The sequence below is a fragment of the Archangium violaceum Cb vi76 genome (genome assembly GCF_000733295.1).
Lineage (GTDB): Bacteria > Myxococcota > Myxococcia > Myxococcales > Myxococcaceae > Archangium > Archangium violaceum.
This window is the reverse complement of record NZ_JPMI01000425.1, coordinates 1-44,062: the sequence shown is the minus strand read 5'-3', so window position 1 is coordinate 44,062 and position 44,062 is coordinate 1. Positions and strand designations below refer to the sequence as shown.

Genomic DNA, 44,062 nt, shown 5'->3' with positions numbered 1-44,062 from the left:
GTGCCACGCATCCCGGGTTGAACCCTCTGTCCACACTGGGGCCCACGGGTTGAAGAACGGGCCCGGATACCCTCCACCCCCACCCTCTCCCGGAGGGCGAGGGAGTGTGCGCTCACGGCGCCGCGGCTTCCTGACTCCGGGGCGTCTCGAGCACCGCCCGGGCCGCGTCGATGGCCTCGTGCGTACCCGCCAGCGCGAGCACATCCCCCTCCCGCAGCACCTCCTGCGCCGTGGGGACGACCGCTTCGCCGTCATCCCGCTGGATGGCCAGCACCGTGGCTCCCGTCATCCCGCGCAGGTTGAGCTGCGCCAGGCTCTGCCCCACCGCCGGACTGGACGCCTCGAGCCGCACCGGTGTCGGCTCGCCGAGCCCGGGAAGGATGGCATGGAGCGTCTTCAACCGCTCGCCGTGCTTCTCCTCGTTCCCGGGGACATGCGTCTGGGCCGCGAGCGCCGAGACGATGACCTGCGAGCCCGCGCGCACGTGCCCCTGCAGATTGGTGGCGCTGCGCCAGAAACCCACGGCGAGCACCGCGAGCTGGACCAGCAGCACGGCCGCGCCCTGGAAGCCGGGAATGAAGGGCTGGGTGAGGGCGACGAGCGGGATGCCCACGCTGAGCAGGCTCGCCAGCTGGAGCGTCACCACCAGCGCGCGCCGGGGCGCGGCGGCCCGGTCCAGCTTGCCCTCGCTCGGAGGCAGGGCCAGGTCCGCGAGCAGCACCCCCAGACTCCTCGCCATCCGGACGAGCCCCACGAGGAACGGCACCGCGAGCGCCGAGGCCAGGCCGATGACGAGCAGGCGCGCCACCGACGCCCCCAGTCCGCCCCGGTTCTCCACGGTCGTGGTGAGCCTCTCGATGAACACGGACGTCCCGATGACGAGCGCGGCGAGCATCGCCGCGTCGAGCACCATCAGGCGCACCAGCCGGCGGATACTCGCGCCGGTGGTCTTCTGCGTCGGCGCGGTGCGCAGGCCCTCCACCCAGCTCCCATAGAGCGCGGCGAACGTCTGCAGCGGCCGGGGCAGCTTGCGGTCCACGACGTTGGCCACCGGTCCCGATGCCCGGATGAGGAAGGGCGTGGTGAGGGTGGTGATCGCCGAGACGGCCACCGCCACCGGGTAGAGGAACTGCCCCGTGGCGTTCAGCGACAGGCCCAGGCCCGCGATGATGAAGGAGAACTCCCCAATCTGCGCCAGGCTCAGGCCCGACTGCACCGCCGTGCGCGTCCCGTTGCCCGTGAGGAACACGCCCAGGGCCACGCCCACCAGCTTGCCGAGGATGACCACCCCCGTCAGCACGGCCACGGCCACCCAGTGCTTCGCCACGAGCGCGGGGTCGATCAACATGCCCACCGACACGAAGAAGATGGCCGCGAAGACGTCGCGCACGGGCTGCACCAGGTGCTCGACGTCCTTCTCCTTGCCGGACTCCGCCACGAGCGAGCCCGCCAGGAACGCGCCGAGCGCCACCGAGTAGCCGAACTCCTGCGCCAGCAACGCCACCGCGAAGCAGATGCCCACGCTCGTCACCAGCAGCGTCTCCGGCCGGTTCAGCTTGTGGACGGCCCGCACCACCCGCGGGATGACCAACAGCCCCACCACCACCAGCCCCACCAGGAACAGCCCCAGCCGGCCGATCGTCAGCGCGAGCTGCCCCGCGGACAGGCCCGCGCCGGTGGACACCGCCGTGAGCGTCGCCATCAGGAGGATGGCGATGAGATCCTCGACGATGAGCACCCCGACGACGATCTCCCGCAGCTTGCCCTTGATGCCCTGCTCGTCGAATGCCTTGGCGATGATGGTCGTGCTGGAGATGGCGATGATGGCCCCCGTGAAGATGCTCTCGAGCGCCGTCCAGCCGAAGGCCCGGCCCACGACGAAGCCGAGCCAGATCATCAGGCTGCATTGGATGATGGCCGTGACGCCCGCCGTGGGGCCCACCTGGAACAGCTTGCGCAGGCTGAACTCCAGCCCGAGCGAGAACATGAGGAGGATGACGCCCAGCTCCGACAGCGTCTGGACGATGCCGGAGTCCGCGACGAGCGGGATGGGGACGTGGGGGCCGATGATGAGGCCCGCGATGATGTACCCGAGCACGACGGGTTGTCGCAGCCGCTGGAAGATGACGGATGTCACCGCCGCGACGCAGAGAACCATCGCCAGGGCCTTGAGGAAGTCGTGAGCTCCGTGCATCGCTGAATCACCTGCTGGGAATCTAGGGAGGGAAGGGAAGAAGAAGGCCTCGGAGGAGCGCACCGGCCCCGGAGCGGCCGAGGGGCCGGTGCGCCCGCCCCATCATCAGCCGAACCGCTCGAAGGCGATGGCGGCGCCGATGATGAGCAGGCTGACGACCGCGGCCAGGAGGAGCCGCCCCACCTGCCAGGGGGGGTGACCCGCGTTCGCGGGGACGGGAGACGTCGTCGTTTCGTTCTGTTCGTCGCGCAAGGAATGCCTCACGCGCACCAGGGTCGCTGGCGCGCGGGTGAAGGGTGGAACTCTGGGACCGAACGTCAGGCGGTCCGCGGAGGTCCTTGCGCGGGACAGTTGGCGACCACGGGGCGATCCGCGATCCGGCCGTGGCTCGTGGGCAATACGCACGACAACCGCCGTCTCGTGCGTTCCGCGAGCAGGGCTTCTGGCCGGATCGCGGGGCCGGGGCGTGTATCGGACCGTGGTTGGAACGGGAGCGGCTTGTTGGCGGGGCGCGGCAGCTCCAACTGCCCCTGCACCGGTGACGCCTGGACGCCCACCAGGCCCTGCTGCCGCACGGGCAGATGGGCCGAGAGCGAATGCTGATGCTTCGGTCCCCGCGCCGTGGTGGCCCACCGGACCTCCGCGTGAGCGGGGGCCCGGGCGCACACGCCGGCCACGACGGCCATCAGGAGGGCGCAGGCCGCGCCGACCAGGGCCATCCATCGGGCGCTCGATTGCTCGCGCCAGGATGCGGGGCCAACGGTTCTCATGAAGCTGGGTGCTCGAACACTCCTAACATCCAGGGTGCTTCCAGGGAAAGGCACTCTTCGAGAGCCGGCCAGGCCACTTGCCGCTTTTCTCCGTACGCTCCGGGAGGCCTCGCGTGGCTCCGCCCACCAGGCAGGGAGCCATGGTCTCGCACCTGGGGGCGCGCTGCTGGCCCTCCGTGCCCACCTTCGACGGGCTGGCGGACGGGGTGCTCCCTCCCGGCGCGAGGCCGCGCGTGTGAAAGCGTACGGTGGGCCCCCCTGCTGATGGCTGGCGGACGCTCCATTTGTCTGGCGGATGGACGCTCCACCTCTCCGGGGTCGGAGACACCGTGAAGTCCTTGAAGAGTGCGCTCCCCACCCACAGATTCCGTGCACTCCGTTTGAAAGGACAGCGACGCGTATGACCAGGGAAGTCTGGCCGGGCAAGCCGTACCCTCGGGGCGCGACATTCGATGGCACGGGGGTGAACTTCGCGGTCTTCTCGCAAGTGGCCACCCGCGTCGAGGTCTGCCTCTTCGATCCGCGGAACCCCTCGAGGGAAGTGGAGCGGTTCGATCTGCCGGCGATGACCGATGACGTCTGGCACGGCTACGTGCCGGGGCTGGAGCCGGGCACGCTCTACGGCCTGCGCGTGCACGGGCCGTATGAGCCGCAGAAGGGCCACCGCTGCAACCCGTACAAGCTGCTGGTGGACCCGTACGCCAAGGCGCTCCATGGCGAGGTGGACTGGTCCCAGCCCGTGTTCGGCTACACGCTCGGCAACGAGAAGCAGGACCTGATGCGTGACGAGCGCGACAGCGCCGCGGGCGTGCCCAAGAGCGTGGTGGTGGGGGACTACTTCGACTGGGGCAACGAGCGCCGCCCGGACGTGCCCTGGCGCAAGACGGTCATCTACGAGGCCCACGTGAAGGGCCTCACCATGCGCCACCCCAAGGTGCCCGAGAACCAGCGCGGCACCTACGCGGCCCTCGGCCACCCGGCCGTCATCGAGCACCTGCTCAAGCTGGGCGTCACCTCGGTGGAGTTGCTGCCGGTGCACGCCTTCGCGGATGACTCCTTCCTCGGCGAGAAGGGCCTGTCCAACTTCTGGGGCTACAACACCCTGTGCTACTTCGCCCCCGAGGCCTCCTACGCCAGCCGCCGCACGCCGGGCGGCGCCGTCAACGAGTTCAAGGGCATGGTGAAGGCCCTGCACGCCGCCGGCATCGAGGTGCTGCTCGACGTCGTCTACAACCACTCGTGCGAGGGCAACCACCTGGGGCCCACGCTGTCGCTCAAGGGCGTGGACAACGCCAGCTACTACTGGCTGATGCCCGAGGCGCGCTACTCCCTGGACTTCACCGGCTGCGGTAACAGCCTCAACGCCTCCAACCCCCAGGCCGCTCGCCTCATCGTGGACTCCCTGCGCTACTGGGTGGAGGAGATGCACGTGGACGGGTTCCGCTTCGATCTGGCCACCGTGCTCGGCCGCGTGGGCAAGGGGGAGTTCTCCCCCAGTGCCCCCATCTTCCAGATCCTCAACCAGGATCCCGTGCTCAGCCGGGTGAAGCTCATCGCCGAGCCGTGGGACGTGGGGCTCGGCGGCTACCAGGTGGGCGGCTTCCAGGCGCCCTGGCGCGAGTGGAACGGCAAGTACCGCGACGCCCTGCGCCGCTACTGGAAGGGGGACGAGAACCTCGCGGGCGAGGTGGGCCACCGGCTCACCGGCTCCTCGGACCTCTACCAGGGCGCGCGCCGCCGGCCCCAGGCCAGCATCAACTTCGTCACCGCCCACGACGGCTTCACCCTGCACGACCTCGTCACCTACAGCCACAAGCACAACGAGGCCAACGGCGAGCACAACCGCGACGGCGCCGACGACAACCAGGCGTGGAACTGCGGCGTGGAGGGCGAGACGGACGACCCCGGCGTCGTCTCCCTGCGCGAGCGCCAGAAGCGCAACCTGCTCGCCTCGCTCTTCCTCTCGCAGGGCGTGCCCATGATCGTCGCCGGTGACGAGATGGGCCGCACCCAGCGCGGCAACAACAACGCCTACTGCCAGGACAACGAGCTGTCCTGGGTGGACTGGAACCTGGATGACCGCCGGTTGGCGCTGCTCGAGTTCACCTCGCGCCTCATCCAGTTCCGCCATCGCCAGCCGGTGCTCCAGCGCCGCCGCTTCTTCCAGGGCAAGCACATCTGGGACTCGGAGTACAAGGACCTCGCCTGGTTCCGCCCGGATGGCACGGAGATGGGCCAGGAGGACTGGCAGAAGCCCTTCACCCGCTCGCTCGCGTTCCTCCTGGGCGGTGATGCCATCCCCTCGCCGGACGAGCGCGGCCAGCGCATCATCGGCGACGCCCTGCTGGTGCTGCTCAACGCCCACCACGAGCCCGTCCGCTTCACCGTGCCGCCCCCGGCCCAGGGCGCCCGGTGGGTCATCGAGTTCTACACCGCGGATGACTCGCGGGGCCCCGAGGAGCCGGTGCCCGCCGGCCCCTTCGAGCTGACGGGCCGCTCGCTCGCCGTCTTCCGGGAAGTGCCGGCCACCTAGGCCCGGTGCTCGGGCGGGCAGCGCCGGATGTGGGTGTGAGGACATGAGGGAGCCACGGGTGAGCACATTGCCCGTGGCTTTTGTCACGTGGTACCCATTGTCCTCATGAGTCCTCCGACGGGGGAGTGCCGCCGGATTTTGGTGGTCGACGACAACAGTGCCATCCACCAGGACTTCCGGAAGATCCTCGCCAGGTCCGGCCAGGGTATCGCGGAGCTGGATGCGATGGAGTCCATGCTCTTCGGGGACGCGCCGCCCCGGAGCAGTACCACCCGCTTCGAGTTGGACTTCGCGCTGGGTGGAGAGGAGGGCGTGCGCCTGGTGCGCGACGCGGTGCGTGAGGGACGCCCCTACGCCGTGGCCTTCGTGGACATCCGCATGCCGCCGGGCATGGACGGGGTGGAGGCCACCCTGCAGATGTGGCGGGAGGAGGCGGATCTCCAGGTGGTGCTCTGCTCGGCCCACTCCGACTATTCCTGGGACGAGCTGTCGCGCAAGCTGGGGACGAGTGAGCGGCTGCTCATCCTGCGCAAGCCCTTCGACAGCATCGAGGTGCGCCAGATGGCGCACGCGCTGTGCGAGAAGTGGGAGCTGTTGCGCGCCAGCCACCAGCGGATGGAGGACCTGGAGCGGATGGTGGAGGAGCGGACGCGGGCGCTGGCGGAGGCCAATGCCCGGCTGGTGCACGCGCAGAAGCTGGAGGCGCTGGGGCGCATGTCGGCGGGCCTGGCCCACGAGGTCAACAACCCGCTGAGCTACATCCTGTCCAACCTGCGCCACGTGGTGCGGGGGCTGGAGAAGCTGCCGTGCGCCCAGGAGGCGCTGCGCGCCCGGGACGAGCTGAGGGATGCGTGCGGGGATGCCGTCACCGGCGCCGAGCGCATCGAGCGCATCGTCCAGGACGTGCGCATCTTCGCCCGGATGGACGAGCCGCCGAAGGAGGTGGTGGACGTGCGCCATGTGATGGAGCTCACCCTCTCCATGGCGGCGCGGGCGCTGCGTCCGGAGCTGAAGCTGGTGCGGGAGTTCCAGGAGGTGCCGCCCGTGTGGGGCAGCGAGCACGGCCTGGGGCAGGTGTTCCTCAACCTCATCGTCAACGCCACCCACGCCCTGGCGGGCCGCGAGGCGCCCACGCTCCGGCTGGGCATCCAGCGGCGCGAGGACGGCCTGGTCGCGGTGGAGGTGCAGGACAACGGCAGCGGCATCCGGCCGGAGCACCTCAGCCGCCTCTTCGAGCCCTTCTTCACGACGAAGCCGGTGGGCACGGGCACGGGGCTCGGCCTGTCCATCTGCCATGGCATCGTGACCCGTTTGGGAGGTGACATTTCCGTGGACAGCGCGCCGGGCCAGGGCACCACCTTCCGGGTGTTGCTGCCCACGGCCTCCGAGCAGGGGGCGGAGTCCGCTATGCTGGAGCGGAGGCGCTCCGGGTCCTAGGTCTGGCGCGCGCTCGTGCGCCGACCAAGGGGAAGTGATGGGCTGGAGCCCGCGAGCATGGGTGCTGGAATGGCTGGACGCCCGGCTGACGGAGTCGCAGCGCCGGCTGCCTCCGGGGGAGCTCTGGCGCTACCGGGTGCTGCTGGGGGCCACCCTCCTGATGATGGTGCTCATCGGCCTGTACGTGCTCGGCATCCCCACCTATGCGGCCGAGGATCGCCTGCCGCAGCTCCTGGTGGTGGGCGTGTGCATGGCCGCCTTCGGGGCGGTGGTGGTGCTGATGCGCCGGCTGGCCTCGCCCTCCCCGCCGGCCATCCTCCTGTGCCTGGCCCTGTCCGTGGGCTTCATCCTGGGCACCCTGCCCGTGGACTCGCCGGGCGCTGTCTCTCATGCGGTGGGCATGTTGATTCCGGCCCTGGCCGTCTACCTGCTGGGGCCGCGCCGCGGGTTCTTCTTCACCGCGCTCCTCATGCTCTACGTGGGGGCCTTCCACCAGCTCTACCACTCCGGCTTCGGCCTGGCGCGGCCCGTCTTCCAGAAGCCGGGAGCCTGGATGAGCAACCTCGTCGCGTGCGTCAGCCTGCTGACGAGCTGGGCGCTGAGCTGGCTCTACGGCACCGTGCGCGAGGAGTCCCAGCAGGCGCTGCAGCAGGCGCTCAAGACGCTGCGCGAGAGCGAGGGCAAGCTGTTCAGCGTCCTCGAGAGCACGGAGGACGTGGTGGTGGCGCTCGACCGGGAAGGGCGCGTGGTCACCGCCAACATGATGGCCAAGGCCGTGGGCCGACACCTCTATGGCCGGGAGCTCGAGCGGGGTGCCCACCTGGCGTGGATGGCCTCTCCGGGCCTCCAGGAGCTGTTCCAGAAGGCCCTGGCGGGCAAGCGGGAGCGGTTGGAGATGCACATCCCCGCGCAGGGCCGCCCCATGACGCTGGACGTCACCTTCAACCCGGTGTGGGAAGGGGAGCGGGTGGTGGGGGCCACGCTCTTCAGCCGCGACATCACGGAGCGCAAGGAGGCCGAGGCCCGCCTGGCGGAGCTGCACCGCGGCCTGGTGGACGTGTCGCGCCACGCGGGCATGGCGGAGATCGCCACCGGGGTGCTGCACAACGTGGGCAACACGCTCAACAGCGTGAACGTGTCCGCCCACCTCGTGGTGGATCGGCTGCGCGGCTCGCGGGCCGCGGGCCTGGACAAGGCCGTGGCGCTGCTGCGGGAGAACGCCTCGCGGCTGGGCGCCTTCCTCGAGGAGGATCCCCGGGGCCGGCAGCTCCCCGCCTACCTGGCGGCGCTCTCGGGCCAGCTCGCCCAGGAGCGCGAGTCGGTGCTGGAGGAGCTGCGGCGGCTCACCGAGAGCGTGGACCACATCAAGTCCGTGGTGAGCATGCAGCAGCAGCATGCCCGCTTCTCCGGAGTGCTGGAGCGGGTGGAGGTGCCCACGCTGCTGGACGACGCCATGCGCCTGCACGCGGTGTCCTTCGAGCGCCTGGGCATCCAACTGCGGCGCGAGTACACCGCCTCCGCCTCCGCGGTGATGGTGGACCGGCACAAGCTGCTGCAGATTCTGGTGAACCTGCTGAGCAACGCGCGCCATGCGCTGCTGGACAGCCAGCGGCCCGACAAGCAGCTCACCCTGCGCGTGGAGGAGGCGGGAGCGCGGCTGCGCATCGCCGTGGCGGACAACGGGGTGGGCATTGCCCCGGAGAACCTGCAACGCCTCTTCAGCCAGGGCTTCACCACGAAGAAGGACGGGCACGGTTTCGGGCTGCACATCAGCGCCCTGTCCGCCGAGGAACTGGGCGGCTCCCTCGAGTGCGAGAGCGAGGGCCCCGGCACGGGGGCCACCTTCACCCTGGAGCTGCCCCTGGCGTGAGGGTCCACCGGCCGCGGCGGGTGGGCTCCTCGAGCGCCCGGCCGAGGGCCTGGAGGAAGCGCTTGCGCGGCCAGTGCTCGGCCCCGAAGCGCGCCAGGTGCTCCGTCTCCACCTGGCAGTCGATGAAGTGGAAGCCCCAGGAGTGGAAGCGCTCCACCGCGGTGGTGAAGGCCACCTTCGAGGCGTCCGGCGCGTGGGCGAACATGCTCTCGCCGAAGAAGGCCGCCCCCAGCGACACGCCGTAGAAGCCGCCCTTCAGCTCTCCCCCGGCCCACGCCTCCACCGAGTGCGCGAAGCCCAGCTCGTGCAGGGTGAGGTAGGCCTCGAGCATCTCGTCGGTAATCCACGTGCCGTCCTGGCCGGGGCGCGGGGTACTGGCGCACGCGGTGATGACGTCCGCGAAGGCGGTGTCCCAGCGGATGTCATAGACGCCGGCCTTGAGCGTCTTGCGCAGCGAGCGGCCCACGTGCAGCTTGTCCGGCGGGAGGACGAAGCGCGGGTCCGGCGAGTGCCAGAGGATGGGCTGGCCCCGGCTGTACCAGGGGAAGATGCCCTGGGAGTACGCCGAGAGCAGTCGCTCGGGGCTCAGGTCCCCGCCGACGGCGAGCAGCCCGCCCCGGTCCGCCTTCTCCGGTGGCGGGAAGAGCTCCGGATCTTCTCCGAGTAGGTAGATGGGCACTACCGCGACACGTTGAGCTTCACGTCTCCGGACAGCGAGTAGGGGACGCGCACCAGCGGGCCCGTGAGCTCGCCCGCGACTTCATACGGCAGCGTCCCCTTGGCGATGAGCACCCGCACGTCCTGCCCCCACGTCTCCTTCGTCACCGCCACCTCCACGGGATACACCCCGGTGGCCGACGCGTCCACGGTGTCGTACTTGCCCCGCGTCCCCTCGCCCAGCTTGCGGCCTCCCACCGAGACGGCCCAGGTGAGCTCCTCCAGCCGCAGCGGGAAGGGGTTGGGGTTCTCCACCCCCAGGCGCAAGAGCAGATCCACCTGCTCCTCCGAGTAGCGGGCCCCCTCCAGGCTCTCCACCTTCACCACGGGCAGCCGGGGCACGCGCACCGCCCGGGAGGCGGCGAAGGGCAGCGTCCGCACCTCGTCCCCCACGCGCACCGTCAGCGTGCCGCGCAGCGCCACGAGCAGGGTGCCACCCCGCTGGCTCAGCGCCCTCAGGTCCTCCGGCGTGCGCACGTAGGCGGCCTCGGCCTGGAAGGAGAAGGGGGTGGGGGCGGCGGGGGCCAGGGTGACGCCCAGCGGCGCCGAGCCCTTCTGGAGCACCTGGCCGTCGGAGACGAGCTCGTAGTCCGCCTTCTCCAGCACGGCGGGGCCGGGGCTGGTGAGCTGGCCGGAGTAGCGCAGCTTCATCTCACTGAGGCCCTGGGAGGCGACGGTGGCCTCCTCGGCGCCGAGGGAAGCGGGGCCCACGGGGGCGGGGGGCGGCGTGGAGGCACACCCGGCCAGCCAGGCCGCGAGCGTCAGGAGGTGGACGATGGCACGCGGGGCGGAACGCATGGCGCCCAAGGTGGGGCGGGTTCTGGCTGGCCTCAAGGGCGTTTCGGGTACACTGTTGACTACAACCGTGGCCCACCGTCGCCCGAACCTCAACAAGGCCATCCGCTCGCTCATCCGCGACATCGCCGCGAAGATGCCCGAGTTCTCCCATGTGAGGGCCAGCCGCATCCTGGTCATCGCCGGAGAGGCGCGGCGGGCCTCGCGGGGCACGGTGAAGCCGTTGTGTTTCCGGGGTGGGCTCAGCACGGACCGGGCCGGGCGCCGCAAGCCCATCGTCCGGCTCAAGGGCAAGCGGATGCTCTACTGCATCACCCTGCGCCCGCTCTTCTTCCGCTCCTCCACGCCCAAGGCCCGTGTCGAGACGGTGATGCACGAGCTCTTCCACATGTCGCGGCGCTTCGACGGCACGCTGCACGCGGGGCGCAGGCACTCGGTGCTGGGCAGGGACTTCCCCCGCCGGCTGCGGCCGCTGGTGCGCCGCTACCTCAAGCACTGCCCCAAGGAGGTGCTGGAGGCCTTCGCCTACTCGGGCGAGGTGAAGGTGCTGCAGTGGCTGGAGCGGCCCGGCCCCGCCTACGTCCCCGGCACGCGCGGGGTGCGCAAGGTGTACACCGAGGAGCAGCTCTATTACGGCATTGCCCGCATGGTGACGCGCAAGCGGCCCCGGCCCTCCACCGAGCCCAAGCTCCCGCGCAAGGAGCGCGTGGAGAAGGTCCGGGTGCACTGAAGGTGCCGCACTAGTTGAGGTACTTGGGGCGCGGCGGCGCGGGCGGCTGCGGCGGCCCGGCCTCCAGCATCTCCAGCCCCTGACGGGTGAGCAGGAAGCGCACCACGCCGGAGCCCCGCTCCGTTTCGATCTCCGCCTCGAAGGCGGGGCCCGAGATGCTGCCCATCTGCACGTCCTTGCGCAGGTTGTGCACCTTGCCCGTGAGCAGATCTCCCGCCACCGGCTGCACGGTGTCGCCACGCCGGTAGAGGTCGTACGCGACCTGATGCAGCGTCATGGCCAGCGTGGGCGTCAACGGCTGGGAGCTGAACAGGACCGAGATGAGGACCCAATAGGGGGGGGACTGTTCGGCCATTTCCCCCATCCTAACGCCCCCCTGGCGCGTGCCCCACCCGTTTTCCGCACCTTTCTTTTCAATGAGGGCGAAATCGTTCCCGTTGCCCCGGACTGGAAGCGTTCTTCCCAGGATGTTTTCCGTGCCGGTGCTCGCTTGACCAGCAAACCGCCTGTAAATCGCCTCCCGGCTTTCCCCCCGTTTCACTCGGAGCACCGAATGTTCACGAAGAAGGTGTCTGGCGGAATGGTGTCCCTGTCGTGGGCCCTGGGCCTGCTGGCGTCGACGGCCGCGTACGCGGGGCCGCTGGATGGCAACAGCAGCGACGTGATGCTGCAGGGCTTCCACTGGCGGTCCACCGAGACGTCCCCCTGGTGGGGCGTCATCCAGGGCAAGGCCTCGGACATCAAGGCCAGCGGCTTCACCATGGTGTGGTTCCCGCCCTCGGGTGACTCGGCGGCCCGGGAGGGCTACCTGCCGCGGCAGTTGTATGTGCAGAACAGCTCCTACGGCACGGACGCGCAGCTCAAGAGCGCCATCGGCGCGCTGCACACCCACGGCGTGAAGGCCATCGCGGACATCGTGGTCAACCACCGCGTGGGCACCGCCAACTGGGCGGACTTCACCAACCCCACCTGGGGCTCGTCCGCGGTGGTGCGGGGGGACGAGTGGACGGGCGCCACCGGCAACTCCGACACCGGCGACGGCTTCAGCGCCGCGCGGGACCTGGACCACACCAACGGCACCGTCCAGAGCGACATCAAGGGCTGGATGAACTGGCTCAAGTCCAGCATCGGCTACGACGGCTGGCGCTATGACTACGTGAAGGGGTACGGCGGCTCGTACGTGGGCGGCTACAACAACGCCACGGTGCCCTACTTCTCCGTGGGCGAGCTGTGGACGGACCTCAACCTCAACGACGTCAACCCGCACCGCCAGCTCATCATGAACTGGATCAACGCCACCGGGGGCAAATCGGGCGCGTTCGACTTCACGACGAAGGGCATCCTCCAGCAGGCCGTGCAGTACAACGAGTTCTGGCGGCTCAAGGCCAGCGATGGAAAGCCCCAGGGCGCCATCGGCTGGTGGCCCGCCAAATCGGTGACGTTCATCGACAACCACGACACGGGCCCGAGCCACCCGAGTGGTGGCCAGAACCACTGGCCCTTCCCCAGCGACAAGGTGATGCAGGGCTACGCGTACATCCTCACGCACCCGGGCATCCCCTGCGTCTACTGGGTGCACTTCTATGACTGGGGCCACGCCGCGGCCATCAAGAGCCTCATCGCGGCGCGCAAGGAGAAGGGCGTCACCTCCACCTCCGCGGTGAGCATCGTGGCCGCGGACACGACGAAGTACGCCGCCACCATCACCGGCAACAGCGGCAGCCTGGCGATGAAGCTCGGCCCCGGCTCCTGGTCTCCGGGCACCGGCTGGACGCTGGTGAACTCGGGCACCAACTGGGCCGTCTGGAAGAAGTAGGCCCGGCTCGGGTAGCATCGCGGGTGATGATCCAGTTCACCCGCAACTACACCGACCGCTCGAACAACTACGGCTTCCAGTTCGAGTTCCATTGCGACAAGTGCCGCAACGGGCACATGTCTCCCTTCATCGCCAACAAGATGGGCCTGGCGGCGGGCTTCCTGAAGGCGGCGGGCTCCTTCTTCGGGGGCTCTCTGTCGCGGGCGGCCTACGCGGGCGACCACGTGAAGGACGCCCTGCGTGGGAGCGCCTGGGACGACGCCTACTCCGAGGCGGTGGAGGAGGGGAAGAAGCACTTCAAGCACTGCACCCGCTGTGGCCAGTGGGTGTGCCCGCAGGCGTGCTGGAACGAGTCGCGTGGCCTGTGCGAGTCGTGCGCGCCGGACCTCCAGGAGGAGGCCGCGCACATCCAGGCCAAGGTGTCCGTGGAGCAGGCCTGGGACAAGGCGCGCAAGGTGGACCAGGTGGAGTCGCTGGACATGAAGGCCCACCGCACGGCGGCGGCCTCGGCCTGCCCCCACTGCAACGCCCGCGTCGAGGGAGGGAAGTTCTGCCCCGAGTGCGGCAAGCCGCTCGCGGCCGCCAAGGTGCACTGCACCCAGTGCGGTACGGAGATGAAGCCCACCGCGCGCTTCTGCGGCGAGTGCGGCACGTCCCGGGGCGGCTGAGTCTCGCCGGGTCCTCGCGTCATGGCACGGCCATGACGAAAGGACCGCGTGGCCGTGGCACGGCGGAGCGGGGACTTTCCTGGGCTGGTGTCCCCTCTCAACGACTGGACCCGCCATGTCGAATCCCCTTCGCCGTTTCGTGATGGTTGCCGCTGGCTCCTCAAGGACGGCAAGACGCGCGTCGAGGGGGTGACGCCCGCTCCCGCGAGCCGGTAACGCGGCTCAGTCGTCGCTCTTCGGAATCCTGGGCTGATCCAACAGGGGTTGCTCCTCGGGCTCCCGGGGTGCCCCGGGGTTGCGCACCTCCACCATCAAGGCGATGGGCTCACCCTCGGCGATTTCATACGTGGCGCGTACCTCGCCGCCCTCGCGGATCTCCGCCAGGGTGGCGGGACGGCCATCCACGCGCACCTCCGTTCCCGAGATGATGAGCATCCGCACGTCCTGTCCCTCCGCCGCGGACAGCACGTGCAGCTGGTTCCCGGTGACGGCCAGCACCTCCCCCGAGACCTGCCGGGGTTGCGTGGGGCTCGCCGCGGTGTCGTCCGGCTCCCGTTGGGCCGGTGGCTCGGTGGGCCGTGGTGTCTCGGCCCTCGCCGGGGGCGCCTCGCGCGGGAGTGGCCGTGCGGCCGGAGGAGGGGGCGTGGGCCGGCTCTCGCTCGTGGTGCCGGGCTCCGACTGCTCGGGCGCCGACGCCATCTCCTGCTCCCGCATCGGTGCCCGCGCCTCGCGCTTCTCGCAGCCGGCCAGCATGAGGAGCATCGCCGCTCCCGCCATCAGTCCGCTCGTCCTGGGTCGCATGCCGCCTCCCGTCCGTCTTGCTTCTCTGTCCTGCTTCTAATGATGGGGAGTCACCTTCCCAGCTCCCACCGGGCGGCCGTATGGCCCCTCCGCGAGGGTGCTGGAGAGCGCTCGATGGCGGGGGCGCGGGCCGGGTCCTCCCGCATGACCATCCTTCAGGTCTCACCTCCCTCTTCCGAGCGCTGGATGCCACGGAGCACGATGACGCCGAGCCGGATGGAGCTGCCTTCCGTGGAGTGGAAGCGAGTGCTCGTGCTGCTGCTCGTGCTCGGAGGGCTGGTCCTGCTCGCTTCCTCCGAGACGTTCCAGTCCGCCATGTCCTGGCTCCTCGGGAAGGCCGGGCCCGTCATCGAGGCGCATCCCTTCTGGGGCGCGGCGCTCTTTGTCCTCCTGTCCGCGTTCTCGGCCATGCTGGCCTTCTTCAGCAGCGCGGTGCTCGTGCCCGTGGCCATCCACACCTGGGGCGAGGCCGTGTGCGTGCTCCTGTTGTGGTGCGGGTGGATGCTCGGCGGTGCTTGCGCCTATGCCATCGCCCGGGCCTGGGGCCGGCCGGTGGTCCGCCGGCTCGTGTCCAACGAGCTGTTCGGCCGCTACGAGGAGCGCATCTCCCAGCACAGCTCCTTTGGCCTGGTGCTCCTCTTCCAGCTCGCGGTCCCCTCCGAGATTCCCGGCTACGTGCTCGGGCTGGCGCGCTATGGGCTGCGCAGGTACCTGCGCGTCCTGGCCGTCGCGGAGCTGCCGTACGCGGTGGGCACCGTCTACCTCGGCTCCAGCCTCCTCAAGCAGCGCTCCCTCGTGCTCCTGGCCCTGGGCGCGCTCGGCATCCTCTTCAGCGCGTGGGCCTTGCACGCCCTGCGCAAGCGGCTTGGCCCCTAGCCAGGTTCCCTCGGCGGCTCAGGAGAGCAGTCCGCTGCGCAACGCCGTCGGGGAGTAGCCGAGCATCCGGCGGCACGTGCGCGAGAAGTGGGCGAGGTCCGCGAAGCCCGCGAGGTGCGCCGCGCTCGTCGCATCGAGGCGCGCGGACGCCGCCACCGCCACGAGGAGCCGGCGCCAGAGCTGGAAGGTGCGGATGGGCATTCCCACGTCGCGGACGAAGAGCGCGCGCAGGTGCGCCGGGGAGAGCCGCGTGCGCGCGGCGGCGAGGCGCCAGTCGGCGTCCGGAGTCCGCAGGGCCTTGAGGACCCGGGCGATGCGGGGGGCCGGCTCGGAGCGCGGCGATTCCTTCACGAGCCAGTCCGCGTATTCGTGTGCGAGGCCGGCGAGGACCTCGGGCTGGGACAGGGACGCGCGGTGCGCGGTGAGGGCCGATTCGAGCCTCGCCGCCAGCCGGCCCTCGAGCGGGAAGGCGCCGCCACGTCCGTGTGCGTAGCTCGCGACGTGGGAGGCCAGCTCCGGATCGTAGAGGAGCCCGAGCGTGGGTCCGGGGCTGGCCACGGCATGCGGCTGGTGGGCGGGCACCACCACCACCCGCCCGCGCACGCTCGCCCGGCCCGGTTCCGTCACCGTCACGTCTCCGTCCAGTCCGACGAGCAGCGCCGCACCGTGCTGCACGTGGAGTGTCGACTCCGTCGCCGTCGAGGCCCTCACCGCGAACGCTTCCGTGATGACCGCTCCCATCCGCGATTCGTTCAAGCGCCCCATGTCCCGCCCACCCTAACGTATCCCTCCGTTCCTCGATTCCGGGCCTGGAGGCCGTGAACGATGATGAACCTTTTCTCCGATGAGGTCCGCCGCGATCCCCATCCCGCGTACGCGCAGCTCCGCGGCCGCTCTCCCGTGCTGCATGAGCCGCACTCGGACCTGTGGATGCTCTTCGACTACGAGAGCGTGAAGCGCGCGCTCCAGGACCATGAGGCGTTCAGCTCCGTCGTGGCGCCTCCGTCCGCGATGACGTCCCAGTGGCTCGTCTTCATGGATCCGCCGCGCCACACGAAGCTGCGCGCCCTCATCATGCGCGCCTTCACCCCCCGGGCCGTGGCGAGCCTCGAGCCGCGCATCCTGGCGCTGTCCCACGAGTTGTTGGACCGGACGCGCTCGCGCGGGGAGATGGAGCTGGCCGAGGACTTCTCCGTCCCACTTCCCCTGAGGGTGATCGCCGAGATGCTCGGGGTTCCCCTCGCGGACCAGCCACGCTTCAAGCACTGGAGCGATGTGATGATGGCGCTCGGCTACGCCGTCACGGGCAGCGAGCAGGCGGCCCGGGTCCATCGGGAGTTCGCCGAGGTGACGGAGGAGATGCGCGCCTATGTCCGGGACCTGGCCGCGCAGCGGCGGGCGGCTCCGCGGGATGATCTGCTCCCGGGGGGAGAGGGGAGGTTGGGGCGAGTGGGGGGTGGATTCAGCGGTGCGGGAGGACGGCGTGGGCCGGGGCCGCCGCTCCCAGACTCTCGGGCTCGGGCCTCGTCCGGGGTGCTTCGGCCCGCTCGAGCGACCAGCCCGTCTTCAGTCCCACCACGAACCACGCGAGCAGCACCGCCCCCACCGCGAAGAGCACGTCCCCGGGCACCCGCAGCCAGCGCAGTGTGTCCATCAGCGGCGTCTGCATGAACTCCGCGCTGCGCGCCCACCACGTGCCCCGCTCGATGGCCGCTTGTGTCTGCAGCACCCCGATGGGCAACAGCGACAGCACCACCATCAACACCAGCCCCGCGTTGATGCTCCAGAAGGCCCACGCCAGCGGCTTCGTCTTCCACTTCGCGTCCGGCTGCATCATCCGGAACGAGAAGAGCATCAGTGCAATGCCCAGCATGCCGTACACCCCGAAGAGCGCCGTGTGGCCATGCAGCGGCGTCAGGTTGAGCCCCTGCATGTAGTAGAGCGCGATCGGCGGGTTGATGAGGAAGCCGAACAGGCCCGCGCCCACCAGGTTCCAGAACGCCACCCCGATGAAGAACAGGATGGGCCAGCGGTACTGCTCCATCCACCCCGGCAGCTTCGACAGGCGGATGTGGCTCCACACCTCGCGGCCCACCAGCACCAGCGGCACCACCTCCAGCGCGCTGAACGTCGCGCCCAGCGCCATCGCCGACGCCGGTGTCCCCGAGAAGTACAGGTGGTGGAACGTCCCGATGATGCCGCTGCCCAGGAAGATGGCGGTGGTGAAGAGCACCGCCGGCACCGCCGCTCGCGGCGACAACACCCCCAGCCGCGTGAAGAGGAAGGCCATCACCACCGTGGCGAACACCTCGAAGAAACCCTCCACCCACAGGTGCACCACCCACCAGCGCCAGTACTCCACCATGCCCATGTGGCTGCGCTGCCCGTACATCAACCCCGCCCCGTAGAAGGACGCGATGGCCAGCGAGGAGATGACGAAGAGCACCAACAACGGCTGGCCCTCGCTCGGCTTCTTCAGCGCCGGCCACACCGCCCGCGCCGTGAGGAACAGCCACACGAAGAGCCCCACGAAGAGGAAGATCTGCCAGAAGCGGCCCAGGTCCACGTACTCCCAGCCCTGGTGACCGAACCAGTACCAGTAGTCCCCGCTGCCCATCCGCTGCTGCACCGACGCCCACTGCCCGAAGAGCGCTCCCACCACGATGATGAGCAGGCACACGAAGAGGAAGTTGACGCCCGCCCGCTGGTACTTCGGCTCCACCCCGCTCACCGCCGGGCCCACGAAGAGGCCCGTGGCCAGCCACGCCGTGGCGATCCAGAAGATGCCCAGTTGCGTGTGCCAGCTGCGCGTCACCGCGTAGGGCAGGTACTTCGCCAGCGGCACGCCGTAGAAGCCCGCGCCCTCCACTCCGAAGTGCGCCGTCACTCCGCCCAGCCCCACCTGCGCCAGGAAGAGCGCCACCACCACCAGGAAGTACTTGCCCGTGGCCCGCTGGCTCGGGGTGAGCTGCATCCCGGAGAACGGATCCTTCGCGGGCGGCACCGGCTCCTCCTCTTCCTTCTTGCCGCTCAGGTACCAGACGAGCGCGCCCACGCCGGCGATCAGTAGCACCACCGAGGCCAGGCTCCACATCAGCACGCCCGGGGCCGGCTGGTTGCCCACCAGCGGCTCATGCGGCCAGTTCTGCGTGTAGCTGACGGTGTCCCCGGGCCGGTTCGTCGACGTCACCCAGCTCGTCCACCAGAAGAAGGCGCCCAGGTCCTTCAGCTTCTCGGGATTCGTGAGCGCTCCTTGGGGAATGGCGTAGGCCGAGCGGCCCTGGGAGAAGACGTCCGCGTAGTGGGCGGCGTTGTCACGCATCGCCTCGGCGCGGACGGGCTCCACCGTCACCGTGCCCGTGCTCGCGTCATACGTGTTGGTGCGCATCATCGCGGCGAGCCGCTCGCGCAACGCCGCCTGCCGCTCGGCCGGGGCCAGGGCATAGGAGGCGCGGCTCTCGGCGCGGGCCCAGGTGTCCAGCACGAAGGTGGCCTCGCGGTGCAGCCAGTCCGCGCTCCAGTCCGGCGCCACGTACGCGCCGTGGCCCCACACCGAGCCCACCTGCTGCCCTCCGATGGACTGCCACACGTTCTGTCCCCGCATGATGGACTCGCCCGTGAGCAGCACCGTGCCGTCCGGCGTCATCACCTTCTCGGGGATGGGTGGCAGCGTGCGCGAGATGCGGACTCCCTGGCCCCCCAGCACCAGGAAGGAAACGAGGACGACGGCGCCAAGGCCGAGCCAGAGCTTTCGGTGTTGCATGACCGCGTGCTCCTGAAAGGAGGGTGTCACCAGGTTGGGTCCTCCCAGAGCAAGGCCCGTTCCAGGCCGTTTCCCCTCGGGCCCACACGCTTCGTGCGCGCAACCGGTGCGTTCGCCAGCAGGGGGACGCAAAATGTGCATGGCTGGTACATGTTTGTGGGGAAGGGGGGCGGGGAGGCGAGGGGGTTGAAGTCGAGGGGCTCCTCGCGTGGAGTGCGCGGCCTTCCCGCGTTCGTTCCCCGGAGGTGCGTTGAGTTCCGCCGCGCTGGTGCTGGTGCTGTCGTCCGCGTTCTTCCACGCGCTGTGGAATGCGCTCCTCAAACGCCACGAGGATCCGGAGTCCGCCGTGGTGGGCGTCATCGCCGTCACCGTGGTGTGTGGGGCGCTCTGGGCGCTCGGCCTGGAGGGGGCGGCGTTTCCCACGTCCGCGGCCCTGTCCTGGTCGCTCGTGGCCGGGGTGCTGGAGAGCGGCTACCTCGTCGCGCTCGCGCGGGCGCTGCGCCGGGCGCCGCTGGGGCTGGCGTACACGGTGTCCCGGGGTGGCGCGCTGCTGCTCGTGTGGCCCGTGTCCGTGCTGTGGCTGGGCGAGCAGCTCACCCCCGGCTCCGTGGCCGGCGCGGCCCTGGTGGCGCTGGGCATGGCGGCGATGAACCTCGTGTTTCCCCGGGGCGCGGTGGGCGAGGGGGTGCTCTGGGCCCTGGTGAGCGCCGCGTGCATCGCCGGCTTCAACCTCGGCTACAAGCGCGCCCTGGGCGAGGGCGCCCAGCCTCCGGCCCTCTTCACGCTGTCACTCGGGGTGGCGCTGCCGTTGCTCGTCCTCATGCGCCGGCGCGAGGAGGCGGGCTGGGGGGTGCTGCGCCGCAAGGTGATGACCCGGCCCCTGCTCCTCGTGGTGGCCGGGCTGTTGTGTACGCTGTCCTTCTCGCTGTTGCTCCTGGCCCTGGTGCACAGCGGCACGGGCGCCGTGCTCACCCTGCGCAACACGTCCATCGCGTTCGCGCTGGGGCTCGGCGCGCTCCAGGGCGAGCGGATGGGACGGCGGCAACTGCTCGGTGCTGGACTGGTGATGCTCGGGGCCGTGTTGCTGGGGTGGCCCCGGCCTTGAGCTCCCGGCGCCCGGCACTGTCACCCAGAGGATGGAGCGGGGCAGGAGGGCCTTTCGTGAAGGACTCTGGACCCTGCACCGCGTCAGCCGCGTGCCAATGTTCCCGGCATGAACGCGCCTCCTCCGTCCCCCCGAACCGCCGTCATCCTCCTTCATGATGAAGAAGACGGCCCCGGGCAGCTCGGCCCCGCGTTGCGGCGCTCGGGCTTCTCCCTGGATGTCCGCACGCGAGAGCCACACCCGGAGGACACGGAGGCGGACCTGGTCGTGGTGATGGGGAAGTCGCTGGGCCACCCGGAGGGAGAGCCTCCCGCCTTGTGGGAGGAGGAGCGGCGCTTGCTGGCCCGCCGGTTGGAAGCGGGCCGGCCGAGCCTGGGCATCGGACTGGGCGCGCGGTTGCTCGCCACCGCGGCGGGGGCCCGTGTCGGCCCGGGTGAGAAGGGCCCGGTGCTGGGCGTGCATCCGGTGGCCCTGACGATGGAGGGACAGGCGGACCCGCTGTTCGCCGGCTTCGAGGAGTTCTTCGACGTCCTGCACTGGCAGGGGGACGCCATCGAGCCCATCCCGGGAGCGCAGGAGCTGATCTCGACGGCGCGCTATCCGCACCAGGCCTTCCGCGTGGGCAAGTCCTATGGTGTGCGGTTCCATCCCGAGGTGGATGGGGCCCTGTTCGAGCGGTGGGCTGGCCGCGCCCAGGAAGACGCGGGCCGCGTGGGGCTCACCGCCGAGGAGCTGTTGAAGCGGGAGGGGCCCCGGGTGCTGCGGGTGCAGCAACACGCGATGCTCCTGCTGGAGCGGCTGGCCGCCTTCTTCGCGCGGCAGGTGGGAGCGGGAGGCGGGGAGCGCTACCTCTTCACCGTGGATGCCATCCAACGGCTGGCGGGCCGGGGGGTGCTGCTCTCGCCCGGCATTCCCCGGCGCGCGCCCATCGTGCGGGTGGGGCAGACGCTCTCCCTCAAGCGGCCGGATGGCTCGCGCGTGGAGGGCACCGTGCGCGGCATGGCCAGCTTCGGGGATACCGGGTCGGCCATCCCCCTGCTGGTGCTGCTGGACTCGCCCGATGCCGAGGTGCCGCCCGGCTCGGAGGCCCTCACCTCGGAGCCCCTGACGGTATAGAAGAACCGGCAATGAAGCAGATCTTCCGGAACGAGTACTTCACCGCCCTGGTGGATGAAGGGACGGGCATCGTCCGCAACATTCGCGGCGACAAGCCGTTCACGTCGATGCGGGACCTGGAGGTCTCTTTCGAGGGGCTCATCAAGGCGCTGGATGACCTGGGCCGTGCCCGCCACACGCTCCTCATCGACATCCGGGCGGCTCCGGGCCGGAACGATCCCGAGTTCGAAGCGGCCCTCCAGCGTTTCCGCCTGCGGTGGATTGGTGGCTTCCGCAAGGTGGGGGTGCTCGTCCAGAGCGCCGTCGGGCTGCTGCAGGTCAAGCGTTACGCCAAGCAGGATGGCGTGACGCGGCTGGTGACGGACGACGAGGACGAGCTCGTGCGGTACCTCACCCAGACGGACTGAGACGGGCCCTACTTCCGCTTCGTCCGGGCCGCCGTCCTGGGGGCGCGCGTCTTCTCCGGTACGGGCTGCTTCCTGCGGGGGGCGGGGCTCCGGCTGCCGCGCAGGGGCTTGCCCTTCTTGTCGAAGAACACGTCGAACAGCTCACTGCCCGTGAGCCACGAGGGCGAGGCGGGCGCCGGAGCCACGTCGACGTTGCCGTCCTCGTCCTGGCGGAGCACGAGCACCTCCTCCTGCTCCAGCCCCGGCAGCAGCATCGCCGAGTGCGTGGTGGCGATGAACTGGAGCCGCGGGAAGATCTTCTTCAGCGCGGGAACGAGCGCCGTCTGCCAACGCGGGTGCAGGTGCAGGTCCAGCTCGTCCACGAGCACCAGCCCTTCCATCTTCTCGGGCGCCACGGGCTTGCCCGCCTCGAGCAGCATGTGGCCGATCAGATCCGCCAGCCAGGCGATGGAGCTCTGGTACCCGTGGGACAGCCACGTGGCGGGAACCTGGATGCGCTGGCCCCCCATCTCCAGCTCGAACCGGTGGGCGTCCAGCATGTCCTGCCGCGTGCGCACGATGCCCTGGCTCTTCAGCTCCAGGTCCACCAGGCCCGGCAGCAGGTTGCCCTCCAGCAGCACCTGCTTCAGCACCCGCGAGTACGCCTTCGCCTGCGCCGGCTCGAAGACGTCCGCGAAGCCGGTGGCGATCAGACCGCCCTGGTCGAAGAGGTTCGCCAGCCGCTGCTTGATGGGATCCGACAGGCCCACGCCCTGGATGGCGTTGGGACGGGGCAGGGCGCGCGCCACGCCGTAGCCCGCGACGAACCACCCCGGCAACTGCGTGCGGCGCGCCTCGCGGATGGGATCGAACACGCGCGTGTGCTCCACGCCCACGTATCTCGAGTTGCCCACCAGCTCGCGCCAGGTGCTCTTGGCCGCCACCGAGCTGCGCACATAGGGCGGCAGCGAGTGCTTCTTCTCCAGGCCCGGGTAGTCGCGCGCCTTGTGGCCCTCCGTGCCGAAGGTGAACTCGGCGCCGATGAGCATCAGCTCGCTGGAGGGCAGCCGCCGGTCCGGCAGGGAGGTGACATCCGCCAGCTCGCTGCCCAGCGACGAGCCGCTCGCGGCGAGGGCGATGGCCTGGAGGACGGCCGTCTTGCACAGCCCGTTCTCCCCGACGAAGACCGTCCAGGGCCGGATCTCCCCGTCCGAGCGGGTGAAGGAGATGGCGACGTCCCTCAGGAGCTTCAGGTTCTGGAGCGTGAGGCTGCGCAGGTACATGCGGAGGGCCAACGTGAGCGGGTGGGGCCGCACCATATCCTCACCGGGCCCCCTTGTGGGCATTCGTGAGATGTTGGAGCCCCAGGGGACGTGGGCACCGGATGTAGGGAACTCTTACGGCCATACGGCTCTTCTCCGGCCATACGGTCCGTACGGGGTGACGCCCGCGTGAAGTATCAGGGGGCCATGGGAAGCAGGGGGCGAAGCGAGTTAAAAAGAGAGCCCCCACTCATGGAGGTTGTATGAAGTTCCCCTCGTACGCCGCTGCTGGAGTCCTCTCGGCGTGCCTGCTGTCCGCCCCCGCCTTCGCCAATTCCACCGGTATGACCGGCAACTCGGGCAAGTCCGCCGCGACGTGCTCCTCCTGCCACAGCGGTGGTACGGCGCCCACGGTCACGCTCACCGGTCCCTCGTCGCTCGCCGCGGGCGCGACGGGCGAGTACACGCTCACCATCACCGGGGGTCCGGGCCTGAGGGGCGGCATGAACGTGGCCGTGGACAACACGGCGGCGTCGCTCGAGCCCGGCACGGGCTCGAAGAAGCAGAGCAACGAGCTCACCCATAACGCGCCCAAGCCCGCCGCCAGCGGCGCCATCACCTTCAACTTCTCGCTGGTTGCGCCCCCCTCGGCCGGCTCCGTGAAGATCTTCGCCGCTGGCAACTCGGTCAACGGTGACAACAATTCCACTGGAGACGCAGCCGCGACGACGTCGCTGACCGTGAACGTCACCGGCAACAACGAGCCGCAGGAAGAGGAGGGTGGTTGCTCCTCCGCCGGTGGCGCCCCGGTGCTGGCGTTCGCGCTGACCACGGGCCTGGCGCTGCTGCGCCGCCGCCGCCGTAGCTGAGCCATCCGCTGTTGCGTACCTCCTCCCGTGTCCGGCTGGGGCCCGGGAGGAGGGCAGTCCCCCGCCGTCCCCCCGTGTCTCCTGCTCCCGAGTCCCCCCGTGCTGCCTTCCCTCCGCTCGCGCAACATGTTCCAGCCGCTGTCTCGCGTCTGCTGCGGCCTCCTCTCCGCGCTGCTGGTGCTCGCCGCTCCGGCGGCCGAGGCCGCTCCCAAGAAGTCCGCGAAGTCGTCGAAGTCGTCCCGGACGCGCGCCTCCAAGCCAGCTGCCGCGGAGCCGGTCGCTCAGCCCGCCGCCGCCGAGCCCGCTCCCGCCGAGCCCGCCCCCGCGGCCGAGGCGAAAGCGGCTCCCGAGCCCGCCGTGGAGACGAAGGTCGCCGAGGCGCCGCCTCCCCGGCCCGCCCGTGAGTCCAAGGTCGTGGCGGAAGCCCGGCCCGCTCCGGCGCAGAAGTCCTCGGCGTCCCGTTCCGCCGCGAAGGGCAAGGACGAGGCGCCCCTCGTTTCGGGCCCCATGCGCATCGGCTTGAGCCCCGACCTCTACCTGGAAGGGGCGCGGATGTCGGGCGTGCAGTACATCAACGCCACGCGTCTGGATGAGTCCTTCGACTACTCGGCGGGCTTCCTGTCCATCACGGCCTGGGTGAACACGCCCGTGCCCGCGGTGAGCGAGCGGCTGCGTCTGGGCGCGGGCGTGCGCATCTTCGGCAACTACGCCGCGTCCGGAGGCCAGCAGTTCGGCTTCGGCATCTACAACGAGCTGTTCGCCTCCGGCGAGTACGGCCTGCCCGTCGCCGACAAGATGGAGGTCGTCTTCGCCGCCCGCGCGGGCCTCTCCCTCCTCATCCCCGGCCTCGAGTTCGCGGAGACGATCTCCCGGCTCCAGACCCAGGGAGTGGCCGTGTGGAGCGTGCCGCGCGTGGGCTGGCTGCTGGGCCCGTCCGTGGGCGCGCGGCGGCGCATGTCCGACAAAATCTGGCTGCGCGCGGATGTGCTCGGCCAGATTGGACAGCAGTACCTCTTCGCCACGAGCCAGGAGATCTCCGGCTTCAACTACTCCAAGAACTGGAGCACCCTGGGGCTGCGCCTGGGGCTGTCTGTCGGAGCTGAATTCTCCCTCTGAAGCACCCTTTTTCGCAGGGAGTCGTGCATGACTGTGTCTCGGACGCTCTTCCTTTCCGTCCTCACCCTGTTGGCCGCGTGCCAGCCCACCTACACCTTCGAGCCAGACCATGTGGCCCAGGGCCCCGGTGGCATGGTGGGCAACGGCGATCCCATCACCTCGGGCACCTTCGCGGGAGGGGATGACACCCTGCCCGCGGCGCGCGCGGTGGGCTCTCTCCCCAACGAGACGCGCCCGCCCGACTGCGACGCGGACTGCGTGGCGTACTGCAACGGGGCGGGGCTACAGAATCCCGTCAACCGCGGCCTGTGCCGCAGCCTCTGGGGCGTGGGCCTGTCCAACCGGCCCATCCTGCACGCCGAGGCCTGCCGCCGGCTCTTCGTGGACATGCTGGGGCGCGTGCCCGGCGCGGACGAGGCCGAGGCCACGTGCGTGGACGGGTGGGGCGCCACGGTGAAGCGGTTGATGGAGATGGACGAGTTCATCCTCATCCAGCAGCGCCGGGCCGCGGACCGCTTCCTCTACAGCAACGAGGTGACGAGCATCCAGGCCATCTACGACATGGACCGGTTGGTGGAGAAGCTCTACCGCGGCAAGGTGCCGTATGACCTGTTCGCCGCGGTGGTGAGCGCCCACCCCGTGTTGACCCGCCGCTACGCGGACCCGGGTGACAAGGCGGAGGCGCTCTTCACCCACTTCCTGGGCCGCCCGCCCTTCGAGCACGAGCGCGCGGACATGTCGCGCCTCTACAAGCTGTGGCACTCGGGCTACTACGATCATCCTCAGATGGGCCTGCGCCTGCCGGACGCCTTCATCCGCTTCCGCTGCCTGGACGACAACGGACAGGTGGACGAGGTGTCGCGCGGTGAGTGCGCCAGCGTGCTGTGGGGCTACAACGAGCTCATCTTCACCCCGGACCTGCGCGCCTCGCGCGACCCGGGGCTGCGCGAGACCACGATGTGGAGCGGCCTGCTCAAGCCCGAGGAGTGGGCGAAGTTGCAGACGCCGGGCCGCATCCTCTCGCGCGACATGGCCTTCTGGGAGCGCGCGGTGGACGAGGTGCTCGTGCAGTACCTGGGCTATGAGCTGTCCGCGAGCGTGCCCGAGGTGCGGGAGGAGCTGGTGCGCTGGCTGCTGGAGAATGACGGCGACATCCGCTCGGTGCACTACGCGGTGGCCACCTCCGCCGCCTACCTCCAGTCCGCCGAGGGCGCCTCGGCCTCCGCCTACCGGTGGACCTATGGTCCGCTCAAGCAGGTGAACGCCGAGGTGTGGATCGACTCCATGGCGCGTAACACCGGCTTCGAGCTGCCCGGCTGCGACCACCGCATCAGCCAGCCCGAGGCCCTGCTGGACTCGGGAAGTGTCGCCAGCTTCAGCCTGCTGCAGGAGTCGCGCTGGCAGCTGGACAAGGAGGGCGAGCTGGACGAGCGCTACTCGGACCTGGCGCGCACCCTGGGCGGCTGCCCGGAGAACGTGTCGGGCGGGCGCTTCCGCGTGGTGAGCATCCTCACCACCGCCACCCAGCTGTCCTTCGTGCAGGAGCTGTGCAACCCCACCCTGGACCCCAGGGTGAAGGGGGCCGCGGTGGAGAAGCTGCTGCCCGAGGGGGTGAGCCCGAGCCGCGCTGTTGACCCGGACCTGGCCGAGCAGATCGCCACCCACCAGTACCGGCTGCTGCTCGGCCGCACGCCGGATGCCACCGAGAAGGCCGAGGCCCGCGAGGCGGGCACCGCGTGTGCCCAGACCCTCTGCAAGGCCGAGGAGTTCGCCCGTCCCTACTGCTTCGCGCTGCTCGGCAGTGCCGAGCGCGTCTTCTACTAGCCCCGGAGCCCCTTCCCATGTCCGACTCCGATGACAAGAAGTCCGTTGTTCTTGGCCGCCGCCGGCTGTTGCAGGGGCTGGGCGCTGGCACCGCCGCGCTGGCCTTCCCCCACCTGTGGCTGCCGGGCGAGGCCCGTGCCCAGACGCCCGGGCACGGCAGCGTCCGCCACCTCATCTACATCCGCCTGTCCGGCGGCTTCCGCTTCACCACCGCCTTCAACAGCGACGTGGCGGACGAGTTCAACCCCTTCGGCCTCTCGGACAAGCGCGCGTCCGGCACCGAGTGGGGCGCGGGCAGGCTGCTGGAGCGCGCCACGTGGTTGGAGGGTGAGGCCAACAAGCCCCGGCGAGACCTGGGGATGAAGCCCGTCACCGACTTCACCAACGAGATGTGCGTGCTGCCGTGCGTGGACCACGAGCCCTTCTCGGCGCGCGCGGACGGGGGCCACGGCACGGGCCTGGAGCGCTTCCTCACGGGCTACGTGGGGGGGGCCACCGGCTTCCTCACACTCGTCAACTACGGGGTGCGCGAGCGCGTGAAGGAGGCGGCCTCGCGGGGCGTCACCCTGCTGCCGGCCTTCAGCATGGGCGAGGCGGGCATGGCCACGGGCGCGGGCGACTACGCCACCTACCGGCCGCCGGTGCTGGAGGGCAGCGGCTTCGAGCGCTTCAGCGTGGACCCGGACTCGACGCTGCCGGCGTGGGCCAAGGCCCTTCCCGGCAAGATGGACGCCCGCTTCCACGCGCGGCTGCACACGGCGCTGCGCGGCGGCGTGGAGACGTACCAGCAGACGCGCAAGGCCACGAGCGACTACGGGAAGATCTTCCGCGACCCCCTGCTGCGGGTGAGCGGCGAAGGGCAGGCCTCGCAGGAGCAGGTGGACGGCATCAGCAACGCCGAGCTGCGCACGCTGCTGGGCACGGACGGCACGGGCCAGCGGGCGGCGCTCGCGCTGCGCCTCTTCCACTTCGGCTGCCCGGCGGTGTTCCTCAACCAGGGCGGTTACGACTACCACTCGCGCGAGGACATGGAGCTGCCGAACGAGATGGACGCGGCCAACCGGCTGGTGAGTGGCCTGCGCACGGCCCTCCAGAAGATGCAGCACCCCGAGGGCGGGACGTACTGGGACAAGACGCTGGTGGTGCTCGGCAGCGAGTTCGGCCGCACCACGGGCGGCAGCCGTTACAACTCCGCCAACGGCAGTGACCACGGCAGCGACCTGGCCACCCGGTGGATGTCCATGCCCTTCATGGGCGGTGTCATCATCGCCGCGGGCAAGGGCGGCAAGAGCCTCGGCTCGGTGAACCGCTCCAACCTCAAGGCCACCGGCCAGGTGTATTCGTACCGTTCCGTGCTCAAGACGATGTTGGACATGCTCGGTGCCGACCACCAGGGCATCTTCCCCGCCGACGCCCCCATCCAGGACTTCTTCGCATGAAGCGCTCTCTTCTCGCCGCCACTCTCGGAGCCCTGGCGCTGGCCTGCGGCTCTCCGGGCTCCAACACGGATGACCCGGGCACCATCCCCTTCGACCCGCAGCGCCCCACGCCGGCTGGCACTTCGAACGTGACGCCGTACACCGGCTCGGACGTGGATGTGCTGGGGGCCCAGCTCATCTATCCCACGGGGATTGATCTGCACCGCAAGCTGGTGATGCGCACCTGCAGCGGCACCAACGGCGTGTGCCACAACCAGAAGGAGTACCCGGATCTGCACACGCCGGGGACCTTCATGGCCTCCATTGGCGCTCCGTGCAACGTGCAGTCGGGAACCGCGACCGGTGTGTTCGACCGGTGCGAGCGCCTGGGAGACCGCTTCCGCTTCAGCGAGCCGGCCTTCAAGGAGATAGAGATTGGCTGGTTCGAGCTCGTCCGCGGAGAGACTCCGGAGCTGGGGGGAGGGACGCGGCCGGACGAGAGCACGCCGGGCCTGCACCTGCACCTGCACGACGCGGTGCCGGTGAACAGCGAACGCATCAACGCCACGGGCACGTTCATCCGCAACTTCATCAACGACCAGGGCGACGTGCAGGAACTGGCCTTCGCCAGCTACGAGACGCGCTGGTGGATTCTCGGTGACCGGAAGCACCTCTTCGCCGAGGTGCGCGAGAACCAGCGCGACACCGTGGAGGGCCTGGTGGCGAGCGGCATCGTCCAGGGGGACCAGAACCGCAACGACATCTACGGGGCGCGCATCATCGGCAACACCGTGCCGCTCATCAAGCCGGGCAGGCCCGAGGAGAGCTACCTGGTGGCGCGCCTGCGCGGGTACATGAAGGCGTCCACGGGAGAGGAGCAGCCGGTGCCCGGCACGCGCATGCCGCTGGCCAACCAGCCGCCCAACGTGCAGGACATGCTGGCGCTGATGTGTTTCATCGAGGGGCTCGATCTGAACGCCAGGCAGTGGAGCCTGAGCTCGGCCATCGACTACAACACGTGCTCGTACTCGGAGAACCCGTCGGCCCTGAGCCTCGCGGGCTCCGGGGACACGTGGAGCGCGCGCGTGCTGCCCATCCTCCAGTCCAACTGCGGCGGCTGCCATGGTGGCGAGAATCCGCAGGGCGGGTTGAACCTGCTCGGCACCTCGCACGAGGTCTACGAGCGACTGGTGCTCAAGCCCTCCCTCCAGAAGCCCACGATGAACCTCATCCAGCCGGGCAGCCTGGACAAGAGCTACCTGGTCCTCAAGCTCACGGGTGACGGCAGCATCGTTGGCGCCCGGATGCCCATCAACCCGCTCAACGGCAACTCGCCGCTGCCCGATGAGGAGCGCCAGTCCATCGAGAACTGGGTGTTCCTCTCCGGAGCCGTGGAGAACTGAAGTGGGCAGGGGCCGGGAGTTATCTCCCGGCCCTTCGCTTCTTCTCCTCCTCCCATTCACTCAACGCGGAGGCCACGGGGTGAAGCGTATGGCGCTTCAGCCTCTTGTGGTGCACCGCGAGGTGGCTCTCCCCTGCGATGGAGATGAAACCAAAGGGAGAAACCGGGTGCTCTGAGAGCCATGCTGATGCGTCCTCGCGGCTTTCGAAGGATGGCACCGCGGGAGGTAGTCCTCTCGCAGTGAGCGCTTCGATATAGGGCTCGATGACGTAATCGCGAGCGATGGAGCGAGCGTTATCTTCGCGAGAGCACCACACCCGATGGTACTCGTCGCCGATGATGATTCGAGCGGGGCTTGGCGGCTCCACGAGTCCCCGCAGCCATGCTTCCGCCTCGTCTCGCGTCGCGAACCAGGCCATGGCGAGCGGGGCATATTCGAGCCGGTTCTTGACGTAGTCGTCGAATGCATCGGCCTGGCCCGTGTCGGCGATGAAGTCGAGAAGGCGGGTGAGAACGAGCACGGACTGTCTCTGTTCAGGCTCGGTCGTTTCGTCCCACACTTTCAGGAGGAGCTCCATCGCTTGTCGCGCGCTCCCTTTCGTGAGCGCCTGTAACGCGGCGCTTGGATGTGGACGAGTAGCAGGGTCGCGCCCCTCGAGATGAGCCTCGAACCGATAGGCCTGGCCTGTTTCTCGGATGAAGGACGGGAGTTCATAAAGGTAGTCCCAGAGTTCTTTTTCCTCTGCTTGACCCTTGGCCCTGGCAGCGCTCCATCGGGGCGAAGTGAATTGCGATGCGTCCGCGAAGACCTCTTCGATTTTCACGGTGTCATCTCCGCGATCGGGGCCGTGGGATGCACTTCCCGTGGGGCTTCCGCGATCATCTACGGGGCGAGCTCGACGAGCAGGTCCCGGCTGAATGGCTGGCTCATCGTGGTGGGCGCTCGGGCGCACGGGATGTCCACCGTGGACTCGAGCGCGCCCCCGGTGAAGGTCACCTCTCCGGTGCAGGAGGCGGTCGCCGCGTCCGCGTCGTCGAAGACGTACTTCAGTGCCAGGGGCCCGCTGAAGGTGTAGCTGCCGTACCGCGCCACGTCCTGGGTCTGCCGGACCGTGAGGCGGATGACCCGGCGGGCGCTGTCGTAACTCCAGGTGCTCGCGAGCTTCGGCCAGCCCCTGCCGTACACCCACTCCTTGAAGAAGGGAGTGAAGTCCACCGCGCTCTCGGCGTTGAGCAGGGCGAGCAACTGGGTGGTGCTGTACGGCTTGAAGCGCGTGGCCGCGTAGAACCTCTTCATGAACGCGGCGAAGGCGGACTCACCGAGCTGGAGGCGGATCATCTGCCAGATCCAGGGTCCCTTCACGTAGGGCGCGGCGAAGGAGGCCCGGGTGGTCTCGCCGGGGACCTCCTCGGGGTGGCGTGACCAGCGGAGCGCGTCGTCATCGTAGCGGGCGGGTGACTTGAAGATCGCCGCCTTCATCCGGTCCAGCTCCGCCTGGAACGCGCTCCTGCCACCGAGCACGCCGAGCGCCTCGGCCGTGTAGAAGGACGCGAGACTCTCGTTGAGCCAGAACTCCTCCCAGCTCGACTGGTGGGCGCTGTCCCCCCACCAGTGGTGGAGCATCTCGTGGATGACGAGCTTGTTCCCGTGGCCCTCCGCATCGGGCCCCTCGGTGCGGGTGTCGGCGATGGACACCACCGTGGCGTGCTCCATGCCGCCCAGGGCCGAGGGCACCTGCATCATCGCGTAGCGCTCGAAGGGGAAGGGCCCGAGTGCCTCGTTGAGGTACTTCATCGCCCCGAGCGTCCCGGTCCACCAGAGCGGGGGAACCGCGCTCTCCGCGGCCACCGGGTACATGTATGCCTCCACCTGGACCCCATCCACGGTGCCGATCGGGACGCGGGTGTAGTCCGAGGCGATGAAGTTCAGGGCGTAGGTGGGCACCGGCTGGCGCAGGAGGAAGGTGCGGCGGTGGGGCGTGTCCTCGGACTCCTGGACGAGCACGCCGTTGGCCTGGACGGGGAGGCCATTGTCGATGCTGACGCGGGCGATGGCGCGAGCGATGTCGCGGGGATGGTCATGGCTGGGAAGCCAGCGGCGCGTGTGGTGGGGCCACCCGAAGGTCTGCACGAGCGGGTGCCCCAGCTTGCCCTCCCGCCTCATGAGGCCCGTGAAGTAGAGGTCGTGCTTCCTGCCGGAGATGGGGTTGAGGGGCCCCTGATAGGCGACCGTGAGCACCTCGGAGGCGTTGGCCTCGAGCGGCGTTCCGAGCGTCACGGTGAGGGTGCCCGCGGTGGAGTCCTGGGTGAAGGCCAGCGCGGCACCGGAGCGGCTCTTCACCGAGGTGACCGTGTACGGTGTGTACGGTGCCGTGCCTCCCTCGACGGGGACCTCCACCGTCTTGCCCACGTCGAGGGTGAGGGTGGCCGTGCCGCCACGCGTGGCCACGAGGAAGATGCTCACCTGGCCGGAGAAGGTGCTCACAGCGGTGTCGACGTGCAGCGTGTAGTCGTAGAGCTGGACGTCATAGGCCAGCGCGGTGTCGATGGAGGCCTCGCGGCAGTAGCCGGTGGGTGCGTCGCAGACCTGGTTTTCCCAGCACAGGCCGGGCACCTCGTTGCAGTCGAGCTTCTGGGCGGCCACACACGCGCCGGTGCCCTGGTTGCAGAGCAGCCCCGGGCCGCAGGCATCGGCGAGGTTCTCCCGGCAGTCCATCAGGCACTGCCCGTTGGCGGCGCAGGTCGTGCCCGAGCCGCAGATGGACTCGGAGTGCCGGCAGTCGGAGGTGGCCTCGTCGGACCTCGTGCTTCGATGACAACCGGCGAGCAGCAGCAAGCCGCACAGCAGCAGGGAGAGGCGTCCTCTCATGCGTCGTTCCGCTCCAGGAAGGGGAGCGAACCATAGCGCATGCCGCTGGGGACTCTCCGGTCACGGTTGCACGGAGTGCGGCTCGCGTCGCTTCTTCTCGTGGGATTTCGCCGAGACCGGCATGTAACACTTGCCCTGGTGCTCGGCCTGGTTCTCGTAGCAGGGAGGGCGCTTCTCGAGTGCCACCCAGCACCCACCGTTGATCTCCACCTCGCCCGACTTGGGAAAGCAGGGCGCCTTGGCCTGGTCACTGAAAGGCCTGGCGGGCAGTGGATAGGTGATGGCCGGCACGTCAGAGGGGTCGAGGTCCACCAGCGTGGGAGCCTTGGGCTCGGTCATCGCCAATGCGCCGGCGCCAGTGCTGGCCCGCCCCTCGCTGCCGGGTGCGGTGGAATCCCCCAAGAGGCGTGGCAAGAGGAGCACGCAGAGGGCGAGCGCGGCGAGGCCAGCGACCAGGAGTCCGCGGGGTGAGCGCAGCAGCCGTTTCATGCGCCCCACCCACCGCTTCCAGGTGCTTACCGCGCCGCCCGTGAGATGGGCTCGGGCCTCTTCGTTCTTCTCCAGGCGCTCCACGGCGGAGGTGAGGAGGTCGAGCATGTTGGACAAATCGGGCAGTCGGCCCGAGGCAGGCGCCTGCTCCACCTCCAGCGCGAGATAGGGAGGCTCGGCTTGTGCGGTGGCGCGGACGCTCCAGGACTCCAGGTCCGCGTGGTCCGAGGGCATGACGATCAGGGCCGCGTTGCCCGTGTCGACATCATGGGCCGCGTAGAGCCGGCCCAGGTCCGTCCCCACATTCTTGTACCGTTTACCGAGGTGGAACGGTCCCAGGCGTCCGCCCTTCCAGGTCTTCTTTTCAGCCACGCTTGGACTCCTCCGTCATCCCACCGTTGTACCTCCCTGGGGCGCGGTGAGGGAGAGCGTTTCGTTTCACTCGTCACCGGTGACCAGTGGAATGCACCCGCTCCGTTTCACTCGTCACCGGTGACCAGTGGAATGCACCCGCTCCGTTTCACTCGTCACCGGTGACCAGTGGAATGCACCCGCTCCGTTTCACTCGTCACCGGTGACCAGTGGAATGCAATGAGTCCCGCTTCGTGGACTGTTCCCTCCGGGAGCTTGGACCCTCCTGTGAGGAGCGCTCACGCAAGTAGGCGGATTCCTGGAGCCATTCCCCTGGCCCGGTATGTGCCACGTGTCCGGCCTGCCGTGGTGAACCGCGGCGTCTTCACCTCTTCTCCACTTTTGAGGGGAATCATGGGAACGAACGCAAGCAGCAACCTCCTGACGTTGACGCTCGAGCAGGTGCGGGATGCCATTCTCGCTCACCTGAAGGAGGGCAACGCCGGGCACTACAACATCGGCCGCCTCTACAACTACGTCGTGGACAACAAGCTGGCGGAGCAGAAGAAGTACGAGAGCGCCCAGGTGTACTTCAACCAGCACATCCAGGAGCTCTCGCAGTCCACCCTGACCCGGTATGGCGCCGTGGCCCGGGAGTTCACCGAGGAGGCGTGCAGGACGCACGGCGTGACGAAGCTCTACACCCTGCGCGCCTACGCGAAGGAGGCCGACATCCAGCTCACGGCCGGAGACCCCGGCCTCACGCCCATCGAGGTGCCTCGGGAGGGCGGGAAGGTGGAGCGGAAGTCCTTCGCCGAGTGCAGCCTGGAGGAACTGCGGCAGGCGGCGAAGCACAAGCGCAAGCCGTCCCGCGCCACCATGCCCGCCACGGACGCCGCTCGCATCCAGTTCCTGCGGGACAGCTTCTCGCGGCATTTCGCCCAGGGGGGCCGGGTGCAGCTCAAGACGAGCACCCAGGGCGGCGAGACGCTCCTCACCATTCAGGGCGTGCCGTTGGCGCAGGTGGAGCGGCTCATGGAGGCGCTCCTGGATGGTTTCCAGCCCCAGCCCGTGCGCGCGGTGGGGTGAGGAGTGAATGCACTCCGGACTCCGGAGCTGAATACCGGAGTCTGGGCCTGGCTCACGGCTTGTAGCTCTGAATCCGTGACTCGGGCACGCGTCGGGCCAGGCGCTCCATGGTGCTGGCCACCTCGGTGAGGATGCGCTCCTTGTCGAGCGTGAGGTGGCGGCGCTCGCGCATGATGACGCGGCCATCCACCATGACGGTGTGCACGTCGCTGGCTCGTGCGCTGTACACCAGTCCGGCCGTGAGGTTGTGCGGCGGCTGCCAATGCGTACCCCTCGTGTCCACGAGGATGATGTCCGCCTGGTAGCCGGGCGCGAGCTTTCCAATCCGGTCCCCCATCCCGAGCGCCGCGGCGCTGCCCCGCGTGGCGATGTCGAGCGCTTCGGGAATGGGCATCACCTCGGGGTCCATCGCCTCGTGCTTCTGCATCATCGTCATGAGGCGCAGGCTCTCGAAGACATCGAGCGTGTTGTTGCTGACCGCGCCATCCGTCGCCAGGCCCACCGCGATTCCTGCCCTGCGCAAGGCCCGGATGGGGGTCATTCCCATCGCCAGCTTGAGATACGTCTTCGGGGCGTGGGCAATCCCCACGCTCGCGCGGTGTTTCTCCAGCAGCTCGATGTCCTGGGGCAGCAGGCCGCAGCCGTGGGCGATGAGCGTGGGCACGCCGAGCACCCCGGTGTCCTTGAGCACCTGGATGGGCGTCAGTCCCCGCTTCTCCAGGCTGGCGTTCGTCTGGTTCATCTCCTCGGCGGCGTGGATGTGGATGCCAATCCCCAGCCGGTTGGCGTGCCCGGCGGAGGCGCGCAGGAAGCCGTCATCACAGGTGTAGGGCGCATGCGGAGCCATGCAGGTGGTGATGCGGCCTCCGGCGCCGCCTCTCCAGCGCTCGGCGAAGGCGGCCGTCTCCGCGAGCACCTTGAGCCCATTGCTGCCGAACACCGCCCACCCCAGGTGCGCCCGGGTGCCGGCCTCCTCCACCGCCTGGGCCACCCGGTCCATGTGGAAGTAGTGGTCCGCCACCGTGGTGACGCCCCCCTCGATCATCTCGAGCAGGCCCAGTTGCGCGCCCCAGTACACATCCGCCTCGGTGAGGTTGCTCTCCAGGGGCCAGATGAACTCGTTGAACCAGCGCTCGATGGGCACGTCCTCGGCCAGCCCGCGGAAGAGCACCATGGGGACGTGGGCGTGCGTGTTGATGAGCCCGGGCATGGCGAGCATCCGCTGCCCCTCGAGCACGGTGACACCGGGCTCCAGGGGTCCACCGGTGGGACGGATCTCCGTGATGCGGCCGCCGCGCACGAGGATGTCCTGGTGGCGGGCGATGGTGAGCGTGCCGCTGGCGTCCGGTACGAGCGCGTGGCAATCGCGGATGCAGGTGTCCGTCATCGAGGGCCTCTCTTGTCCCGGTGCGTCAGGCCCCCGGAGGTCGCGGAGATTCGCGGGCCCGAGAGTATGCACTCGAAGGGGGGTTCATACCCGGTGTCAATGGCGGGTAGGGGGGGCCCCGGGTTAGATTGCGGCCGCCGTGCCCGAGAACTCCGCACCCCCTGATTCCGCCCTCGATGGGGGCGACCGCACCCTCATCCGCCCCTCGGCCCCCTCCACCCAGGAGCCCCCCTCCGGGCCGCTCTTCGCCGGGCGCTATGCCCTCGTGCGCATGCTCGGCCGGGGCGGCATGGGCACGGTGTACCAGGCCCGCGACAGCCTCGTGGGCGACGTGGTGGCCCTCAAGACGCTGGAGCTCGGCAAGGACGCCGGCCCGGATGCCCTCGAGCGCTTCACCCGAGAGGTCCGCCTCGCCCGCCGCATCACCCACCCCCACGTGGCGCGCATGCACGACCTGGGCACCCACGAGGGCCAGGCCTTCCTCACCATGGAGTTCGTCGAGGGCGAGGACCTGCGCGCGCTGCTCGCCCGGGAGCGTCCCCTGGCCCCCTCCCGCGCCGCCCGCATCGCCCTGGCCATCTGCGAGGGGCTGGCCGCGGCCCATGCCGCCGGCGTGGTGCACCGAGATCTCAAGCCGGCCAACATCCTCATCGAGTCCGGTGGCCGCGTCGTCCTCACCGACTTCGGCATCGCCCGGGCGGTGGCGGGGGAGGTCGCCTCGCGCACCCTGGGCACCGTGGGCACGCCCATGTACATGGCGCCGGAGCAGGTGTCCGGCGATCCGGTGGACGCGCGCGCGGACCTCTACGCGGTGGGATTGCTGCTGTATGAACTGCTCGCTGGCGAGGTCGCCCGTTCTCCGGGGACACCCCGTGGGCCGCCGCCATGGCCCGTCTGCGCCAGTCCCCTCCGGACCTGCGGCAGCGCGCCACCATCCCGTCGCCCCTCGCCGAGCTGGTGCACCGCTGCCTCGGCCGTGCGCCCGAGGAGCGGCCGGCGAGCGCGCTCGAGGTGGCCGGGGTGCTGCGGGACTGGCTCGTCAGCGTGGGGGAGCCCACCCTGTCGGGTCCGCCCACTCCGGGAGCGATGACGGGGGGACACACCCCCGCGCCCCTCACGTCGGCGTCCGCCACGCGCCACACGCCCCGCACCTCCACGCCGGTACCCAAACAGGGCGTGGCCATCCTCCCCCTGCGCTTCCAGGGCCCTCGTGACTCCGAGTACCTGGGCGACTCGCTGACCGAGGCCCTCATCGACCAGCTGTCCCGGGTGCGCGGGCTGCGCGTGCCCGGCACCGGGGTGACAGCGCGCTTCCGCAACGAGCGCGACCCGCGGACCGTGGGGCACGAGCTCGGGGTGGAGCTGGTCGTGGAGGGGACGGTGCAGAGCGCGGGTCCCTCGGTGCGTGTCTCCGTCCGGTTGCTGGAGGCGCAGTCCGGCACCCAGGTCTGGAGTGGCCGCTTCGAGTACGCCTCCACCGACGCCTTCGAGCTGCAGGACCGGTTGGTGCCGCGCATCGCCGAGGAGCTGCGGGGCGAGGCGGTCCTCTCGGCGTGGCGCGCGAGCACTCCGACCGAGGCCCTGGCGCTGTACCGCCAGGCCAATTCCCTGCTGCACGGAGCCTTCCGGGGTGGCCGGGACGGAGGCCCCCTGCTGCTGCTCGAGTCGTGTCTGGAGCAGGCGCCGGACTTCCTGCCGGCCGTGGCGCTCCATGCCATCGCGAGCCTGCGCGCGTTGTTCATGGGCGTGAAGGACCCCCAGCGGGACTCCGCCGCGCTCGCTCGCGCCAGCGTGGAGCGGGCCCTGCGGCTGGCTCCGGAGCAGGCCGACACGCAGCTGGCCCGGGCGATGCTCGCCGCCCAGTTGGATGACTGGCACACGGCGGTGACGTCCCTCCGCACGGCCCTGGACATCGCGCCCTGTCATGCCCCCACGCTGCAATACCTGGGCAGCCTCCAGTGTGAGGCGGGCCGCGCGGACGAGGGGCTCGTGCGGCTGCGCCTGGCCTACGATTTGTCGCCCACGCTGGTGTCGTCGCTGTTCGAGCTCGCCCGCTGCAGCGCGCTGCGCGGACAGATGGAGGACTACCGGTGGGCGATGGAGCGGCTGACCGCGTCGCCGCTGCACAGGACCGCGGCGGAGTCGCTGCGGGTCCGCGTCGCGGGGTGGACCCGGAACATGGAGGAGCTGCGGCGCAGCAAGGCCGTGGCCGCCACGGATCCGGATTACATCGCCACCATGGTGGGCCGCTATGCCAGCGCGGTGCTGGGAGAGGTAGATGTGCTCGAGCTGATCCCCATGTTCGATGAGGCACTCTCCCAGACGAACAGTCCGCGCTTCGCCTCCCTGCTGTGCCAGCTCACGGCCGAGGTCATGGGCCTCTGTGGCCAGCCGGAGGTGGGGTTGAAGTACTTCCGGCGGGCCGCGGAGACGGCGCTCATCGACCTGGAGTGGATCGATCGCTGTCCGGCGATCGAGCCCCTCCGGTCGTTGCCGGGTTTCGCCGAGGGGCGGCTCCAGGTGCGCGCCCGCGTCGAGGCCATCTGGCACGCGTCAGTCGCGTAAGGGAGCGCTCACGCCGGCTCCGCCTCGAACGGGCCGCGCAGTCCCGAGCGGAAGAGGAGCAGGAAGAGGGTGGTGGGGATGGCGCAGAGGATGACCACGGGCACCGTGAGCTCTCCGCCCACCGGCTCGCCGAGCAGGATGGCGGCGACGAACAGCCACACCAGCCCGCAGGCGGTCAGGCCGATGCCGCCCAGGCCCAGCTTGAGCCAGGAGAAGAAGGTGCGCTGGGGCTCGCGGGGCGGACGGGGGGCCAGCGGCACGTGCGCGACGCCTGGTTCCGCGGAGAGGGTGGTGGGACCCACGCCTCCCACGGCCACCCGGGCGGGCTCCTCCATCTGGAGTGACTCCTCCACCACGAAGCGCCGGGTCACCAGCGAGGTGCCCAGGAGGATCTGCTCCCGCTGGAGCCCCTTGTAGAGGCCGCGGCCCCAGCCCACGGAGATCAGCAGCGCCGGCAGCGCGAGGAGGGCGAAGCCCGTCCCCGTCATCAGGAAGGCGTCATAGGCGCCGTGCAGGAGGACGGCCCAACCCAGTCCGGCGGCCAGCAGTCCGAAGCGCTGGGCCTCGTCCTGGGCGAACCGGGCCCGGCCCAGGAAGGCGCCCATGACGACTCCGGTGAAGCCATGTTGTGGCACGGCGGTGAGGGCGCGCAGCACCGCCACCCCCAGGCCCCCGTCCCCCACGTAGAGGATGTTCTCCAGCGTGGCGAAGCCGAGCGACGCGGTGGCGCCGTACACCACGCCGTCCAGCGGCTCGTCGAAGGCCGGCTTGTTCCACACGTACCAGCGCAGCACCAGGTACTTGAAGAGCTCCTCGGGGATGGCCGCGCCGAGGAAGGCGCGCACCAGCGCGGTGCTCCACACGTCCGTCTCCCACTGCCGTCCCAGCGACTCCAGCCAGATGGCCACCGGCACCACCGGCACGCAGATGGCCGCTCCCAGGAGGAACGTCTTGAGCAGGAGGCCTCGCGGCTCCGGGTTCCTGTCCCTGGCGTAGACGTACCAGAGCAACAGCAGGGAGGGGACGACCGCCGAGCCTCCCAGCATCAGCAGCGTGGACATGGCTCCACCGTAACAGAGCCTCCGTGCCCGCCGCACCGGCCCGCTTCCGCTCTCTGGGCGTGTGGGGCCTTTTCCCTGGGTGCGCGAGCCCTCGAGGAATCCCTCCGCGGCGTTTCACCCCCTACCTTCGCCCGCTGTACCGGGTTACCCTGATGTCCATCACCTCGCCCGCCCGGTGCCGGAAGGGAGTTCATGGACACGCCTGTCACCGTTCAGTCGTTGCAGCTCGGTACAGACGAGGAGCTGCAGTGGCGCTTGTCGCTGATTTCGCCGGACGATCTCATGCGGGGGCTCTTCCACAACAGCCTGCTGGACCTGGTGCGGCGGCTCGAGGGTGACGAGGCGGTCAAGCAGTGCCTGGAGGTGTGTGGCGAGGCGCGTTTCCTGGACTTCTTCAACTACGCCCACCACACGTACATCAAGCTGCTCTACGCGGCGGCACGGCGGATGAGTGAGCGGTTCGGCGGCTTCGAGCGGGCGATGTGGGAGATTGGTTACGAGGGGGGGATGTCCTTCTATGCGTCGGCGGCGGGCAAGGTGCTCATCCTGATGGCGCAGGGGGACCCGAGGCGGCTGCTCAGCAACATCCCCACGGGCATGCAGACGGCCTCCAAGCACGTGGAGCTCAAGGTGACGCTGACGGGGCCGCGGAGCGGTGTGCTCGTCAAGCACGAGGTGATGCCCCGGTTGCACACCGAGGGCGGGCTCCAGGCGATGTGCGAGGTGGCGAAGGTGAAGGGCGCCAGGGTGACCTCGCGCCCGCTGAGCCCCACCGACAACGAGTACGAGGTGACGTGGGACTGAAGGGGAGGGGGGCTGGGCAACCCGGCCCGACTTCCGCTATGGGGCGGGATGTGATGAGAACCGTCCTGTTGCTGCTGTCCGCGCTGCTCGCCACGGGCTGCGGGTTGACCACCCAGGTGCGCCCGGTGCCTCGTGGTGCCGTGCAGGTGGAGGGCGCCCTGGGCGGGCCCCTCGTGAACCTGGGGCCGGTGATTCCCGTGCCGCTGAGCGCCGTGGGGGCCCGCTATGGCGTGGCCGAGCGTGTCGACGTGGCGGCCCATGTGCACCTCACCTCGCTCACCTTTGGTGTGGCGGGCCTGGACGTGGGAGGCAGCTGGCTGGCGCTCGCGCAGGACGGCGCGGTGCCGGCCCTCTCCCTGGGTGGACGCCTCTATGGCTTCACCAGCGTGCTGGCCTCGCGGCAGGCCCCTCCGCGTGCCTACCTCGAGGTGTCGCCCACCGTCAGCTACCTGCTGGGCGGGCGTTTCCTCTCCTATGCCTCGGCCACCGGCCTGGTGCAGCTGGCGGGCGGGCCGCCCCTGCTGTCACTGGCGGTGGGCGAGGAGGTGCGGCTGGCCTCGTGGGGCGTGCAGTTGGAGCTGCGCTGGTACCAGCCGGATTACGCCACCCGCTTCAACGCGGCCAACTGGCAGGGGGTGGGCGGCATGGGCGCGCTGGGCGCCTTGCTGGGGGTGCGCTACCGCTTCGGAGGGGACGAGGAATGAGCCGCCGTCTGCTGGCAGTCGGGTTGTTGAGCGCCGGGGTGGGCGTGGGGGCCTGTTATGACCTGGACCCCTTCCTCTACAGCCGCACGCGCGTGGACCATTACACGCTGCCCGCCGAGGGCGACACGCCCGAGGAGACGGTGTCTCCCGAGCAGATAGAGCCGGTGGAGCTCGTGGTGGACGGGCAGGTGCGGTTGGGGGCCGCGTATGTGAAGTCCACGCAGCAGCCGCCCCGCGCCTACGTCCTCTACTTCCACGGCATCTGCTGCAATCTGAACCAACACATCTCCCGGCCCAAGGGCCTGGCCAACCTCGGCTACGACGTGCTCGTCTTCGACTACCGGGGCTGGGGTACCTCCACCGACGTGCAGCCCTCCGAGCCGGGCCTGCTCGCGGACAGCCAGGCGGCGCTCGCGTGGCTCTCCGCGCGCTCCGGCGTGTCGGCGGACCGCATCGTCTATTACGGGCGCTCCTTTGGTACGGCGGTGGCCTCCCAGCTCGCGGCCCACCAGCCGCCCGCGGCGCTCATCCTCGAGTCTCCCTTCAGCTCCGTGCAGGGGCTGGTGCGCGACTCCAGCAACATGGACCTCCCCGGGGGCTTCTTCTCCAAGGGCTCCTGGGACACCGAGGGCCGCGTGGCCTCGCTCCAGGGCGTGCCCCTGCTGCTGCTGCACGGCACCGCCGACGATTTCATCCGCCCCGAGTTTTCCCAGCACCTCTACTCCGTGGCCCACGAGCCCAAGCAGCTCGTCCTCGTGGAGGGCGCGGACCATGACACCGTCCCCCAGCGCATGGGGCGGGTGGACTACGCACGTACCTTGGGCGCCTTTCTGGAAGGCACGCGCACCCGTCCCTGAACGACACCCCACACTCCACGGTTCCAACGCGTCATCAAGGCGATAGTCCGGCTTCCCCCGGATGGCGTCTTGAAAGCCTGTTTCTATTATCAAGGCACTCCCGTTGGAAAAACACGTTTGCCCGTCTTGCCCTGGACGTCTGGTTCAGGAGCGGGAGTGCTGGCCATGCGTCTGTGCAGAGGGGGTGGGATGTTTATGTATCCGTATAGACATACGAGAATGGGAAGCGGCATCCGCAATGGGGTGCTGTTGGCGTTGAGCGTGCTGTGGGTGGCGGCATGCGGTGGCGAGTCGCCGCTGGAGGCGGAGAGCGCGAGCCCGGCGCCGGTGGCGCCCACGGCGGTGAGCACGCGTCCCCAGGGCGTGGGCAGCACGAACAAGGTGCTCATCCTGTCCAGCACGGTGACGTCCGGCATCAACAGCGTGGAGGCGGTGGCCGCGCGGAGCCTGGGCTATACGGTGGACGTCGTTTCCTCCGCCGCCTGGGCCGCGAAGAGCTCGGCGGACTTCGCGGGCTATCGCGCCATCATCCTGGGGGATGCCACGTGCAGCAGCAGCCTGAGCCTCATCAACGCGGCGGTGAGCAGCCGCGGCACCTGGGGCCCCGTGGTGGATGGCAACGTGCTCGTCATGGGCACGGATCCCGTGTTCCACGGCAAGGATCTGGTCACCCGGAACGCCGTCCGGTTCGCCGCCGCGCAGGAGGGCAAGACGGGTGCCTATATCAATCTGAGTTGCTACTACCACGACTCCGCACCCGGGACGCCGGTGCGGGTGCTGGAGCCGTTTGGCGCCTTCACCGTGACGGGCGTGGGTTGCTACGACGACGCCCACATCGTGGCCACGCACGACGCCCTGTCGGGCCTGACGGACGGCCTGCTCTCCAACTGGGTCTGCTCCGTGCACGAGGCCTTCGACAGCTACCCGGAGGCCAACTTCACCCCGCTCGTCATCGCGAGGGACCCCGTGTACGGCGCGCGCCTGCCGGGCTCGAAGGACTTCGCGGATGGTTCGCGTGGCGTGCCCTACATCCTCGCGCGGGGGGCCGTCCCCGTGCGCTGCGGCGACGGCGTGCTGCAGTACCCCGAGGAGTGTGACACCGGTGCCAGCAATGGAGTGCCGGGCACGGCCTGCTCGTCCGTGTGCCGCCTGCACTGGTGCGGTGACGGCACGGTGGATCCGGGCGAGCAGTGCGACACCGGCGCGGCCAATGGCACCGGCGCGTGCAGCGCGTCCTGCCGCTCCGTCGCCGTCAGCCGTGCTCCGGTGGCGAAGTGCAGGGAGCTGACCCTGACGGCCGACAGCACCTCTTGCTCCGCGACGGGCTCCATCGATGACGGCTCGTATGATCCGGATGGCGACCTGGTGGGCTGCACCCAGTCTCCGTCCGTCTTCGGACAGGGCGAAACCACCACCACGCTCCGTTGCAGGGACGCGACGGGCCTGGAGTCCACCTGTACGGCGAAGGTGACCGTCGTCGACATCACGGCTCCGTCCATCTCCTGCCCGGAGAACGTGCTGGCCGAGTGCGTCGATGGCGGTGCCGAGGTGGATCCGGGCGTGGCGTCCGGAGCCGACACCTGCGGCCCGGTGACCCATTCGAGCAGCCCGGGGGCGGGGCGCTTCCCGGTGGGCAGCACCACCGTGACGCACACCGTGGCGGACGCCTACAGCAACACCGCTACCTGCACCAGCCGCGTGACGGTGGCCGATACCCAGGCTCCCGAGGTGGCGGTGGTGGGCTATGACTCGATGACGGTCGAGTGCGGCAAGCCCTACGTGGATCCGGGCGCGGCGGCCTTCGACGGCTGCTACGGTGACCTGAGCCACACGGTGACGGTGTCCGGCTCCGTCAACATCCGCGTGGCGGGCACGTACACCCTCACCTATACGGCGAAGGACGCGGCCGGCAACGTGGGCACCGCGACCCGTACGGTCACGGTCGTCCCGGGTGCCTCCGGCACGTGTGAGGACCGCCACGGCGGGTGGATCCTCACGGGCAGCATGGCCCTGCCGAGGATGCTGCACACCGCCACCCTGCTGGACGATGGCCGGGTGCTGGTGGCCGGTGGCTTCAACACCACCTCGGAGCTGTACGATTCAGTGACCAAGACCTGGTCCGCCACGGGCAACACGCTGGGTGCGCACCGCGGTCATACCGCCACGAAGCTTCAGGATGGCCGGGTGCTCATCGCGGGCGGCGGCGTGTGCCCCATCACCAGCACCACCGCCGAGCTGTACGTCCCGGCCCTGGGCAAGTGGAAGCCCGCGGGTGCCCTCAACACCCAGCGCTACCACCACACCGCCGTCCTGCTGCCCAACGGCAAGGTGCTCGTGGCTGGTGGCCGCACCGGTGAGTTCGACAGCGGCACGCTGGCTTCCGCCGAGCTGTATGACCCGGCCACCAACACCTGGTCC

General features: G+C 69.7%; 38 protein-coding genes. 22 read left to right on the top strand and 16 right to left on the bottom strand.

Annotated features, from left to right (window positions below; all coding sequences use genetic code 11):
* Nucleotides 1-112: 112 nt before the first annotated feature.
* From Q664_RS51000 to Q664_RS50995, 3 genes are all read right to left on the bottom strand, one after another.
* Nucleotides 113-2,194, bottom strand: coding sequence for a monovalent cation:proton antiporter family protein (locus Q664_RS51000; protein WP_043414753.1), 2,082 nt, complete (start codon nucleotides 2,192-2,194; stop codon nucleotides 113-115).
* Nucleotides 2,195-2,299: 105 nt separating this feature from the next.
* Entirely contained in the window at nucleotides 2,300-2,446 is a 147-nt protein-coding gene (locus Q664_RS59850; RefSeq protein ID WP_160174681.1) for a hypothetical protein, read from the bottom strand.
* A 65-nt stretch (nucleotides 2,447-2,511) separates the two neighbouring features.
* Nucleotides 2,512-2,913: a hypothetical protein gene (locus Q664_RS50995; RefSeq protein ID WP_043414752.1), complete on the bottom strand. Its 402-nt coding sequence runs from the start codon at nucleotides 2,911-2,913 to the stop codon at nucleotides 2,512-2,514.
* 164 nt (nucleotides 2,914-3,077) lie between these two features.
* Here Q664_RS50995 and Q664_RS62565 point away from each other — a divergent pair, with 164 nt between their 5' ends.
* The 4 genes from Q664_RS62565 to Q664_RS53975 all read left to right on the top strand — a co-directional run bounded on the left by Q664_RS62565 (nucleotide 3,078) and on the right by Q664_RS53975 (nucleotide 8,804).
* Nucleotides 3,078-3,203: a hypothetical protein gene (locus Q664_RS62565; protein ID WP_268811474.1), complete on the top strand. Its 126-nt coding sequence runs from the start codon at nucleotides 3,078-3,080 to the stop codon at nucleotides 3,201-3,203.
* Between the two features lie 161 nt (nucleotides 3,204-3,364).
* A complete protein-coding gene (glgX, locus tag Q664_RS50990) occupies nucleotides 3,365-5,497 on the top strand; it encodes a glycogen debranching protein GlgX (RefSeq protein ID WP_043414749.1) in 2,133 nt (710 codons plus the stop codon).
* A 141-nt stretch (nucleotides 5,498-5,638) separates the two neighbouring features.
* Nucleotides 5,639-6,934, top strand: a complete 1,296-nt coding sequence (locus Q664_RS50985) for a sensor histidine kinase (RefSeq protein ID WP_235217201.1) — start codon at nucleotides 5,639-5,641, stop codon at nucleotides 6,932-6,934.
* Between the two features lie 61 nt (nucleotides 6,935-6,995).
* Nucleotides 6,996-8,804 (top strand): two-component system sensor histidine kinase NtrB, encoded by a 1,809-nt coding sequence (locus Q664_RS53975; RefSeq protein WP_052519747.1) that lies wholly within the window; start codon nucleotides 6,996-6,998, stop codon nucleotides 8,802-8,804.
* On the opposite strand, the gene aat is transcribed toward Q664_RS53975, so the two are convergent.
* Entirely contained in the window at nucleotides 8,779-9,483 is a 705-nt protein-coding gene (gene aat, locus Q664_RS50975) for a leucyl/phenylalanyl-tRNA--protein transferase (RefSeq protein ID WP_043414744.1), read from the bottom strand. The genes Q664_RS53975 and aat overlap by 26 nt on opposite strands.
* The gene (locus Q664_RS50970) at nucleotides 9,483-10,319 is read right to left on the bottom strand and encodes an LEA/WHy family protein (RefSeq protein ID WP_084611029.1); all 837 of its coding nucleotides are present in this window, start codon (nucleotides 10,317-10,319) and stop codon (nucleotides 9,483-9,485) included. The genes aat and Q664_RS50970 overlap by 1 nt, the downstream gene beginning before the upstream one ends.
* 67 nt (nucleotides 10,320-10,386) lie before the next feature.
* Here Q664_RS50970 and Q664_RS50965 point away from each other — a divergent pair, with 67 nt between their 5' ends.
* Nucleotides 10,387-11,046 (top strand): hypothetical protein, encoded by a 660-nt coding sequence (locus Q664_RS50965; RefSeq protein ID WP_043414742.1) that lies wholly within the window; start codon nucleotides 10,387-10,389, stop codon nucleotides 11,044-11,046.
* Nucleotides 11,047-11,056: 10 nt separating this feature from the next.
* On the opposite strand, the gene Q664_RS50960 is transcribed toward Q664_RS50965, so the two are convergent.
* A complete protein-coding gene (locus Q664_RS50960; RefSeq protein WP_043414739.1) occupies nucleotides 11,057-11,401 on the bottom strand; it encodes a hypothetical protein in 345 nt (114 codons plus the stop codon).
* Nucleotides 11,402-11,599: 198 nt separating this feature from the next.
* On the opposite strand from Q664_RS50960, the gene Q664_RS50955 reads away from it, so the two are divergent.
* Both Q664_RS50955 and Q664_RS50950 read left to right on the top strand, forming a co-directional pair.
* Entirely contained in the window at nucleotides 11,600-12,862 is a 1,263-nt protein-coding gene (locus Q664_RS50955) for a glucan 1,4-alpha-maltotetraohydrolase domain-containing protein (RefSeq protein WP_043414736.1), read from the top strand.
* A gap of 26 nt (nucleotides 12,863-12,888) precedes the next feature.
* Nucleotides 12,889-13,530, top strand: a complete 642-nt coding sequence (locus tag Q664_RS50950; protein ID WP_043414734.1) for a zinc ribbon domain-containing protein — start codon at nucleotides 12,889-12,891, stop codon at nucleotides 13,528-13,530.
* Nucleotides 13,531-13,752: 222 nt separating this feature from the next.
* Here Q664_RS50950 and Q664_RS53970 read toward each other — a convergent pair whose 3' ends face one another.
* A complete protein-coding gene (locus Q664_RS53970) occupies nucleotides 13,753-14,331 on the bottom strand; it encodes a hypothetical protein (RefSeq protein WP_152622852.1) in 579 nt (192 codons plus the stop codon).
* Nucleotides 14,332-14,475: 144 nt separating this feature from the next.
* On the opposite strand from Q664_RS53970, the gene Q664_RS50940 reads away from it, so the two are divergent.
* A complete protein-coding gene (locus tag Q664_RS50940) occupies nucleotides 14,476-15,207 on the top strand; it encodes a TVP38/TMEM64 family protein (protein ID WP_235217200.1) in 732 nt (243 codons plus the stop codon).
* Between the two features lie 18 nt (nucleotides 15,208-15,225).
* Here Q664_RS50940 and Q664_RS50935 read toward each other — a convergent pair whose 3' ends face one another.
* The 3 genes from Q664_RS50935 to Q664_RS50925 form a co-directional block, all read right to left on the bottom strand.
* A complete protein-coding gene (locus Q664_RS50935; RefSeq protein WP_043414732.1) occupies nucleotides 15,226-15,972 on the bottom strand; it encodes an AraC family transcriptional regulator in 747 nt (248 codons plus the stop codon).
* Nucleotides 15,973-16,148: 176 nt separating this feature from the next.
* A complete protein-coding gene (locus tag Q664_RS50930) occupies nucleotides 16,149-16,469 on the bottom strand; it encodes a hypothetical protein (RefSeq protein WP_043414729.1) in 321 nt (106 codons plus the stop codon).
* 200 nt (nucleotides 16,470-16,669) lie between these two features.
* Nucleotides 16,670-18,970, bottom strand: a complete 2,301-nt coding sequence (locus Q664_RS50925; protein ID WP_063934918.1) for a nitric-oxide reductase large subunit — start codon at nucleotides 18,968-18,970, stop codon at nucleotides 16,670-16,672.
* Nucleotides 18,971-19,220: 250 nt separating this feature from the next.
* Here Q664_RS50925 and Q664_RS50920 point away from each other — a divergent pair, with 250 nt between their 5' ends.
* The 3 genes from Q664_RS50920 to Q664_RS50910 all read left to right on the top strand — a co-directional run bounded on the left by Q664_RS50920 (nucleotide 19,221) and on the right by Q664_RS50910 (nucleotide 21,598).
* On the top strand, nucleotides 19,221-20,075 hold the full coding sequence (locus Q664_RS50920) for an EamA family transporter (RefSeq protein WP_043414775.1): 855 nt from the start codon (nucleotides 19,221-19,223) through the stop codon (nucleotides 20,073-20,075).
* 108 nt (nucleotides 20,076-20,183) lie between these two features.
* Nucleotides 20,184-21,191 carry a type 1 glutamine amidotransferase gene (locus Q664_RS50915; RefSeq protein WP_084611028.1) on the top strand — a complete coding sequence of 336 codons (1,008 nt, stop codon included), beginning with the start codon at nucleotides 20,184-20,186 and terminating at the stop codon, nucleotides 21,189-21,191.
* An 11-nt stretch (nucleotides 21,192-21,202) separates the two neighbouring features.
* Complete coding sequence (locus Q664_RS50910) at nucleotides 21,203-21,598, top strand: hypothetical protein (RefSeq protein ID WP_043414725.1); 396 nt, start codon at nucleotides 21,203-21,205, stop codon at nucleotides 21,596-21,598.
* Between the two features lie 8 nt (nucleotides 21,599-21,606).
* Here the strand turns inward: Q664_RS50910 and Q664_RS53965 are convergent, their stop codons facing one another.
* Complete coding sequence (locus Q664_RS53965) at nucleotides 21,607-22,896, bottom strand: AAA family ATPase (RefSeq protein WP_052519743.1); 1,290 nt, start codon at nucleotides 22,894-22,896, stop codon at nucleotides 21,607-21,609.
* A gap of 206 nt (nucleotides 22,897-23,102) precedes the next feature.
* Between Q664_RS53965 and Q664_RS50900 the strand changes: the two genes are divergently transcribed.
* From Q664_RS50900 to Q664_RS50875, 5 genes are all read left to right on the top strand, one after another.
* The gene (locus Q664_RS50900) at nucleotides 23,103-23,708 is read left to right on the top strand and encodes an MXAN_6652 family MXYO-CTERM-anchored protein (RefSeq protein ID WP_043414723.1); all 606 of its coding nucleotides are present in this window, start codon (nucleotides 23,103-23,105) and stop codon (nucleotides 23,706-23,708) included.
* Nucleotides 23,709-23,807: 99 nt separating this feature from the next.
* Nucleotides 23,808-24,824 (top strand): hypothetical protein, encoded by a 1,017-nt coding sequence (locus Q664_RS53960; protein WP_052519742.1) that lies wholly within the window; start codon nucleotides 23,808-23,810, stop codon nucleotides 24,822-24,824.
* Nucleotides 24,825-24,851: 27 nt separating this feature from the next.
* The gene (locus tag Q664_RS50885) at nucleotides 24,852-26,648 is read left to right on the top strand and encodes a hypothetical protein (protein WP_043414720.1); all 1,797 of its coding nucleotides are present in this window, start codon (nucleotides 24,852-24,854) and stop codon (nucleotides 26,646-26,648) included.
* A 17-nt stretch (nucleotides 26,649-26,665) separates the two neighbouring features.
* Nucleotides 26,666-28,087, top strand: coding sequence for a DUF1501 domain-containing protein (locus Q664_RS50880; protein ID WP_043414716.1), 1,422 nt, complete (start codon nucleotides 26,666-26,668; stop codon nucleotides 28,085-28,087).
* Nucleotides 28,084-29,469: a hypothetical protein gene (locus Q664_RS50875; RefSeq protein WP_043414714.1), complete on the top strand. Its 1,386-nt coding sequence runs from the start codon at nucleotides 28,084-28,086 to the stop codon at nucleotides 29,467-29,469. Before Q664_RS50880 ends, Q664_RS50875 begins: the two co-directional genes overlap by 4 nt.
* Nucleotides 29,470-29,488: 19 nt before the next feature.
* Here Q664_RS50875 and Q664_RS61980 read toward each other — a convergent pair whose 3' ends face one another.
* From Q664_RS61980 to Q664_RS50860, 3 genes are read right to left on the bottom strand one after another with little or no spacing between them, the layout of a single operon-like run.
* Nucleotides 29,489-30,292, bottom strand: a complete 804-nt coding sequence (locus tag Q664_RS61980) for a hypothetical protein (protein WP_235217199.1) — start codon at nucleotides 30,290-30,292, stop codon at nucleotides 29,489-29,491.
* 59 nt (nucleotides 30,293-30,351) lie between these two features.
* A complete protein-coding gene (locus tag Q664_RS50865) occupies nucleotides 30,352-32,337 on the bottom strand; it encodes a M1 family metallopeptidase (RefSeq protein WP_043414710.1) in 1,986 nt (661 codons plus the stop codon).
* Nucleotides 32,338-32,397: 60 nt separating this feature from the next.
* A complete protein-coding gene (locus Q664_RS50860) occupies nucleotides 32,398-33,198 on the bottom strand; it encodes a hypothetical protein (RefSeq protein WP_043414708.1) in 801 nt (266 codons plus the stop codon).
* A gap of 393 nt (nucleotides 33,199-33,591) precedes the next feature.
* On the opposite strand from Q664_RS50860, the gene Q664_RS50855 reads away from it, so the two are divergent.
* A complete protein-coding gene (locus tag Q664_RS50855; RefSeq protein ID WP_043414705.1) occupies nucleotides 33,592-34,266 on the top strand; it encodes a hypothetical protein in 675 nt (224 codons plus the stop codon).
* 52 nt (nucleotides 34,267-34,318) lie between these two features.
* Here the strand turns inward: Q664_RS50855 and Q664_RS50850 are convergent, their stop codons facing one another.
* Nucleotides 34,319-35,653 (bottom strand): amidohydrolase, encoded by a 1,335-nt coding sequence (locus Q664_RS50850; RefSeq protein ID WP_043414703.1) that lies wholly within the window; start codon nucleotides 35,651-35,653, stop codon nucleotides 34,319-34,321.
* A 139-nt stretch (nucleotides 35,654-35,792) separates the two neighbouring features.
* Between Q664_RS50850 and Q664_RS61975 the strand changes: the two genes are divergently transcribed.
* Nucleotides 35,793-36,743 (top strand): serine/threonine-protein kinase, encoded by a 951-nt coding sequence (locus tag Q664_RS61975; RefSeq protein ID WP_235217198.1) that lies wholly within the window; start codon nucleotides 35,793-35,795, stop codon nucleotides 36,741-36,743.
* Nucleotides 36,744-38,226: 1,483 nt separating this feature from the next.
* On the opposite strand, the gene Q664_RS53955 is transcribed toward Q664_RS61975, so the two are convergent.
* Nucleotides 38,227-39,279, bottom strand: coding sequence for a PrsW family intramembrane metalloprotease (locus tag Q664_RS53955; protein ID WP_052519741.1), 1,053 nt, complete (start codon nucleotides 39,277-39,279; stop codon nucleotides 38,227-38,229).
* Nucleotides 39,280-39,471: 192 nt separating this feature from the next.
* On the opposite strand from Q664_RS53955, the gene Q664_RS50835 reads away from it, so the two are divergent.
* From Q664_RS50835 to Q664_RS50820, 4 genes are all read left to right on the top strand, one after another.
* On the top strand, nucleotides 39,472-40,083 hold the full coding sequence (locus Q664_RS50835) for a TIGR02265 family protein (protein ID WP_052519740.1): 612 nt from the start codon (nucleotides 39,472-39,474) through the stop codon (nucleotides 40,081-40,083).
* Between the two features lie 53 nt (nucleotides 40,084-40,136).
* Entirely contained in the window at nucleotides 40,137-40,787 is a 651-nt protein-coding gene (locus Q664_RS50830) for a hypothetical protein (RefSeq protein WP_152622851.1), read from the top strand.
* The gene (locus Q664_RS53950) at nucleotides 40,784-41,644 is read left to right on the top strand and encodes an alpha/beta hydrolase (protein ID WP_152622850.1); all 861 of its coding nucleotides are present in this window, start codon (nucleotides 40,784-40,786) and stop codon (nucleotides 41,642-41,644) included. The genes Q664_RS50830 and Q664_RS53950 overlap by 4 nt, the downstream gene beginning before the upstream one ends.
* 219 nt (nucleotides 41,645-41,863) lie before the next feature.
* Nucleotides 41,864-44,062: immunoglobulin-like domain-containing protein (locus Q664_RS50820; RefSeq protein ID WP_043414698.1), on the top strand; the 2,199-nt coding region annotated here is incomplete at its 3' end.

Coding starts and splice junctions, on each gene's coding strand:
- Q664_RS51000 (WP_043414753.1), bottom strand. CDS start 2,194: ATGCACGGAGCTCACGACTTCCTCAAGGCCCTGGCGATGGTTCTCTGC.
- Q664_RS50995 (WP_043414752.1), bottom strand. CDS start 2,913: ATGGCCCTGGTCGGCGCGGCCTGCGCCCTCCTGATGGCCGTCGTGGCC.
- glgX (WP_043414749.1), top strand. CDS start 3,365: ATGACCAGGGAAGTCTGGCCGGGCAAGCCGTACCCTCGGGGCGCGACA.
- Q664_RS50970 (WP_084611029.1), bottom strand. CDS start 10,319: ATGCGTTCCGCCCCGCGTGCCATCGTCCACCTCCTGACGCTCGCGGCC.
- Q664_RS50960 (WP_043414739.1), bottom strand. CDS start 11,401: ATGGCCGAACAGTCCCCCCCCTATTGGGTCCTCATCTCGGTCCTGTTC.
- Q664_RS50955 (WP_043414736.1), top strand. CDS start 11,600: ATGTTCACGAAGAAGGTGTCTGGCGGAATGGTGTCCCTGTCGTGGGCC.
- Q664_RS50950 (WP_043414734.1), top strand. CDS start 12,889: ATGATCCAGTTCACCCGCAACTACACCGACCGCTCGAACAACTACGGC.
- Q664_RS53970 (WP_152622852.1), bottom strand. CDS start 14,331: ATGCGACCCAGGACGAGCGGACTGATGGCGGGAGCGGCGATGCTCCTC.
- Q664_RS50940 (WP_235217200.1), top strand. CDS start 14,476: ATGACCATCCTTCAGGTCTCACCTCCCTCTTCCGAGCGCTGGATGCCA.
- Q664_RS50935 (WP_043414732.1), bottom strand. CDS start 15,972: ATGGGGCGCTTGAACGAATCGCGGATGGGAGCGGTCATCACGGAAGCG.
- Q664_RS50925 (WP_063934918.1), bottom strand. CDS start 18,970: ATGCAACACCGAAAGCTCTGGCTCGGCCTTGGCGCCGTCGTCCTCGTT.
- Q664_RS50915 (WP_084611028.1), top strand. CDS start 20,184: ATGAACGCGCCTCCTCCGTCCCCCCGAACCGCCGTCATCCTCCTTCAT.
- Q664_RS50910 (WP_043414725.1), top strand. CDS start 21,203: ATGAAGCAGATCTTCCGGAACGAGTACTTCACCGCCCTGGTGGATGAA.
- Q664_RS53965 (WP_052519743.1), bottom strand. CDS start 22,896: ATGGTGCGGCCCCACCCGCTCACGTTGGCCCTCCGCATGTACCTGCGC.
- Q664_RS50900 (WP_043414723.1), top strand. CDS start 23,103: ATGAAGTTCCCCTCGTACGCCGCTGCTGGAGTCCTCTCGGCGTGCCTG.
- Q664_RS50885 (WP_043414720.1), top strand. CDS start 24,852: ATGACTGTGTCTCGGACGCTCTTCCTTTCCGTCCTCACCCTGTTGGCC.
- Q664_RS50880 (WP_043414716.1), top strand. CDS start 26,666: ATGTCCGACTCCGATGACAAGAAGTCCGTTGTTCTTGGCCGCCGCCGG.
- Q664_RS50875 (WP_043414714.1), top strand. CDS start 28,084: ATGAAGCGCTCTCTTCTCGCCGCCACTCTCGGAGCCCTGGCGCTGGCC.
- Q664_RS50865 (WP_043414710.1), bottom strand. CDS start 32,337: ATGAGAGGACGCCTCTCCCTGCTGCTGTGCGGCTTGCTGCTGCTCGCC.
- Q664_RS50855 (WP_043414705.1), top strand. CDS start 33,592: ATGGGAACGAACGCAAGCAGCAACCTCCTGACGTTGACGCTCGAGCAG.
- Q664_RS50850 (WP_043414703.1), bottom strand. CDS start 35,653: ATGACGGACACCTGCATCCGCGATTGCCACGCGCTCGTACCGGACGCC.
- Q664_RS53955 (WP_052519741.1), bottom strand. CDS start 39,279: ATGTCCACGCTGCTGATGCTGGGAGGCTCGGCGGTCGTCCCCTCCCTG.
- Q664_RS50835 (WP_052519740.1), top strand. CDS start 39,472: ATGGACACGCCTGTCACCGTTCAGTCGTTGCAGCTCGGTACAGACGAG.
- Q664_RS50830 (WP_152622851.1), top strand. CDS start 40,137: ATGAGAACCGTCCTGTTGCTGCTGTCCGCGCTGCTCGCCACGGGCTGC.
- Q664_RS53950 (WP_152622850.1), top strand. CDS start 40,784: ATGAGCCGCCGTCTGCTGGCAGTCGGGTTGTTGAGCGCCGGGGTGGGC.